The 52202-nt window shown below is 67.5% G+C and carries 42 protein-coding genes, 9 tRNA genes and 1 pseudogene; 13 read left to right on the top strand and 39 right to left on the bottom strand.

Annotation, left to right across the window (positions count from 1 at the left end):
- The 15 genes from Aple_RS44210 to Aple_RS44140 form a co-directional block, all read right to left on the bottom strand.
- The coding region (locus Aple_RS44210) for a hydantoinase B/oxoprolinase family protein (RefSeq protein ID WP_174889959.1) at positions 1-661 on the bottom strand (661 nt) is incomplete at its 3' end.
- Positions 662-677: 16 nt separating this feature from the next.
- On the bottom strand, positions 678-2738 hold the full coding sequence (locus Aple_RS44205) for a hydantoinase/oxoprolinase family protein (RefSeq protein ID WP_155350767.1): 2061 nt from the start codon (positions 2736-2738) through the stop codon (positions 678-680).
- Positions 2739-2741: 3 nt separating this feature from the next.
- The gene (locus Aple_RS44200) at positions 2742-4034 is read right to left on the bottom strand and encodes a hydroxymethylglutaryl-CoA reductase, degradative (protein ID WP_155350766.1); all 1293 of its coding nucleotides are present in this window, start codon (positions 4032-4034) and stop codon (positions 2742-2744) included.
- 146 nt (positions 4035-4180) lie between these two features.
- Positions 4181-6100 (bottom strand): helix-turn-helix domain-containing protein, encoded by a 1920-nt coding sequence (locus tag Aple_RS44195; RefSeq protein WP_155350765.1) that lies wholly within the window; start codon positions 6098-6100, stop codon positions 4181-4183.
- Between the two features lie 51 nt (positions 6101-6151).
- Positions 6152-9289, bottom strand: a complete 3138-nt coding sequence (locus tag Aple_RS44190; RefSeq protein WP_155350764.1) for an ATP-binding protein — start codon at positions 9287-9289, stop codon at positions 6152-6154.
- 2 nt (positions 9290-9291) lie between these two features.
- Positions 9292-9918, bottom strand: coding sequence for a hypothetical protein (locus tag Aple_RS44185; protein ID WP_155350763.1), 627 nt, complete (start codon positions 9916-9918; stop codon positions 9292-9294).
- A complete protein-coding gene (locus Aple_RS44180) occupies positions 9918-11042 on the bottom strand; it encodes an endonuclease domain-containing protein (RefSeq protein WP_170321968.1) in 1125 nt (374 codons plus the stop codon). The genes Aple_RS44185 and Aple_RS44180 overlap by 1 nt, the downstream gene beginning before the upstream one ends.
- A gap of 126 nt (positions 11043-11168) precedes the next feature.
- Positions 11169-11972: an endonuclease/exonuclease/phosphatase family protein gene (locus tag Aple_RS44175; RefSeq protein WP_155350761.1), complete on the bottom strand. Its 804-nt coding sequence runs from the start codon at positions 11970-11972 to the stop codon at positions 11169-11171.
- A 176-nt stretch (positions 11973-12148) separates the two neighbouring features.
- Positions 12149-12493, bottom strand: a complete 345-nt coding sequence (locus Aple_RS44170) for a hypothetical protein (RefSeq protein ID WP_155350760.1) — start codon at positions 12491-12493, stop codon at positions 12149-12151.
- A gap of 35 nt (positions 12494-12528) precedes the next feature.
- A complete protein-coding gene (locus Aple_RS44165) occupies positions 12529-13026 on the bottom strand; it encodes a DMT family protein (RefSeq protein ID WP_155350759.1) in 498 nt (165 codons plus the stop codon).
- Positions 13023-13919, bottom strand: coding sequence for a DMT family transporter (locus tag Aple_RS44160; RefSeq protein ID WP_218038817.1), 897 nt, complete (start codon positions 13917-13919; stop codon positions 13023-13025). The genes Aple_RS44165 and Aple_RS44160 overlap by 4 nt, the downstream gene beginning before the upstream one ends.
- A 146-nt stretch (positions 13920-14065) precedes the next feature.
- Positions 14066-14479 carry a hypothetical protein gene (locus Aple_RS44155; protein ID WP_155350758.1) on the bottom strand — a complete coding sequence of 138 codons (414 nt, stop codon included), beginning with the start codon at positions 14477-14479 and terminating at the stop codon, positions 14066-14068.
- Positions 14480-14644: 165 nt separating this feature from the next.
- Positions 14645-15127, bottom strand: a complete 483-nt coding sequence (locus tag Aple_RS44150) for a hypothetical protein (RefSeq protein WP_155350757.1) — start codon at positions 15125-15127, stop codon at positions 14645-14647.
- A 308-nt stretch (positions 15128-15435) separates the two neighbouring features.
- Complete coding sequence (locus Aple_RS44145) at positions 15436-16176, bottom strand: MBL fold metallo-hydrolase (RefSeq protein ID WP_155350756.1); 741 nt, start codon at positions 16174-16176, stop codon at positions 15436-15438.
- Between the two features lie 169 nt (positions 16177-16345).
- Positions 16346-16990 carry a TetR family transcriptional regulator gene (locus tag Aple_RS44140; protein WP_155350755.1) on the bottom strand — a complete coding sequence of 215 codons (645 nt, stop codon included), beginning with the start codon at positions 16988-16990 and terminating at the stop codon, positions 16346-16348.
- Positions 16991-17170: 180 nt separating this feature from the next.
- Here Aple_RS44140 and Aple_RS44135 point away from each other — a divergent pair, with 180 nt between their 5' ends.
- Positions 17171-17608, top strand: coding sequence for a winged helix DNA-binding protein (locus tag Aple_RS44135; RefSeq protein WP_155350754.1), 438 nt, complete (start codon positions 17171-17173; stop codon positions 17606-17608).
- Between the two features lie 147 nt (positions 17609-17755).
- On the opposite strand, the pseudogene Aple_RS55195 reads toward Aple_RS44135, so the two are convergent.
- Positions 17756-18019 (bottom strand): annotated as a pseudogene (locus Aple_RS55195) (helix-turn-helix transcriptional regulator); the annotation flags it as partial.
- Between the two features lie 16 nt (positions 18020-18035).
- On the bottom strand, positions 18036-18638 hold the full coding sequence (locus tag Aple_RS44125) for a TetR/AcrR family transcriptional regulator (RefSeq protein WP_218038816.1): 603 nt from the start codon (positions 18636-18638) through the stop codon (positions 18036-18038).
- A 79-nt stretch (positions 18639-18717) separates the two neighbouring features.
- Here Aple_RS44125 and Aple_RS44120 point away from each other — a divergent pair, with 79 nt between their 5' ends.
- Positions 18718-19224 (top strand): cupin domain-containing protein, encoded by a 507-nt coding sequence (locus Aple_RS44120; protein ID WP_155350753.1) that lies wholly within the window; start codon positions 18718-18720, stop codon positions 19222-19224.
- 12 nt (positions 19225-19236) lie between these two features.
- Here the strand turns inward: Aple_RS44120 and Aple_RS44115 are convergent, their stop codons facing one another.
- The 13 genes from Aple_RS44115 to Aple_RS44055 all read right to left on the bottom strand — a co-directional run bounded on the left by Aple_RS44115 (position 19237) and on the right by Aple_RS44055 (position 25053).
- The gene (locus tag Aple_RS44115) at positions 19237-19764 is read right to left on the bottom strand and encodes an EF-hand domain-containing protein (protein WP_155350752.1); all 528 of its coding nucleotides are present in this window, start codon (positions 19762-19764) and stop codon (positions 19237-19239) included.
- A gap of 259 nt (positions 19765-20023) precedes the next feature.
- A tRNA-Arg gene (locus tag Aple_RS44110) sits at positions 20024-20098 on the bottom strand.
- A gap of 1 nt (position 20099) precedes the next feature.
- A tRNA-Asp gene (locus Aple_RS44105) sits at positions 20100-20176 on the bottom strand.
- A gap of 6 nt (positions 20177-20182) precedes the next feature.
- Positions 20183-20256, bottom strand: a tRNA-Glu gene (locus Aple_RS44100).
- 10 nt (positions 20257-20266) lie between these two features.
- Positions 20267-20343, bottom strand: a tRNA-Glu gene (locus tag Aple_RS44095).
- A 10-nt stretch (positions 20344-20353) separates the two neighbouring features.
- A tRNA-Ser gene (locus Aple_RS44090) sits at positions 20354-20443 on the bottom strand.
- 10 nt (positions 20444-20453) lie between these two features.
- Positions 20454-20527: transfer RNA gene (locus tag Aple_RS44085), tRNA-Leu, on the bottom strand.
- Between the two features lie 10 nt (positions 20528-20537).
- Positions 20538-20611: transfer RNA gene (locus tag Aple_RS44080), tRNA-Leu, on the bottom strand.
- A 23-nt stretch (positions 20612-20634) separates the two neighbouring features.
- Positions 20635-20707, bottom strand: a tRNA-Gln gene (locus tag Aple_RS44075).
- A 27-nt stretch (positions 20708-20734) separates the two neighbouring features.
- Positions 20735-20805 (bottom strand) — tRNA-Ala (locus Aple_RS44070).
- Between the two features lie 445 nt (positions 20806-21250).
- On the bottom strand, positions 21251-21892 hold the full coding sequence (locus Aple_RS44065; protein WP_155350751.1) for an SRPBCC family protein: 642 nt from the start codon (positions 21890-21892) through the stop codon (positions 21251-21253).
- 91 nt (positions 21893-21983) lie between these two features.
- Positions 21984-23342 carry a hypothetical protein gene (locus Aple_RS44060; protein WP_155350750.1) on the bottom strand — a complete coding sequence of 453 codons (1359 nt, stop codon included), beginning with the start codon at positions 23340-23342 and terminating at the stop codon, positions 21984-21986.
- A 100-nt stretch (positions 23343-23442) separates the two neighbouring features.
- The gene (locus Aple_RS44055) at positions 23443-25053 is read right to left on the bottom strand and encodes a dolichyl-phosphate-mannose--protein mannosyltransferase (protein ID WP_155350749.1); all 1611 of its coding nucleotides are present in this window, start codon (positions 25051-25053) and stop codon (positions 23443-23445) included.
- Positions 25054-25160: 107 nt separating this feature from the next.
- Here Aple_RS44055 and rsmI point away from each other — a divergent pair, with 107 nt between their 5' ends.
- Entirely contained in the window at positions 25161-26003 is an 843-nt protein-coding gene (gene rsmI / locus Aple_RS44050; RefSeq protein WP_155350748.1) for a 16S rRNA (cytidine(1402)-2'-O)-methyltransferase, read from the top strand.
- A gap of 3 nt (positions 26004-26006) precedes the next feature.
- On the opposite strand, the gene Aple_RS44045 is transcribed toward rsmI, so the two are convergent.
- Entirely contained in the window at positions 26007-27488 is a 1482-nt protein-coding gene (locus tag Aple_RS44045) for a hypothetical protein (protein ID WP_155350747.1), read from the bottom strand.
- Between the two features lie 97 nt (positions 27489-27585).
- On the opposite strand from Aple_RS44045, the gene Aple_RS44040 reads away from it, so the two are divergent.
- The 4 genes from Aple_RS44040 to Aple_RS52530 all read left to right on the top strand — a co-directional run bounded on the left by Aple_RS44040 (position 27586) and on the right by Aple_RS52530 (position 33126).
- Positions 27586-28806, top strand: a complete 1221-nt coding sequence (locus Aple_RS44040) for a glycosyltransferase (RefSeq protein ID WP_218038815.1) — start codon at positions 27586-27588, stop codon at positions 28804-28806.
- 40 nt (positions 28807-28846) lie between these two features.
- Positions 28847-30637 (top strand): methionine--tRNA ligase, encoded by a 1791-nt coding sequence (gene metG, locus Aple_RS44035; RefSeq protein ID WP_155350746.1) that lies wholly within the window; start codon positions 28847-28849, stop codon positions 30635-30637.
- Positions 30638-30658: 21 nt separating this feature from the next.
- Entirely contained in the window at positions 30659-31516 is an 858-nt protein-coding gene (locus Aple_RS44030; RefSeq protein WP_155350745.1) for a TatD family hydrolase, read from the top strand.
- A gap of 686 nt (positions 31517-32202) precedes the next feature.
- Positions 32203-33126, top strand: a complete 924-nt coding sequence (locus Aple_RS52530) for a resuscitation-promoting factor (protein ID WP_170321967.1) — start codon at positions 32203-32205, stop codon at positions 33124-33126.
- Between the two features lie 18 nt (positions 33127-33144).
- Here Aple_RS52530 and Aple_RS44020 read toward each other — a convergent pair whose 3' ends face one another.
- Together Aple_RS44020 and Aple_RS44015 are read right to left on the bottom strand one after the other, a co-directional pair.
- A complete protein-coding gene (locus Aple_RS44020) occupies positions 33145-34719 on the bottom strand; it encodes an integrin alpha (protein ID WP_155350743.1) in 1575 nt (524 codons plus the stop codon).
- A complete protein-coding gene (locus Aple_RS44015; RefSeq protein ID WP_155350742.1) occupies positions 34716-36791 on the bottom strand; it encodes a serine/threonine-protein kinase in 2076 nt (691 codons plus the stop codon). Before Aple_RS44015 ends, Aple_RS44020 begins: the two co-directional genes overlap by 4 nt.
- Before the next feature lie 153 nt (positions 36792-36944).
- On the opposite strand from Aple_RS44015, the gene rsmA reads away from it, so the two are divergent.
- The gene (rsmA, locus tag Aple_RS44010; protein ID WP_246265259.1) at positions 36945-37793 is read left to right on the top strand and encodes a 16S rRNA (adenine(1518)-N(6)/adenine(1519)-N(6))-dimethyltransferase RsmA; all 849 of its coding nucleotides are present in this window, start codon (positions 36945-36947) and stop codon (positions 37791-37793) included.
- On the opposite strand, the gene Aple_RS44005 is transcribed toward rsmA, so the two are convergent.
- Both Aple_RS44005 and Aple_RS56100 read right to left on the bottom strand, forming a co-directional pair.
- Positions 37783-38814 (bottom strand): FG-GAP repeat protein, encoded by a 1032-nt coding sequence (locus Aple_RS44005; RefSeq protein WP_170321966.1) that lies wholly within the window; start codon positions 38812-38814, stop codon positions 37783-37785. The genes rsmA and Aple_RS44005 overlap by 11 nt on opposite strands.
- A gap of 707 nt (positions 38815-39521) precedes the next feature.
- Complete coding sequence (locus tag Aple_RS56100) at positions 39522-40862, bottom strand: serine/threonine-protein kinase (protein WP_308805549.1); 1341 nt, start codon at positions 40860-40862, stop codon at positions 39522-39524.
- Positions 40863-40974: 112 nt separating this feature from the next.
- On the opposite strand from Aple_RS56100, the gene Aple_RS43995 reads away from it, so the two are divergent.
- Positions 40975-41874, top strand: coding sequence for a 4-(cytidine 5'-diphospho)-2-C-methyl-D-erythritol kinase (locus Aple_RS43995; RefSeq protein WP_246265256.1), 900 nt, complete (start codon positions 40975-40977; stop codon positions 41872-41874).
- A 16-nt stretch (positions 41875-41890) separates the two neighbouring features.
- Complete coding sequence (locus Aple_RS43990; protein WP_155350739.1) at positions 41891-43681, top strand: ABC-F family ATP-binding cassette domain-containing protein; 1791 nt, start codon at positions 41891-41893, stop codon at positions 43679-43681.
- An 88-nt stretch (positions 43682-43769) separates the two neighbouring features.
- On the opposite strand, the gene Aple_RS43985 is transcribed toward Aple_RS43990, so the two are convergent.
- Both Aple_RS43985 and Aple_RS43980 read right to left on the bottom strand, forming a co-directional pair.
- The gene (locus tag Aple_RS43985) at positions 43770-45293 is read right to left on the bottom strand and encodes a trypsin-like serine peptidase (protein ID WP_155350738.1); all 1524 of its coding nucleotides are present in this window, start codon (positions 45291-45293) and stop codon (positions 43770-43772) included.
- Between the two features lie 325 nt (positions 45294-45618).
- Positions 45619-46131, bottom strand: a complete 513-nt coding sequence (locus Aple_RS43980; RefSeq protein WP_155350737.1) for a MarR family winged helix-turn-helix transcriptional regulator — start codon at positions 46129-46131, stop codon at positions 45619-45621.
- 84 nt (positions 46132-46215) lie between these two features.
- On the opposite strand from Aple_RS43980, the gene Aple_RS43975 reads away from it, so the two are divergent.
- The 3 genes from Aple_RS43975 to Aple_RS43965 all read left to right on the top strand — a co-directional run bounded on the left by Aple_RS43975 (position 46216) and on the right by Aple_RS43965 (position 48935).
- Complete coding sequence (locus Aple_RS43975) at positions 46216-46968, top strand: trans-aconitate 2-methyltransferase (protein WP_155350736.1); 753 nt, start codon at positions 46216-46218, stop codon at positions 46966-46968.
- 104 nt (positions 46969-47072) lie between these two features.
- Positions 47073-47420: a VOC family protein gene (locus tag Aple_RS43970; RefSeq protein WP_155350735.1), complete on the top strand. Its 348-nt coding sequence runs from the start codon at positions 47073-47075 to the stop codon at positions 47418-47420.
- A gap of 69 nt (positions 47421-47489) precedes the next feature.
- Positions 47490-48935 carry a CYTH and CHAD domain-containing protein gene (locus tag Aple_RS43965; RefSeq protein ID WP_155350734.1) on the top strand — a complete coding sequence of 482 codons (1446 nt, stop codon included), beginning with the start codon at positions 47490-47492 and terminating at the stop codon, positions 48933-48935.
- 89 nt (positions 48936-49024) lie between these two features.
- On the opposite strand, the gene Aple_RS43960 is transcribed toward Aple_RS43965, so the two are convergent.
- Both Aple_RS43960 and Aple_RS43955 read right to left on the bottom strand, forming a co-directional pair.
- Positions 49025-49876, bottom strand: a complete 852-nt coding sequence (locus tag Aple_RS43960) for an NUDIX hydrolase (protein ID WP_155350733.1) — start codon at positions 49874-49876, stop codon at positions 49025-49027.
- Positions 49873-51975 carry an RNA degradosome polyphosphate kinase gene (locus Aple_RS43955; protein ID WP_155350732.1) on the bottom strand — a complete coding sequence of 701 codons (2103 nt, stop codon included), beginning with the start codon at positions 51973-51975 and terminating at the stop codon, positions 49873-49875. Before Aple_RS43955 ends, Aple_RS43960 begins: the two co-directional genes overlap by 4 nt.
- Positions 51976-52202 lie beyond the last annotated feature (227 nt).

Below are 52202 nucleotides of genomic sequence, written 5' to 3'. Positions count from 1 at the left end.
TGTAGGCCGTGAACTGTTGGAGGCCGAACTCCTCGATCGTGGCCAGCAGCCGGCGGATACCGGTGTTGTTGCTCGCCACCAGGCTGCGCACATCGTTCCAATAGGGCACGGGCACGCGGACGTTGTTGAGCAGGATCCGCCGCACCCACTCCACCGGCTCACCCCGCTCGAAGACCTTCACCCCGGGCGGCAGTCGCAAGGCCTCGCTGTAGCAGTCGCGCGCGCCGGGCGCGAACCCGCCAGGGGTCATGCCGCCGACATCCAGCAGATGCGCCTGCGACTGCGCCCAGCCGACCAACTCGGCGCCGTGGAAGATCGGGGAGATCACATTGGTGTCGGGCGGGTGACTCGCCCCCGCGGTGTGCGGGTCGTTGCAGATGAACGCATCACCCGGATACAACGGCTCGTCCCCGATGACCTCGATCAGGTTGCGGACGGCCACACTGCCCGACCCGATGTGGAACTGCACGTAGTCCGAATAGGCGTAGATCCGCCCGGCGGGATCAAACAGCGCGGTGTTGAAATCACCGGCCTCAGTGATGACCGGCGATCCGGAAGACCGGATCATCGCGATGCCCATCTCCTCGACGATCGAGTCGAGGCGCATCCTGATCACTTCCAGAGTGACCGGGTCGAAGTCGGCGGGCGTCGGTGAGCTCACGGGGGGTCTCCTTCGATCAGGCGGCGTCGGCGTGGTTCAGGCGGATGAGGAAGTGCCCGCCGTCGATGACTTCGACCGTCGCGTCCGGCGGCACGTAGACGGTGGTGTCGGGTTCCTCGATCAGGCAGGGGCCTTCGGCTTTGCCGAGCGCGCCGAACCCTCGGTGCACCTCGACGTGCTGGCGGTGTCCGGATAGCGGCTCGATGACCTCCCGCGTGGTGGCGGTGTGCTGCTCCTGGTCGAAGGTCTCGGTCACGGTCTGCGTCTCGGTGCGGCCGACCGCCCGTACTCGTGAGTTGACCAGCAGCACCTCGGCCTCGGTCCACGCGGTGCCGGTGCCGAACTCGGCCTCGTAGTCGGCCACGAACCGGCGGCGCAACCCCTCCTTGTCGCCCTCCCGGAACGGTTCCTCGGGCAGGCGGGTGGTCACCTCGAAGATCTGGCCGACGAACTTCATGTCAGCCTCGCGGAAGACCGCGCGGCGGTCGGCGGGGATGCCCTCGGCGTCGAACCAGTCCCGCGCCCGCTGTTCCAGGGCGGCGAACTCCTTTTCGAGTGCCTCGGCCGGCTGGTTCATCGTCCACGGGCTGGTCTGGACTGCGGAGAAGACCGAGTCGGCGTGCATGAGTCCGTAGGCGGAGAACACGGCGGCGTTGCGGGGGATGATCACCTCGCCCACTCCCGTTTCGGCGGCGATCGCGGCGGCGAACAGTCCGCAGGCGCCGCCGAAGCCGACCAGGGTGAACTCGCGGGGATCGTGCCCGCGATTGACGGTGATCTTGCGCAGCGCGTTGGCCATCTGCGAGGTCGCCAGCCGGTACATGCCGTGCGCGGCGGCGTCCTCGGAGAGCGCGAGCGGCTCGGCGAGGTGCCGGCGGATCGCCTCGCGCGCCTTGCCCGGCGACAGGGTGACCGTCCCGCCCAGGTAGTAGTCGGGGTTGATCAGCCCCATGACCAGCGCGGCGTCGGTCACCGCCGGACGCTCGCCGCCCGCGTCGTAGCAGGCGGGCCCGGGCACGGAACCGGCGCTGTGCGGGCCCACGCGCAGCACCCCGCGGCCGTCGATCCAGCCCAGGCTGCCACCCCCGGCGCCGATGGTCTCGATGTCCACCGCGGTCAAGCTGGTAGGCAGCCCACCGATCTCCGCCCGCGGCAGCACCCGCAACTCGTCGTCGATGATCGCGGCGGCGTCCAGGCTGGTCCCGCCCATGTCGGCGGTGAGCACCCGACGCCGGCCCAGCCGCATGCCGAGCAGACGCGCGCCGGTCACCCCGCCGACAGGGCCGGAGTTGAACATCGAGATCGGCGCCCGCGCGGTCTCCTCGACTGAGAGGAACCCGCCGTGGACCTGCATGATCTGCACCCTGCTGCGCAGCCCTTTGGCGGCCAGTTCATGGGCGAGATGCTGGAAGTGGGTCGCGACGATCGGCTTGACCGCGGCGTCCAGCGCCGTGGTCACCATACGCTCGTATTCCCGGTACACCGGGGTGAGCGCGCTGGACAGCGAATAGGGCACGTCCGGGTGGTGCTCGCGCAGGTAGTCGGCGATCGCCCGCTCATGCGCGTCATTGCGGAAGGACCACAGCAGGCACACCGCGATCGACTCGGCCCCGGCCGCCAGCACTTCCTCCACGCTCGCACGCACAGCGTCGGGCGACAGCGGCACCAGCACGGTCCCGTGCGCATCGACACGTTCCGGCACCTCGACGATCAGACGCCGATCCACGATGTCGGGCGGTGGGGTCAGCTGGTGCGCGTCACGCTCGTCGGTGCGGGCGGATCGGGCGATCCGCAGCGTGTCCCGGAAGCCCTGCGTGGTCAGCAGTCCCACCCGGGCGTACTTCTGCTCGTCCACCGCATTGGTGACGATGGTGTTGCCGAGCACGAACCGGTCGATCGCCGGATAGAACTCCGCCTCGCTCAGCCCAACCTGCTCACGCAGGATGCTCAGCGCGGCGAGAATGCCGGTCGTCACATCCGGCGTCGAGAACGCCTTGCCGCGCACGGCGCGGCCGTCCGCGATGGCGACGGCGTCGGTGAAGGTGCCCCCGACGTCGATACCCACGTCCAAAACCATGGCTCAATCTCCTTCGGCTGCACCGGCTCCGGCACGGAGCTCGGCCAGGATCTGCTCGGCACGGTCGGCGCGTACCGCCTTGGCGGTGAGCATGCGCGCGACCACCGTGGGAATCTCTTCGGGGCTCGCGCCCGCGGTCACCGCCACGTTGCGCGCGTGCAGTGACATGTGTCCTCGCTGGATGCCCTCGGTGGCCAGGGCCCGCAGCGCGGCGAGGTTCTGCGCGAGCCCGACCGCGGCGACGATGCCGGCCAGCTCGCTCGCGGTCCGTACCCCCAGCAGCCGCACCGCCGCGCGCGCCACCGGGTGCACCTTCGTGGCCCCGCCGACCAGGCCGACCGGCATGGGCAGTTCCAGGGAGCCGGACAGGTTGCCTTCGGCGTCGCGCTCGAAGTGGGACAGGGAGGTGTAGCGGCCGTCCGGGGCGATCGCGTGGGAGTGCGCGCCCGCTTCGACCGCGCGGGTGTCGTTGCCCGTCGCCAGCACGACGGCGGTGACGCCGTTCATGATGCCCTTGTTGTGCGTCGCCGCCCGGTACGGATCGGCCTCGGCCAGCGCCGCCGCGTGCACGATGTCCCGCACCACCCGCGAGCCGCCGAGGGCCTCGGCGTCGAAGACGGCGCGTGCCCTGGCCAGGCGCAGGTCCGCCTTGTTGGTCAGGATCCGCAGCAGGGTACGGCCCCCGGCGATCTCACCCACCCTGGTCGCCACGGCCTCCGCCATCGTGTTCACCGCGTTGGCGCCCATCGCGTCCCGCACGTCGACCACGAGGTGGAGCACGACGTAGACGTCCTCGCCCGACGGCACGAGCCGTACGGTGATGTCCCGTACGCCGCCGCCGAACTCCACCAGGCGCGGGTCCTGCGTGTTCGCCAACTCGGCGAGCTCACCGCGCGCCTCCAGCAGCCGCAGCCGCGCCGCGTGGGGATCGGCCGCGCCCAGCACCTGCACCTGCGCCTGCATGATCGGCGCCGAGCACGTCGTGGCGAAGCCGCCGTGGATGCGGGCGATGCGCGCGGCGTTGCTCGCCGCGGCGACCACCGACGGCTCCTCCGTCGCCATCGGCACCAGGACATCGGATCCGTTGACGCTGAAGTTCGTGGCCACGCCCACCGGCACCCCGAGAACCCCGACCACGTTCTCGATCATGTGGTCGGCCTGGTCCAGGGTGAGCCCGGCGGCCGGATCGAGCACGTCGAGCGCGCCGGGATCGAGCCCCGCGCTCTTCGCGGCGATGGCCCGCCGCTCCCCGGGCGACAGGTCGCGAAACCCCGCCAACCGGCTGTGAACACCCACGATGCCTCCCGCATACCGCCGAAACAGGCTGTTAACCGAGCCGCAACGCAAGCGGCTTGTGCGGAAGCTTAAGTCCGACCCGAAAGCCGCGCCCATGGGTGAATCACACGCCGTTGAAGCCATTGCCATGTGTGAATCGACGTAGATCACAGACCGGTCGCGAGGGCGTGCATACGTACGGCAACGGTGACGCGAAAGAACGGCTCCGGCTCGCGCCACGCGGGGCCGAGCAGCAGGGTGATCCTTTCCAGGCGCTGGTTGACCGTGTTGATGTGCATGTTCAGCGCTCGCGCCGCCCGCGCCGGGCTGCAGAGCGAGTCGACATAGGCGCGCAACGTCTTCATCAGGTCGGTCGAATGATCGCGGTCCCAGCGCAGCACCGGCCCGAGCACCGCCTCGGTGAACGCGACGATCCCGTCGCGCCCGGCGCCGAACAGGGCCAGGTACGGCTGGTAGGCCGCCGCGTTGACGGCCGTGTCCTGGATGCCCATGCCGTGCAGCAGTTCGGCGCACTGGCGCAGCGGCTCGAACCGGGCGCCCAGCTCGCCCCAGGTGGCGACGGGCGCGTCGGCCGCCACGAGCACCGGCGCCCCCGTCAGCGGGCGTACCCGCTCACGGACCTCGGCCGCCGCGCTGTCGGGGTCGGCCGCGTCCGTCAGCACGACCACACAGCCCGAGTGCTCACCGGCCAGCAGGCCGGGGCGCCAGGTGCCGAGCGCCTGCACGGCCGCCCTGCGCCGGTCCCGCGGCACCAGCACCGCCACGACCATGCGCAGCGACTCCAGCCGGACCCCGCGGGCGCGGGCCCGCAACATCAGCTCCTCGCGGTGCGCGCCGTCGCCCAGCAGGATGTCGGAGATCAGCTCTCCCCGCACCCGCTCCTCGGCCTCGGCGACGGCCTCCCGCTTCAGCGCCAGCAGGGCCACGATCTGCGCCGCGCGCTCGATCGTGCGCCGCTCGACCGAGCCCAGCGCGAGCTCGCCGTGGCCGACGAGGATCGCGCCGAGCAGCGTCTCGGCGGCCACCACGGCGACCACGACAGACGCCCCGTCATCCGACGGGTCCAGGAACACGCACCGTCCCGTGGTACGGCTGCGCTCGACCGCGGCGCGTACGTGCGCGGTCACGGGCGAGGACTCCCGCGCGGCATCGGTCCGCGCCGAGGCGAGCGGGGCCAGGTCGCGGTCGAAGATCTCCACCGACCGTCCCAACGAGGCGGCCAGCGTCCGGGCCACCTCGTGCGCGGTGCCCCCGCGCAGCACCGCATGGGTGAGGTCCTGATGCACCGCGCTGGCGCGTTCCCTCGCCGCCATGGTGCGCGCGAGATCATCGTTGGCCGCCCGCGCCGCCTCGGCCGACGCGCGGGCCTGCGCCAGCAGGTGCACCGTCTGCAACACCACGGCCGCGTGGTCGGCGAACGCCGACAGCAGCGCGATCTCCTCGGGCGTGAACGCGTGCTCGTCGCGGTTGGCCGCGAACAGCACCCCCAGCACGCGGTCGCCCGCCACCAGCGGCACACCGAGCAGCGACACCAGCCCCTCGGCCCGCACGGCTTCGTCGATCTCCGCGTCATGCGGGACGTCGAGATAGTGGTCGTAGTCCGTCGTCCACTGCGGGCTGCGCGTGGACACGACCTTGCCGGCCAGCCCCTTTCCCGGAGGCACCCGAAGCCGGCGGAACTCGGGCGCGAACGTGCCCAGTGTCGAGCGCACCCGCAACTCATCGGTCTCCTGGTCGAACTCCGACAGATACGTCACGTCGGTGCCCACCAGGCCATGCGCCCGGGCCACCAAGCGGTCCAGCAGCGCGTCCAGATCGCGCAGCTCGGCCAGCTCACGCGCGCTGGACAGCAGCGCGGACAGCTCCTGGTCGCGCCGGCGCCACCGCGCAAGCGCCGCCCGCACCTGCCGCGTCCGCCGTAGCACGCCGGCCAGCTCGGCGCCGTCGAGTAACTCGGCGAGAGGCGCGACGGCGCTCTGCTCGTCGGCCGTCTCATCGAGCAGCAGGTCCAGCAGTCCGAGCACCGACTCCAGGGGGACCAGCGCCCGCTGCGCGGGCAATACCATGTGCCCGAGCATACGGGTCCTGTGCCGGTATGTACCGGCTGACCTGCAAGGTCATCGGCTCGCTCGGGCGATGACCTCCTCGGTCGTCAGCGGCGCCCTGGGGTGATGGGTCAGACACAGCGGTGTCCGCACCTTCGCGAACCCCGCGCCCTCAGGTGCGACGTAGAACTGGCCGCTGCGAAGCGAACCGATGTCATCGGCGCTGCCGCCTTTGACGCGGGCCATCGCCTTGGCGGCCTCGATCTGCACATCCGCGTTGAGCAGGCCGAAGAACTGTGTTGCCGCGTTGCCCGGGATCCGGTTGTGCAGGCCCTTGGGCGCCTGGGTCGCGAACACCAGCCCGAGCCCGTACTTCCGGGCCTGGGAAGCGAGGGCGAGTGTGCTCTGCGTGCACGCGGTCATGGCGCCAGAGGGGGCGAAGGTCTGCGCTTCGTCCATGACGAAGAGCCCACCGAGGGGCAGGTCACCGGCGGGGTTCTTCTTGATCCAGGCGAACAGCGCCATCTGCAACTGGTTCACGAAGGACTGCCGGTCGGAGTCGCTCTGGAGCCCCACGAAGCTGATGACCGAAACCCGGGCCCGCTTCCCCGCGGCCGGAGTGAGAAGTTGCCCGGGATCGACCGGCTCACCTTCTCCACCGAACAGCGGATCGGTCACGGCGGCAGCCCGGAGCACCTGGGCGAGCCCATCCGCGATCTTCGCTGCTCCGTTGATCTGACTGATGTCCTCGGGGAAGTCGGCGAGCAGATTGATCAGCCCGTCGAGGCCGCCGCTCTTGTACTTCCCGAAGTGGACAACCGCTTCCATGAGCACCGCCCGAGCGACCTGGGCCTTGCTGGTGCCGCCTTCCACCTTCGCCCGTGGGGCGAGCGCCGCCATGGCGGCGTGGACGGCTTCGTTGAACTCGTCGACGTCGTCCCGGACGCTGGAGAAGTCGGGCAACGGCTGGAAGGCCAGCGGACGGCCCTTCTCCCTGCGCGGCGTCCAGACCACGACATCGGTGTCCGCGATGTAACGAGCCGCCCGACCCCCATCACCGGGGCCCCAGGCGGAAGGCTCCTCCGGCCAGGCGTCGCCGAGACGGGCGAGGTCGTTGTTCGGGTCGAGCACGATCGAGGAGACGCCCTGAAGGGCGCACTCCTCGATGATTCGCCTGATCAGTACGGTCTTTCCCGAGCCGGATCCCGCGAAGATCGCAATGTGTTTACGGAGCGCCTCCAACTCGACGGAGACCGGAAGCCCGCGATCGTACGAGCGCCCTACGGTCAGCGACGGCACCCCGACCGGCCGGCTTTCCTCCGAGGTACCGGCCTCGTGAGTCAGTACGGGCTTCGCCTGCGCGGGCGGCCCTTCAGGGGCTTTTGGGGCTTGAGGCTCCTGATCCGGCCAATCATCTAAAGCGTCCTTGAGGAGCTTGAGGTTGGCGGTGGGTTTCCTGCTGGCGATCCACTGGTCGAGGTGCGGGAGGTTCTCCGCGAAGAGGTCCCGAAGGGCGTACAGCACCTTGAGGTTCTCTTCGTCGGCCTCGATCACCCGGCCGCCCCTGGCGTGGAAGCCGGCAACCGCTTCCTGGGTGACCGGCCCGGAGTTCCACGGGATGTTCCGGATGATGATCAACCGGCGCTTGGGACTCTCCTCCGCGAGACCGGCTTTGAGCACCGCCTTGCGGAGCCGGGTCAGCGCCGCGAGATGGTGCGTGGCGGCGATGCCGCGGAACGCCCAGTGGATCTCGTCTTCGGTTGCCTCGTTCAGGACTTGCTTGAGACCCGCGTGAAGAGAGGTCTTCTGGCCCATTGGCGGGTCGACCCGGTAACGCGCGGACGTCCCGCGCTGCTCCACGATCCAGGCCCGGAGGCCCGCCGAAATCAGGTCAGGAAGAACCGCATCCTCCAGCTCGGCATCCAGCGCTCCACTGACGTCGGCCGTATCCGCCAGCATTGCGAACTTGGTGTCGATCGCCTGAAGTACTTCCTTTTCGGGATCAGACTTCAGGAAAGGACCGACCTCGTTTGAGGGCGCGTCGAGGCTGTCCAGCTCAGTGATCTTGCCCTGGAGCAGGCACTTCTGGATGTGCCTGGACAGACATTCCAGGACCTCACGCGGAGTGTAGAAGGGAGCCTGAGCGAAAGCCTCCGGCTTGATTGGCCACGTTGGATATGGCCGGTCGAAACCAATGTCCTTGAAGTGCTCCGCGAGTCGCATGGTGACGAGCTCCGCCCCAACCTCCGGAGTTGGAATGCGCCGAAGGAACGCGGCCTTCCGAAAGCGGTCCTTGAAACTCTTGACAGCCCGCTCCTCAATCAGCGTCCACGTCTCTGGCAGGCAGGAGAGAACCGTCAGGGTTCGGCTGGTCATCTCACGAAGGTTGGTCAGCCCATGAGCGAACTGAAGAACTGCCGAGTTCGCCGAACTGTCGGGGCCGCCCTCGACGAAGAGGCTGCTCTGCATGATGAACGCGTCGAGCTGGTCGAAGGCCATCACACTCGGACCGGTCAACGCCAGCAGCCGCGAGATGTCACGGACGATCTCCTGCGGAGATTTGTGGACCTGCCGGAAGCCCCAACTCAGCCGGTAGCTCTCGCCATCCTCGATTGAGCAGATGTAGGACTCGCCGATGTCCACCAGGGCATCGTGAGTGGCCCCCAGGAGCACAAGAGCCCGAGCGACGTCTTGTGCCTCTCTGCCAACCCGGCGATCGATTCTGTACAGGGCCTCGATGAACAGATCGAGATCTTCGCGGGTGACCATCTGGTTGCCGATGATCGCCTGCTGGTTCTTTCGCGGGAGCTGCATCAGGCCCGTCAGATTGCGAAGGAACCGCTTGAGCTGGGTCTCCTCATCTGTGCCCACCCGAGCCAGCCCGTCCTGGATGGACACGACGGCGCTTTCCCAGAAGTTGCGGGCGTCGAAAATGCCCATGAGGAAGAAGTAACCATCGCGCTGGATGACCTGCTCACGCAGCCAGCTCATCAGGTGCGTCTTTCCGCTTCCGGCGCCACCCTCAAGGACCACCCCGATCGGGCTGGTCACGGGAGAGTCAGCGGCGGCATCCAGTCCGGAGCGAAGAGCGTAGGAAGCCGCCGGGTGCATCTCGGGCACGTGGAACGGAACCGGCCGCCAGACATCCTCACTGGCGTTGACGGTCGAGAAGATCTTGAGACTCTCCAGCGCGTACCATTCGGTGACCATCGTCACGCTCCGACGCGGAACTGATGGTTGGGCGTGCTGCCGATGACGATCGCGGCGGCGTGGTCTTCGGGCTTCAGGTCACCCAAGATCGCAACGGGCTCGATGTCCACCCGCCCTGCCAGCATCATGGTGCGCAGAACGTCGTCCTGGAGATCCCGGTCGATGTCCGTCAGGAGGGCTCGCAGCTTGGTCATCGCGGCCCACCGGCCAGCGCCAGGCGTGATCTTCGCATAGGCCTCGCGAATCCGGTCTTCCACTTCCTCCGGCGACACCGTCGTGACCCACGCCTGAACGGGTTCCTCGACGGCTGGGACCGCCACTTTGGGCGCCAAGAGGGACCGCAGGTACAGAAGAGCCAGCGTCTTGCCCGAGCGGGAGGTCACCGGGACTCCCTTGCGTACTTCCTCGATTGCGCGATCTTCACCAGCCGGTGTGATCGTGAACCACAGAGCTCGATTGGCTTTGGTTTCCGACTTAATCAACCCGGAGTCGATGAGACCCTTGCGGTTCGGGGGCTTGAGATCCAAGCCCCACTCCTCTTTCAGTTCCTTGTTGGCCAACGCGGTTCCGAGCTCCCTCAAGACGAGCAGAGCTGCGACCTGCTGGTATGTGAGTCTTCCTTCGGACATCAGCCTGCTCCTTCGCTCATTCCGAGGCGTCGCCCCCGGAGGAATTCTTCGATGTGGCGCAAAACCGCCCGTAGATCGCCCATTATCTGCTGGTTGGTGAATCGCAACACCGTGAACCCGTCACGTTCCAGGTGCCGGTCACGAATCTGGTCGCGCTCCATTTGGGCGAACGTCTCGTGTTCCGGTCCGTCGAGTTCCACGACGCACTTCTCCGGGACCCACATCAGATCCGTACGAATCATCACGAACAACGGGTCCTTGGACTGGTACGTCTGATTCCAGGTCCGGCCATGAGCCCACGCGCATTCCGCCAGGGCCGCCTCCATCGCCTGCTCGACCGCACTCCCCGCGTGCGGCCTTCCGGCGATCGGCGGCACTCCCACCGTCGCGGTGAGCGGCGGTGCCGTCATCTCGTCGGCCAGTCTCCTAACCGCTGCGGGCACCTTCAGGTAGAGGTTTTCGACGCGGCGCAGTTCGGGGCCGACGAGCCAGATCCCCATGCCGCTCCGGTGCGCCAGCCACTCACATCCGGCAACCAGAAGGGTCTCCCCATGGGAGGTCAGCTTCTCCGGCACGTAGATGACCAGCGCCGCCGATTCGCGGCCGAACGTGGAGGCGATGACCCGGGCCAGACCAGCCGCCCGCGACTCCGCGGGGAACGATCGTCCTTTGGGACCGCGCTGCCCAGGAACCAATGGGCCGCGGTGCTGGATGGCCCGGCTGGCGAGGTCGGCCAGGAACGGTCCGAAATGACGGGTGCTCGACGCCAGGCGCGTCGCGAGGATCCTCGCCGCCGCCACTCCGCCGCCGCCGGGGCCGGAGAGCCTCTCCCCTTCGGGCAACCAGGCCGGGAAAAGTCCGATGGCCAGTATTTCCAGCTCCCGGAGGATGGATTCCACCAACTCGGAGACCGAATCACCTTCAACCGCCGCGTAGGTGATGACGGCGGGGCCGGTCTCCGGTAAAGGATCCAACAACAATTCCATCACATTGGCATCAATGTTGGAATCGACTCCGGCAAAGCGGAGCACTCTCCCGACCGGGAGATCGCCCCATGACAATGCCACACCGGCTCCCTCTGGACACTCCTCCGAAAACGTGACTTTGCGCAGGGTATAGGGCACACGAGTTGACGCGTAGGAAATCCAGAAATATCGCCTATTCCGGAGTTACAAAACCACCCAAACGGTCATCCTGACAATCCTTCACATCACCGTTTATGTCACGGGCCACCGCCGCAACCTCCAGCGTCAGGGGACGGCCGCCCCGAGAAATTCAGCCACCAGCGCGTGGTGATCCGAGGCCGAGCCAACATCGATCACCTCGGCTCCCGCGAGCCGAGGCGCCAGGGGAGGGGAGAGGAGGATGTAGTCGGTGCGCGTGTCCACCGTCGCGGTTCCCCTGTTGCGCTGGGCGGTGACCCAGCGGTGCGATCGCGGCCGAGCGCGAAGCGCATCCATCCAGCCGGCGGCGTGCAGGCGATCCATGACCTCGAAACGGGGCGGATGGCCGTACTTGTGCATGCCCGCCGCTGCGAGCCGGCGGTCGAGATCGGCCGGGTACGGATCGTCACGGTCGAGCGCGTTGAGATCGCCGACGAGTACGCAGGGACGGGTCGCCAGCCGCTCCGGAGAGGCCAATGCCAGCAACTCGCCGACCTCCGTCAGCCGCGAATCCTCATCGCTGTGCACCAGGTGCGTAGCGAGCAGCAGCAGCGGTTCGTCGGCGTCCGGCCATGCCAACTCGGCCTCAACGACGCAGTGAGCCAGCGTCGGCGGCATGTGCACACGCCACTGCAGGATGGGCGTACGCGACACCACGCACACGTTGTATCGCCGCCCACTCGACCGCGCGTTCGCCCGGCCGAGGATCGTGTGCTTCCCATCCGCCGGTACGCCGATGACCTCGGCGACCGCACTCAGCCTGACACCGTCCTCCCAGCCCACACACTCCTGCAGGACCAGCAGATCAGGCCGCTCCGCCGCGATGATCGTACGCAGCGCTCCGAACCGGTCCTCACCCCCGAGCAGCACATTGAGGGTCATGATTCTCATATGCGGGCACCCGGATGAAGTGGCGCGCCCGTCAGGCCTCGCCATCGCCGCCAGGTCGCGCAGCCACGTATGCCGTTCATGAGGCCTCCTGTTCCGTCACCGCTGGGAAACTATCAACCCGGCCTCAGGAAGCGATCCGGCTCTTCGGGCGTCAAGCGGAAGAGGGGATGAGCGTTCTACTTCGGTGAGGGTTGTGTGGGGGAGTCGGCTTTCAGTTGGTGGATTGCGGGGGACCTGGCGAGCAAGATGCTGCCGTACACCATCAGGGCGATGCCGGTGAGTTCGGGGATGATCCAGGCGCCTGAGCGGAGTTGCTCGTCGAAGAGCATGATGCCGTAGAGGACGCTGGCCACCGGGTCGCTGATGGTGAGCGCCGGTTGAGCGGCGATCAAAGGGCCGCTCTGGAGTGTGTTTTGGAGGAGGAAGAAGCTGCCTATGCCGGTGGCCACCATCGCGTACACCTGCCAGGAGGTCGCCAGCGCGGCCGGGTCGGCCCGGAGGATGATGGTGCTGTTCCGCATGAAGGTCGCGGTGAAGGCGAAACCGATGCCGGTGGCTATGCCGAGGGCGACCGCGCGGCCGATCGGCGGGAGGGCTCGTGCCGCCGCGATCGGCGCGGCCAGGGCAGGACTGTCGCGCCTCCGGCCAGCGCCCACTCGTCGGCGGAGATGACCGCCCGGCTGTTGCTGCTGGGCGCCGCCGTGAGCAGGAATAGGGCCAGTCCGCCGGTCAGCGCCGCAGTCGCCAGCCATGACTGCCGGTCCACGGTGACGTTGAGTATCAGCGAGATCCCGATCATGGTGAGGGGCAGTTCGGCGACCAGCAGCGGCTGGACCAGCGCGAGCCCGCCGAAGGACAGGGCCGTGGCCTGGAAGAGGAATCCGGCGATGAGCGCGGCCACGCCGCCGAGCCAGGCCGGGCGGCGCAGCAGGGCCCAGATGAGCGACGGCCGGAAGGCCATGGTCAGCGGCATGGTGCGCGCCTCGCGCCGTTGCAGGACCGACGCCGTGGCGTTGCTCGCCGCGCAGAGCAGGGCGAAGATGACCGCGATCATTTCTGCCGCCGCTCCGGACGCCGGGAGGCGCCCTGCTCGGACTTGGCCAGGAACGGTGAGCGGCCGAGGATGACGATGCCGGTCACCAGCGCGATCAGCCCCGCGACCTCGCCCGCCAGGGCGGGAGGGTCGACGCGTAGGCGTTCGCCGAGGATGGCCACGCCCAGGACGATTCCGATGATCGGCTCGGCCGCGGTGGCGGCCGGTAGCGAGACGCGCAGCGGCGCGGCGTCGAAGGCGCTCTGGCTGAGCAGGAGGCCCACCACCGCGACCATGATCAGGGTGTACGGCTGCCAGGTGGTCAGCAACCAGGCCGGACCGTGCCCGGTTCGCCCCATCCTGACCAGGGAGTCGCGGGTCAGCACGTCCTGGATGCCGTAGAGAATGCCCGCGGCCGCCGCCAGGAGCATCGCCTTGATGGGCAGCGTGACCCGTACCGCCACCACGACCAGCCCGGCCGCCGTCAGCAGCGTGACCAGCATGGCCACCCAGACCACCGAGGCCGAGACGGGCGGCCCTCCGCTGTGCGGCTCCCCGGACAGCAGGAACGCTGCCACCCCGCCGCTGACCAGCACCGCCCCCAGCCACTCCCACCGGCCCAGGCGCTCCCGGTACACGGCCGCCGCCATGGCCAAGGCGAAAATGAGGTTGGTCGCCAGGAGGGGCTCGACGCGCGCCACGTCGGTACGGTGCAGGGCGAGCGCGCCGAGCACCTGGCCGGCGATCATCGCGCCGAGGCCGCCCAGCCACAGCGGCTTGTGGATCAGATCCAGCAGCAGGCGCAGCCGCAGCATCTCCCCGAGCGGCTCGGTGTACGCCGCGTGCTGCTGGGCGACGAACCCCACCCCAAGCAGGGCCGCCGCCGCCAACCCCAGCACCACGGTGATGGTCAAAGGAGTGACGCCTGCCGGACGCTCCCTTGTCGGCCCCGCATCGCTCGCCTCCACGAGTCGCCCACATCGATACGGAGGGATATTTACCCACTTGTCCCGGAATGTGTCGTTAGCTGCTGAGTGGGCCTTTGCAGGCTCGGGTGGTGTCAGTCCTCTTGCGGAGTGGAGCCGGAGGGTAAGGCGAACGGGTCTTCAGGTAGGAAACAGCCGTAGTCCTGCAACGGCCTTGGATCGTTGAGCACGATCTGGTGGATCTCGCCCGCTGGGGACAGGCCGTCGGGGCGGTCCAGGACACGGTGGCCTCGACGTGACTCATCGCGGCCGATCGGCATCTCCGGCGCATCAGCTGTCAGCCGGCCGAGTCGGTCCAGCAGGATGTTCACCGCGTCGTATACATCTGTGACGCTCTCGGCCGCGGCCTCCTCGCTGACGTCAGGGTGGAGATCACGGTATGCCGTACGCGCCGCTGTCATGAAACGCGCCGGATCCATGATCACAACGTCCCGGCGAGTCCGCACGCTGATCGTCATGCCCGCTTTTGGAAGCGTCTGCTCGTCCATTGTCTGAAGGTATCCCTCCAGGGGCTGGATCACCTGGGAAACGATCACCGCTGGAACGGGAGGCGATCTTCTGGCGCGTCCCATTTCGCCGGGTCATGCACCTTCACTGTCACAACAAACCGCCCTGTTCCCGATCAAGGAACAGGGCGGTTGTGTTATTGGTGCTCAGTTGAAGGGGTTGTCGTACGTGCCGCTGCTCTTGGTGCGCGTCCTGTACCCGCTGCTGCTGAACCAGCCGGCGGTGACGTCGAAGCGGAGGTTGTAGACGGCGCTGCCGAAGTTGACCTCGGCGCTGTACAGGTTCACCTGCTGGCACCCGGTAGCCGAGGTGGAGCCGGTCCAGACCGGGTAGTTCGTGGCTGAGCCGTTGACGATGATGAGGAAGGACGGCTGGGGGTAGGCGCCGCTCTGCCAGCACACGCTCAGCGAGTAGCGGTACTTCGTGTTGGAATCATCGAACGCGACGGTTCCTTCCAGGCGGGCCAGCTGCATCCCAGAGCCGTCGTTGGCGATCACCTGCACGTAGACCTGCTGATCCGGGCCGTACGCGGCATGAGCGGGAGTGGCGGGCAGGAAGGTGGCGGCCAGTGCCGTGATGGCGAGTGCGATCGACGTCGTCAGGCGACGTCCCCACGAGCGTTCGGTCAATTCACACCTCATTAACTCAGGAGTGCGGGAACGCCCGGAGGTTATATACAAGATCTTGAACCGTCCAGCACGGCGATTCGGGGCCTAGTCCAGAAAGCACCTCACGCATCATTGGTCACGCCGTTCTTGTAGTGACCAGGGAATAGAAGGAAATGCGGTCCGTGGGAATCCGGCGTGGCCGCTGAAAGTTTCACCCTGATTAGCGATTCGCTTCCGCGATGTCGCCGTGCGCGCGAGGATGGATGCGATCGTGCTGCGCACCCCATGCCACATCGGCGTGAACGCGATTGAGCCCGAGGAACCCTTGCTCAGGAAAGATCGATGACGAGACCGGAAGTGGCGACGCCGATCTCGCCGTCGTATTCGGCCTCGGCGGCGGCTTGCGCGGCTGTGGGGTCTGTGCCTGGCTGCAGGTGAGTCAGTAACAGGTGTCGCGCGTCGGCTTCCTTGGCTTGCCGGCCGGCCTGGCGAGCGCTCGACAGGTGGAATCGCAAATTCTCCGGGACCCAGTCCGCGTAGGTGGCCTCGGCTAGGAGCAGGTCAGCACCGCGCGCCAGGTTCACCACATCGGGGCTCGGGCCGGTGTCACCGGTGTACACGAGCTCCCGGTCGCCCGCTGCCAGCCGTACGCCGGAATTGGGCACCGAGTGCGGCAGCAGACGGGTCTGCGCACGGAACGGCCCGATGTCGAGCCGGTCGCCAGCGGTGAACTCGTGCAGCACATAGGCGTCGGTCAGCATCCCCGGCCGGTCCAGCGCGAGTACGGCGTCCAGGGCGCCGGGCAGCGAGTACACCGGCAGCGGCGGCGGGTCAGCAGGCAATGCACGCGCCCGCAACAGCGGGTTCAGGTCGGCGCAGTGATCGGGATGTCCGTGACTGATGAACACCGCGTCGACCTGCTCGGCGGTGACCCGTTCCAGCAGTCGCGGCACCGTCGCATATCCAGGGTCGAGGAGCAGCCTGAACCCATCATGCTCCACGAGGTAACCGCTGCAGGCCTGGCCCGCCCCCGGCCACGCCCCGCATCCACCAAGGATTGTCAGCAGCATCCGTGAACTCTAACGGCCCGGCTACCAACCATGGAGTGCCTGTATGAGCCGGTAGGTCAGGCCAGGACGAGTGTGCCCCGCCGTCCTCTGCCGCTGGGAAACGATCAACCCGGGCTCGGGAAGCGATCTTCGCATCGTCCCGCTGTTGTGGCCTCGGCAGGCGTTTGCGTCATCTTCCTGTTTGGACGGACAGCTCCAGGCTGGCGGGGATGGTCTGGAAGGCGTGTTCGACGCTTTCGAGGAGGAACTGGCGTCCGCCCTGGCCGCCGGTGCGGACCCAGGCGCGGGCGGCGATGGTCCAGGCGGTGGTGGTGAGTTCTGCCAGCACCTGAGGTCGAAGGTCTCCGACCGGCAGTTCGAGCTTGTCGGCAAGCCGGTCGCTGATCTGCTGCTGGATGTCGGCACGGTGGTGTGCTGTGTAGGCCATCAGGGTCGGCGCGGTCAGCACGAGCCGACGGGTGGCGACATAGCGATCCGGCCAATCCGCATCGAGTCCGGTGACGACCCCGCACAGGATGTCCTTCATCTCGGTGAGGACGACGCCCGACAGAGTGTGGTCCCGCAGCGCGGTCAGGTAGGCCGACCACAGCTCGACTTCGGCTTCGATGGCGGCGGCTTCCTTGGCCGGGAAGGTGCGGAAAAAGGTGCTCTTGGACACCTCCACCACGTCGACCAGCTCCTCCAGTGTGGTCGCATCGAAGCCCTTCTCGGTGAACATGCGCAGCGCGGCATCGGCCAGCGCCCGACGGGTGCGCAGCTTCTTGCGTTCCCGCAGCGGCAGTGAACGGTCAGCGGCCGAGGAGACGGATGCCATGTCAACACCCTAGCGTCCCAAGCCCCAGCCTCTATCGGACCTGAGCGTCTTTTAATGCTTATTGCCAAATGGTACTCAGTATCAGTATGGTCTGGTTGTGATGATCCCCAGAAGACTCACCGAGCCGTTCACCCGCGGATTGAACCGTCCAGCCACTCGACCGCTGACGAAGGAGCAATCATGTCCACCACCCCGATCCTCAACGGCCAGGTCCTCGGCCAGGCCCATTACGCCACCCGGGCCGTCCTCGAACGCGAACTGGCCCGCATCCAGACGTCATTCCAGCAATCGGTCGCCCTCAACGCCGTGGCGAACAACGGCGGAGTCGTCGGCCGCGCCTGGCTCCTCGACCGGATGACCAGCACACTGAAGATCGACGAATCAGCTGTGCTGGAGACGCTCACCGAACTGACAGACGCCGGATTGGCGGAGGTCCTGCCCGACGAGCGCGTACACGTCACCAAGGCCGGTCAGGCACTGCAGCACCAGATCAGCGACGCGGTCGCCGACATCACCGCCCGGCTGTACGCGGACATCCCGGCCGAGGACATGGCCGTCGCAGGCCACGTGCTGACCCTTGTCACACAGCGGGCCAACGCCGAACTGGCGGCGGCCTGAGGGCTGGCCGCGCCCTACATTTCCCCGTCGGGTGGACGATCGGCTCCGGCGGCCCGAGTGGCGCGGCCGCCCAGCGCACGCAGATACGCCACCAGCTCTGGCGGCTCGTGCACGTCGAACTCGCAGCCGAGGCTCGTTCCTGGTCAGCATCGGAACAGTAGCGGCGCCGAGCGCGCCGACCCGGTGCCGTAGCCGGGACGACGGCACCTGCTCCAGCTTGGCCAAGGCCCGTACGGACGCCTCCTCGATGCCATCCACCGGATGCGAGGCTGCGGTGCGCAGCCCCACCGCGATGGCCACCGCCTCATCGTCGTCCAGCAGCAACGGTGGCATGGCCTTGCCCGCGGCGAGCCGGTACCCACCTACCGGGCCCATCGTCGCCCGTACCGGATAATCCAGCTCGCGCAGCTGGCAGCGGGTCACGCGATTATTTCCGTGTGGTGAGCATCACCAGTTCGATCATCATTTGCGTCGCCTCCTCGTTGGACAGACCGTGGTCGTGGCACAGCGAGCGCCATGTCCAGAACGAGACCGCGTGGCCGACGGCGGCCCGGAGGGGTCGGCGTCGCGCGTGGAACGGCCGCAGGAGCAGGTCGAGTTGCCGTGTCTCTCCGGCGGTGGCGCTCTCCCGCAGCTGGGCGGGTAGAGCGGCGCGGTCGCGTCCGGCGTTGGTCAGCATCGGTTCGGCGTCGCGGTAGAAGCGGTAGAGGTCGGTCAGTGCGACGCGCAGGCGCTCCGCGGGGTCGCTCACGCGTTCCCATGCGTCGGGGTCGGGGAGGAGCTGACCGGATGCCCAGTGCGCGGTGCATGCCGTGAACAGGGTCTGCTCGTCGGGGAAGTGGCGGTAGATGGTGAGCCGGGTGACACCGGCCGCCGCCGCGATCGCCGAGACGGTCGTGGCCGCCGGTCCGACGGTGCCGTGTAGTTCGACGGTCGCCTCGATGATGCGCTGGCGGGTTTCGGTCACGTTCTCGGCGCGTTTGCGCATCTGGTAGCCGCGGGTTTGGGAGGGACGCTCCTGTCCGCTCAATTGCTTTGACATCCTGCCGTCGCCGGTTGGACGATTTCGTAAAACAGATGTGTATCACGATATCGACCAGCGAGGTCTCATGGAACTGCCTGATTCGCCACCGCTGACGGTGGTTCGTCCCGGCGAGGGACAAGTCGGCGAGCTTGGTGCCATCGGCGTGCAGTTCAAGCTGTGGGGTCACGACACGGGCGGCGCGCTGTCGGTGGTCGAGCATCCGTTTCCGGTCGGTGCGCTGGTGCCACCGCACCTGCACACCCGGGAAGACGAGTACTCGATCGTCATCGAGGGTGAGATCGGCTTCCGCTCCGGCGATCGTGAGGTCGTCCTCGGTCCCGGCGGTTACATCACCAAGCCGCGTGGCGAGCTGCATGCCATGTGGAACGCCGGCGCGGTGCAGGCTCGCATGATCGAGATCATCAGTCCGGCCGGCTTCGAACACTTCTTCCGCGAGGTGTCCGAGCTCATCGCGGCCGGGCCGGCCGCCTCCGAGGAGGGCGCCGACCTGGCCGAACGTTATGGCCTGCGGTTCGAGGAGCCCGACTGGCTGCCCGAGATCATCGAGCGGTACGGCCTCACTCCGCGCTGACGCTGTCCCGGGCTATTCCGTCAGCACGCCGAAGACGTAGGTGCCGGGAGCGTTCGGGTTGTCGCCTGCCCAGAACTCGGTCCAGTGGATGCGGAACTCGTCGCGGGTGAGGTGGCCGTCGCCGTCCAGGTCGAGGCGGGGGAAGATCTCATCGGTCGCTGCGGGCGCCCCGTTCCACGTCTCGATGAGCGCGCCGTACTCCGAGCGGGAGATGAGGCCGTCCCCGTTGAGATCGATGGCCTCGAACATCGCGTCGGCGGTGCCGGAGACCGCGTCCGCCATGTCGCCGAGGCCTTCCACGACGTGGAGCACCTCGTCGAGCGTGACGGCGTTGCCGCCGTCGTGGTCGGAGGCGGCCTGGAGCACCGGCCACCAGCCGGTCATGACGGAAGCCAGTCGCTCCGGATCGACGGATCCGGCGACGGCCATCCAGCGCTGGGCGAGCGCCTGGAAGTCGCCCTCGGTCAACTGGCCGTCTCCGTCCACATCCATCGTACGGAAAACTCCGATGATCTTTCTGCGCTGGAACTCACTGGCCACATCAGCCTCCGCTCTTCGGGAGACTTCATGTTGTCGGGAGGTCACTTTCGGTGACCATACTCAGTTGAGTGACGAATATATTACGTACCGTGGGGGCGCATCCGTTCGTACGTCATGCGCGGCCCGTGGGCGCATGGCTCGGTGGCGATCGTCCCTCCGCCCGGAATCGAACCGGGATACCGGGCTTCGGACGCCCGGTCGCAGCTCCACTGACACGGAGGGCAGGGATGTGTAAGACCGGCTGAGCCGTTTCTTCTCGTAGCCGCAGCAGGAGTCGAACCTGCACATGACCCGGTTTCGTAGACCGGCGCTCTCTCCATTGAGCTATGCGGCCATGGCGCTCGCGACGGGATTCGAACCCGCATCTCTCACCTTGACAGGGTGAAGCTCTGTCCATTTGAGCTACGTGAGCTGGAGGTACCCCGTACCGGATTCGAACCGGCGATCTCCCGGGTGAAAGCCGGGCGTCCTGAACCGCTAGACCAACGGGGCATGACAATGCTGGTAGCCCGTACCGGATTCGAACCGGTGATCTCCTGAGTGAGAGTCAGGTGTCCTGACCAGCTAGACCAACGGGCCTTGTCGTGAGCGGAGGGGGCGAGGGTCGAACTCGCACGCGCTCGAAAGCGCCGACAGTTTTCGGGACTGCGGCCGTCGCCATCTGTCGGCTGGCCCCTCCATGAGTTTCGTACCGCTCCGGGGATTCGAACCCCGACGTCCCGTGTCCTGAGCACGGTGCCTCCTGCCGTTGGGCTAGAGCGGCCTGTTTCGCGTACGTCCGGCGGGATTCGAACCCGCGACCTCCGGCATCTCGGGCCGGCGCCTCTGCCAGTTGGGCTACGGACGTCTGAGCCCGGTGGGGCTCGTGAGCTGCCAGAGCACGATTCGAACGTGCACGTGTCCGGTTCAAAGCCGGAGGTCCTGCCGATTAGACGATCTGGCATCCGCGACCGGGGTGTCTGGTGACATGTGGACCGACAGGGTCTCGAAACCTGAACTCCTGCTTGCAAGGCAGGTGTGATGCCTTTTCACCATCAGCCCGGGATAGGGGTGTCGTGAATACGATCCCTATAGAATTTCTCCACTATTGAGTTTTAAGCATGCGCGAACCCGGTCGCGTCTTGAGGAAGTGCGGGAAAAGAAAAAGCCGCCGGGGTGTCCCTGGCGGCCTCGCGGTGGTCCCTTGTGGGTTTACCAGGGGGACCGCCGGAGCCGCAGCACGAGCGCGCGCAGGGATTGCGCGTCCAGTGAACGCAGACTGCGCGCCTGTTCCCGCTGGTCCTCGTAGCTCACGACTGTCACCTTCCCTGCTTCTGTCCGAGCGCCTTGCTCGTGTTATCCAGAACGGTAGCCGCCCGGCTCGCCGGGCGCGACATATTTATTGTGCCCATTATTTCAGCGGGTACGCCCCGTTCCTGGCGGTGTTACGCCAGGAACGGGAGTAGGAGCCAGCTGCCTGAGCAGCATCAGCACAGTGCGTGAATTGTTAGAGTGTGCCGTTCTCTATCGCTGCCTTGAGGCCTGCTTGGGTGGCCTGATGTGAGGAGACGCCGTTGGTCACGGTGAAGTCGATCAGGAGGATGCTCGCCTCGAAGGTGAGGTGTTCGGTCACTCGGGTGGTGCCGTTGCCGAGGTCGGTGAAGATGATTTTCTGGTGGGTGACCACGTTGGGGAGGGTCCAGGAGTCGGTTTCGTAGTAGAACTCGTTGCGGTGAATTCGCTGCTGGGCGTGGGTTTTGCTGCTGATGGGGATGCCGGCCACGAGGGGGATGTCCTCGATCGCGGTGAAGTTGATGTAGCGGACGTCGTTCTCGGTCCAGTCGGCGTGGGTCACCACTCGTTTGAGAAACGAGTGCATGCCGATGTGGTTGTTGACGTTGGAGTAGGCGTCGAAGACGTGTGCGATGGGGGCGTTGATGTCGATCGAGATGTCGCGGGTGACCTGGCTCCGTCCGGTCCAGGGCAGGGGAGCGGTCAGGATCTCGTAGAACCGGTACGTGTCCCACGCGAGCTGCCACGATGCCGCGAGTTGCGCATCGGTCTCGGCGCGGGCAGGGGTCGATAATCCGGTCAGGAGCAGGGAGATCGCCACGACGGGAGCCGTGAGGAATCGCAGCAGTTTCTTCACAGGTACCTCAAAGGTGAGGGTTGTACAGGTTTTAACCTTCTACCTCATGTAGGAGCACTTGAGGAAGCCCGCATGTGACCCGTGATTTGTCTCAGCCGAGGCCTGCGTACTGGCGAGGGCGCAGGGCCTGCGTGCGGAGCGCCGACAGGACCGCTTGCTGGCCGACAGGTGTCAGTTGCCAGCTCGCCCGCCAGTCGCACGACATGCGCAGATCCAGCGCGTCCAGCCGCCGCTGCAGCTCCCCGAGCGGGGTGGTCAGGTCCGCGGCGGACACCTGCCCCCCGGCGGAGGACCGCCAGCCTTCGCCGTTGACCACGTCGGCCACCCGATCGCGCAGCTCCGCGTAGGGCAGGGGGTCTCCGTCCGCGAGCAGCATCAGCGCCGCCTCCCGGACCGAAACCTCGAAATCGTGTTCCCCCTGGGCCGGCGTGAGCAGGGCCGCCGTCGCGGCCGTCCACATCGCCTCGGGGTCGTCGGCGAGCTTGCGGCCGGCGACCGTGAGCACCAGCTTCCGGCCGTTGCGCCGCAGAGCCCGCAGCTCGTCGCTCACGATCTCCCGCAGCATCGTCAGCGTGGGAACGTCCGCCTCACCCCGGATGGACCCGGCCGTGACCGCGTCCCATCCGAACAGTTCCGCCGATTCCACCACCAGCGCCCGGGACAGGTTGAATTTCTGCGTCAGCGGCACTCCGCCGCTCCCGGCCGCCCAGTCCAGCAACCACCACAGCGACGCCAGATGCGGCTCGGCGGGCGCGGGAATGGGCGCGTAGAGCCGCACCTCGAAGGGCTGGGCAAGCTCGCGGCGGGCCTTGCCGCGCCCGAGAACCCAGCGGTTGAGGCGTTCGCCGTGCACGCGGTGCAGCCAGCAGTCGCCGCCGAGCTCGGCGCGTGGCTCGGTGAGCCAGCGCGTGGTCAGTTCCACCCTGCCCCGAGTGAGACCGCGCATCACCGTCGTGGCGGGCGTCTCCGGCTCGTACGGCATGGCCAGCTCACCCGACACGATCGCGAGCTCGAGCGCGGCCGCGCAGGCGACATGCGCCCCGAGCTCCTCCGGCCCCATGATGGAGCTCCAACTGAGCTCGGGAACGTCAGGAGGCAACACGCCAGTGGCCTCAAGCGCCTGCTGATAGGCGGCGGCCCCGGCCTCTTCGCCCTCGCGACCATAGGTGCGCAGGATGTGCGTGGTCGTCTCAGACGCGCACAACGCCGCATAGCGCTCCATGCCGCCCAGCTCGAACAGCCGCCCCAGCGCGTGCGCGATGGCCACATGATCTCCGGTGACCTTGATCGGCAACGCGTACCAGAGGAACTCGCACACGTCGAGTTGGCTGATGGTCTCCAGGGCCTCACCGCCGGTGAGCCATTCCACGGCGATTCTGGCCGAGTCGGCGACATCCGGCTCGGCACGCTCCAGTTCGGCGAGGAGCGCCGCCACATCAGGTGCGGGCATGACCCGCAGTCTGCCGTATGGGACCCACCGTTGACGACGACCGAGAGACACTCGGGACCACCCCCCTAGTGACTCACGATACGGACACCCCCGCCAGAGGTTAGATCCAGCCCGACTTGAACAACATTCGGTCATACCAGTCCTGGTACGGAATGACCTCGGCCGACAGCACCGGATAGAGCCACCAGAAGTTGACCAGCGCGAGCAATGCAAACGCTCCCACGCCCACCGCCCCGTACAGGCGCCGGTTGCCGGGCCGGGTCATCGGGCCGATGATCAACCCCGCGCTCAGCACGATGGCGAGGATCATGAACGGAACCATCGGGATGGCATAGAACAGGAACATCGTCCGGCTGTCGACGATCTGGAAGTAGAACCAGGGGAGCCAGCCCGCCGAATACCCGAGCAGGATCGCTCCGGCGCGCCAGTCGCGGGTCGCCACGTACCAGCCGATCATCGCGATCAGCGCGATGACGCCGCCGAACCAGATGATCGGCGTGCCGGTTCCGAGCACGGCCCACGAACAATTGTCCGAGCCGCAGCCTTTGGGCGATTCGTAGAAAAACGCCACAGGACGCAGCAACATCGGCCACTGCCAGGGCTCCGACGCGTACGGATGCGAGGAGTCCAGGCCGGTATGGAAGGACAGGATCTGTTTCTGGTAGTCCACCCACGAGCGCAGCGAATCGAAGATGAAGTACACGGGACCGGCGGAGGTCGCCTGGTCCCAGTTGCGGCCGTAGCCGCGGTCGGTGGCGAACCAGCCCGCGAACGAGAGCACGTAGACCACCAGCGGAATGAGCGCGATCCAGGCGAAAGCGAGCGGGAGGTCGCGGCGGGTGGTGCCGAGGAGGGACTGGCGAAGGCCGACGGAGCGGCGGGCGCCGAAGTCCCACAGGACGGTCATGATGCCGAAGGCGGCGATGAAGAACAGGCCGGTCCATTTGGTGGCGAGAGCGGCGCCCAGGCAGAGGCCGGCCGCCAGGCGCCACGGGCGGATGCCGAGCGAGGGGCCGATGTCGCCGACACCGGAGCTCTCGTACCAGTCGGCCAGGCGTTGCCTGCTTCGATCGCGGTCGACCACCAGGCAGGCGAAACCCGCGATGACCCAGAACATCAGGAAAATGTCCAGCAGGGCCGTACGGGACAGGACGAAGTGCAGGCCGTCCAGGGCGAGGAGGAAGCCGGCGAAGCAGCCGAGGAGCGTGGAGCGGGTGATGCGGCGGGCCACCCGGGCCAGCAGGAGGATCGACAGCGAGCCGATGACGGCGGCCATGAAGCGCCAGCCGAACGGGGTCAGGCCGAACATCCACTCGCCGAGGCCGATCATCCACTTCCCGAGGGGTGGATGGACCACGTATGACGCGCATTGGTCGACTTGTTCGCAGACCTTGAAGATGTTCGTGTCGCCGCGGAGCACGGCCTGGTTGGCCGCGTCGCCCTCGATGAACTGGCGCTCGACGCCGTACTTGATGGTCGACCAGGCGTCTTTCGCGTAGTACGTCTCGTCGAAGACGATCGCCTTGGGCGTACCCAACCGGTCGAAACGGAGAAAAGCGCCGAAGATCGTTACGATGATCGGGCCGAGCCACCCCCATATCGCGCTGCCGGGCATCGGCGGGACCAGCCGATCGCGCACGGAGGGCGATGAGTTCTGCGGGTCCGGCTCGGGCTGCTCGTACGCCTGATTGGCGAAGTCGGTCACGGCCACCCGCCCACACTACTGGCGACACCACGCCACGAACACGACGTACGCGCCGATTCGATCCTGTTCGGCCACAGTCCAAACAGGGGCCATGAAGATTACATACTGGTTCGGTGAGTGAATTCGGCAGGCTGGTGTTGGCGGGCGCTCCGATCGGGCAGGTCGGCGACGCGTCGCCACGGCTGCGGTCGGCGCTTGAAACGGCGGATGTGATCGCCGCCGAGGACACCCGGCGGTTGAAGCGGCTGGTGTCCGATCTCGGGGCGAATGTGACCGGGCGGGTGGTGTCGTATTACGACGCCAATGAGATCACCAGGGCGAAGGAACTTCTCGATGTGCTCCTTGACGGAAAGACCGTGCTTGTCATCACAGACGCGGGCATGCCCGGCGTTTCCGATCCTGGTTACCGGCTGACCAAGCTGGCCGTCGACGCCGGCGTGCCCGTCACCGCCCTGGCCGGGCCCTCCGCCGTGACCACCGCTCTGGCGATCTCCGGGCTGCCCAGCGATCGTTTCTGCTTCGAGGGCTTCCCGCCGCGCAAGTCCGGCGACCGGGCGCGGCGCCTGGCAGGCCTGGCCACCGAAGAACGCACGATGGTCTTCTTCGAGGCGCCGCACCGGCTCCAGGCCTGCCTCGAGGCGATGGCCGAGGCGTTCGGTCCCGACCGCCAGGCCGCCGTCTGCCGCGAACTGACCAAAACCTACGAAGAGGTACGGCGAGGCGGACTCGGCCAACTCGCCGACTGGGCCGCCGGGGACATCCGCGGCGAAATCACCGTCGTCATCGCCGGGTACGCCCCTGATCAGACCGAGCCCGAGATCGAAGACCTGGTCGCCCAGGTCGCCCAACTGGAGGCGACCGGAGTCACCCGTAAAGAAGCCATCGTCGACGTGGCGAAAAGAGCGGGTATCCCCAAGCGGGACCTGTACAACGCCGTGCACACGGCGAAGTCCTGAAGCTCAGGGAGCCGTGTCCGCTGGTGGGGTGGTACGGCGCAGGCGGAGGCCGTGGCGGAGGGTGATGGCGGCGGCGAGGCAGGCGAGGGGGGCCGCGGGGATCAGGTAACGGTAGTCGAATTCGGCGGTCGCGGCGGGGGCGAGGATCAGGCCGACGGAGGCCAGCCAGGGGAGCAGGACGGGGCCGCCGAGTTTGCGCCAGCGGAGGGCGACGCCGTACAGGCCGATGAGGAGGAGGACGCCGAGGGCCAGGCCGGGCAGGCGCATGACCTTCTGGTAGCCGATCATGATGTCGGCCCAGGGACGGGCGTTGACCGTGGCCGCGGGGCCGTTCTCGTAGATTTCCGCGTCCGTGTGGGTCTGGCCGCGGAAGGAGGTCCACTGGGGGAGCCGGGTGGTGATGTTGTTGCCGAATTCGTACTGCAGGAAGGTCTTGGTGTCCGGGAACGGGCTGCGGTCCCAGCGGAAGGCGCGGAAGAAGTCCTTGGCGACGACGGCGAGGTAGTCGCCGGGCTGGCTGAGGATGGCGCGCGTCGCGAAGGCGCTGGTGTTCTTGTTCATCTCGGCGTCGAACTTCATGCCCGCGCCGAACACGTGGATCTGGTTGTCGTTGTCCCACCAGAGGTAGGCCTGCGCCGAAGGGCCGCGATCGGCGGGTTTCTTCGGGATGCAGAGCAGGGCGAGCTGGAGTTCGGCGCGCGGGTCGACGCCCATCTCGTGGCAGTCCGAGAACGACGCGGTGCGCATGTAGAGGATCACGCCGTCGCTGTTGGTCATCGCGAACTGGCCGTTGACCGCTTTGAACCAGCTCATGTAGCCGACGACGGGAATCGCGCAGGCCGTCACCAATGCCAGGATCGGCTTCCAACCTGTCCGCTTGACCAGGAGGTAGACCACCACCAGCGCCAGGATCGGCAGGCCGATGCTGCGGGTGAGCGCGGTCAGCGCGAGCAGGCCGCCAACAGCCGCACCGACTTTCCACGATATTTCCCGATGCCACAGCACCAGCGTGATGACCCCGACCACGAGCAGGACGAACATCGCGTCCGACATGATCATCTGCTCGATCTGGATCTGGTACGCGTCGAACAGCACCGGCACCGCGGCCAGCGTCGCCCCCCACCCGGGCAAATTGAATCGCCTGGTTAAGAGCGCATATATCAGGACCCCAGTGCCGAGACCCATCAGATGCTGGGTGAACGCCACCAGGGCCAGGCTGTGCAACGGCTTGAGGATCAGCAGCCAGAATCCGTACCCATCCGGGCGGATCGGGTGCGGTCGGGGGTGCAACGCGACGGAGATGTAGTCGTAGGAGTCGTTGAACCACATCGCCGGGCCGAAGCCCAGCATCGTGATGATCCGCAGGACCGCGCCCAGGCCAAGAGCGGCGGCGAACCAGCGATGGCGGCGCAGAAACGCGACAGAACGCCCCCACCGTCCGATGCTGGGGGCGCTCAGCGTTGTCGGTTCCGCGACCGCGACCATGCTTACAGAATGCCAGTCGTTTCACGGACTTGACTCGGGCACGTGGGGGTAGCGGGCATGATTGGTTGATCTGATCGGGAGCTTGAGGGGTTGCGACGTGGAACTCACGGTGGTCATGCCCTGCCTCAACGAGGCGGAGACCGTGGAAACGTGTGTGCGCAAGGCGCTGGACTGCATGCGCGAGCACGGCATCGAGGGCGAAGTGGTGATCGCCGACAACGGCAGCACCGACGGCTCGCAGCAGCTGGCCAGGGATGCCGGCGCCCGCGTGGTGCACATTGCCGAGAAGGGGTACGGCAATGCCCTGATCGGTGGCATCCGGGCGGCGCGCGGCAAGTACGTCATCATGGGCGACGCGGATGACTCCTACGATTTCACCGGTCTGCTGCCGTTCGTTGAGGAACTGCGCGCGGGTGGCGAGCTGGTGATGGGCAACCGCTTCAAGGGCGGGATCGCCCCGGGCGCGATGCCCCCGCTCCACCGCTACCTGGGCAATCCGGTGCTCTCGTTCGTCGGGCGGCTGTTCTTCCCGAGCGCGATCGGCGACTTCCACTGCGGCCTGCGCGGCTTCCGGCGCGACTCGATCCTGCGCCTGGGCCTGCAGACCGGCGGCATGGAGTTCGCCTCCGAGATGGTCGTGAAGGCGACCCTGCAGGGCCTGGACGTGCGCGAAGTGCCGACCACCCTGTCGCCAGACGGCCGCTCCCGCCCGCCGCACCTGCGCTCCTGGCGGGACGGCTGGCGCCACCTGCGCTTCCTGCTGCTGTACAGCCCGCGCTGGCTGTTCTTCATCCCCGGCCTGGTGCTGATGACGCTCGGCCTGGTCGCGGGCACCGCGCTGACCTTCGGCCCGGTCTACATCGGCAAGCTCGCGTTCGACATCGACACCCTGGTCGGGGCGTCCGCGATGGTGGTGATCGGGTTCCAGGCCGCGCTGTTCGCGCTGTTCACCAAGGTGTACGCGGCCGAGGAGGGGTTCCTTCCGGAGGACCGGCGGGTGCGGAAGCTGGTCGACATCGTGACCCTGGAGAAGGGCCTGGTCGCCGGTGGGCTGCTGGCGCTGGGCGGTCTGGTCGGCCTGATCGCCTCGCTCGCGCACTGGGGTGGCCGGGGCTTCGGTGAGCTGATTCCGGCCGAGGTGCTGCGCATGGTCGTGCCGTCGGCGACCGCGTTCATCATGAGCTTCCAGACGATTTTCGCGGCCCTGTTCATCAGCATCCTGGGCATTCGCCGGTCGAAGGAGACCTCGATCGACATCGCCGCGTCTGCGGCCGAGGAGGCGGCGGAGGCCGTCACCCGTACGGCCACGCGGGGTTAATCGGTTCGAGCGGGCGGTCAAGGGGCTCTAGGCTGGACGCATGTCTCAGCACATCTTGACCGCCGTCGCGTGGCCCTATGCCAATGGGCCGCGGCATATCGGGCACGTTTCCGGGTTCGGCGTGCCGTCCGACGTCTTCAGCCGCTACCAGCGGATGGCGGGCAACAAGGTGCTGATGGTCTCGGGGACCGACGAGCACGGCACCCCGATCCAGGTCCAGGCCGACAAGGAAGGCCTGTCCGCCCGCGACCTCGCCGATCGGTACAACCGGATCATCGCCGAGGACCTGACCGCGCTCGGGCTGTCGTATGACCTGTTCACCCGGACGAGCACACGCAACCACTACGCGATCGCCCAGGAGATCTTCCTCGGGCTGTACAACAACGGATACGTCTTCCCGAAGACCACGCTCGGTGCGGTTTCCCCGTCTACCGGGCGCACTCTTCCTGACCGCTACATCGAGGGCACCTGCCCGATCTGCGGATATGACGGCGCGCGTGGCGACCAGTGTGACAACTGCGGCAATCAGCTCGACCCGGTCGACCTTATTAATCCCAGGTCGCGCATCAACGGCGAGACGCCCAAGTTCATCGAGACCGAGCATTTCATGCTCGATCTGCCCGCCTTCACCGAGGTGCTCGGCACGTACCTGCAGGGCAAGCAGGGTGAATGGCGTCCCAACGTGCTCAAGTTCGCGCTCAACCTGCTCGGCGATCTGCAGCCTCGGGCGATCACGCGGGATCTGGACTGGGGGGTGCCGATCCCGCTGGATGGCTGGCGTGACCGCAGCGACAAGCGGCTGTATGTCTGGTTCGACGCCGTCATCGGGTATCTCAGCGCCTCGATCGAGTGGGCTCGGCGCTCCGGTGATCCCGACGCCTGGCGTGCCTGGTGGCAGAACCCGGACGCGCGCGGCTACTACTTCATGGGCAAGGACAACATCGTCTTCCATGCCGAGATCTGGCCGGCGCTGCTGTTCGGCTACAACGGCGAGGGCGCGCGCGGGGGGACGCCGGGGTCGCTCGGGCGGCTTGAGGTGCCCTCCGAGGTGGTTTCGAGCGAATTCCTGACGATGGAGGGGCGGAAGTTTTCCTCGTCCAGGTCTGTCGTCATCTACGTGCGCGACTTCCTGGAGCGGTATTCGGCCGACGCGCTGCGCTACTACATCTCGGTCGCGGGTCCGGAAAATCAGGACACCGACTTCACCTGGTCGGAGTTCGTCAACCGCAACAACGGCGAGCTCGTCGCGGCCTGGGGCAACCTGGTCAACCGGTCGATCTCCATGGCGGCCAAGAACTTCGGCGAGATCCCCGCCGCCGTCGATCTCACCGATGCCGACCGCGCGCTGCTGGCTCGTTCGCGTACGGCTTTCGCCTCCGTGGGCGCCGAGCTCGCCCGATCCCGGTTCAAGAACGCCGTCAACGAGGCGTTCGACGTGGTTCGGGATGCCAACAAGTACCTGGCCGAGCAGGAGCCTTGGAAGATCAAGGACGATGCTTCCCGGCAGGGGTCGATCCTGCATGTGGCGTTGCAGGTGGTCGATGACGCCAAGACGCTGCTCACGCCGTTCCTGCCGACCTCGTCCAACAAGATCTTCGAGATGCTGGGCGGGGAGGGTGTGTGGTCCGGCATGCCGCAGATCAGCGAGGTCGACGAGGATGGCGGGCCCAGCTACCCGATCATCACGGGTGCCTACGACGGGGCGGCGACCTGGGAACACCGGCCGATCCGTTCCGGCACGCGTCTCGCCCCGCCGACGCCGCTGTTCACCAAGCTGGACCCGAAGATCATCGATGAGGAGCTGGCACGCCTGGCCGACCCCGCCAAGTGAAGGTGGCGATAGGTTGTGGGCATGTCGCGTGAGCTGCCGTCCCCGCCTGAGCCGCTGGGAACCGAGGTGTTCGATTCCCACTGCCATCTCGACATCATGGTCGGGGATCGGCAGGCGTCCTCCGGAGATCCGGTGGCGCTGGCCGCTCAGGCGGCCGGGTCTTCGGTGGCCGCGGTGGTGGAGCAGGCGCGGGCCGTGGGGGTCACCAGGTTGGTGACTATTGGGTACGATCTGCGGTCCTCGCGGTGGAATGCCGAAGTGGCGCGGGACCATCCGGATGTGTACGCAGGGGTGGCGATCCATCCGAATGAGGCGCATGCGGCCACGCCTGAGGTGCTCGCGGAGATTGAGGAGCTGGCTCGGCAGCCGAGGGTGCGGGCGGTGGGGGAGACCGGGCTGGACTTCTACCGGGACTGGGCGTCGCGCGATGACCAGCACGCGAGTTTCCGGGCGCACATCGAGATCGCGAAGCGGACCGGCAAGGCGCTGGTGATCCATGATCGGGACGCGCACGATGCGGTGTTGGCGGTGCTCGCCGAGGAGGGGGCGCCGGAGGTCGTGGTGTTCCACAGCTATTCGGGCGACGCCGAAATGGCCAAGAAGTGTGCTGAGGCGGGATATTTCCTGTCGTTTTCTGGGCCGGTGACGTACAAGAACGCAGGGTATCTGCGGGAAGCGGCGGCGGTGGCGCCGGTGGAGCTCATGCTGGTGGAGACGGATGCGCCGTATTTGCCGCCCACGCCGCACCGGGGAAAGCCGAACGCGCCCTACCTGATCCCGTTGACGTTGCGCTGCCTGGCCGAGGTGAAGGGCATGGCTGCCGACGATCTGGCCAAGGCGGTCAGTCGCAACGGGGAGCAGGTTTTCGGCGCCTGGTAGAGCCAGATCGGCAAAAAGCCTGCTAATGCGTGGTTCTTGCGGCATATTGGGGGGCATTCTCCTGAGCCAACTGCGACCAATGTCACGGCGGGGAATCAGTGATGAGGTTGAGGTAGGAGTGACGACGGCGCTAGCGTCGTGAGCCGGTCAACCTCCGGAAGGGCGGGTCCATGTATTCACCGACATTGGAGCAACCGTCCGGGCGCGGCAGCGGCGAGCCGGGAGGCGAGCCGGTCGGACCGCCCCCCACCGATCGAACGCACCCGGGTGCACCGGCCGGATCTCCACCAGCAGATCAAACGGATATGAGCGCGCCAGTCGCCGATCGAGGGCATACAGGTGCGCCGGTTGGGCTTCCATCCGCCGGTCAGATGGATACAGGTGCGCCGGTCGAGTCGGCATCGACTGATCGAATGCGGATGGACGCGCCGGTCGGGTCGGCGCGTGTGGGTCGCAGGCGCAGGCGTCAGCCCGTCGGGGAGCCGTCTGCCGAGCCCGGGAGCCTGGGGGAGCACTCCTACGACACCCGCGAGGACGGGCTGTTAGGTAGCGGGGAATCGTTTGACGACGGTGCTCAGGACGGTGTTCAGGACGGTGGGCGGACTGGGCTGCGGCAGGGGTCGCGTCGGGTGCGGCGGCAGAGCGGTCATGAGGCTGTTTTATCGCCTGAGGACTTCCACGACCTGATGCTTGAATCGAGCCGGCAATCCGCGCCCACCTGGCGGACCTGGCTGCTCTCCCCTTGGTCTGCATCGCTCTACGCCGCTCTCGCCGGAATATCACTCGGCATGATCGTTGGCGGCGGCCTGGCCACAGAGGTCACCCTCGACGTCGACGGAGATCTCATCACGTTACGCAGCTTCGCCGGAACCGTGCATGGCGTGCTCGACGCCGCCAATGTGAGCTACGACGCCGAAGACCACGTCCAGCCCGCCCCGACCGAACCCGTGGCCGACGGCGCCACCATCGTCGTACGGCACGCGCGCCCGCTCACACTGATCATGGACGGCAAGCGCAGCACCCACATGATCACCGCGCTCAACGTAGGCGACGCTCTCGAAGACCTCAAACTCGACCCCGCCCGCCTCCGCCTGTCCGCCAACCGCATGCGCCAGATCCCCGTCTCCGGCTTCAAACTGAGCGTGCGAACCCAACGCAAGGTCTCCATCGTCGCCGACAAGATCCGCGTCACCACCATCACGACCGGCCGCACCGTCGCCGAAGTCCTCAAACAGGCCAACATCACGCTCGCCAAAGGCAACACCGTCCGCCCCGGCCTGAAAGACTTCCCCAAAGACGGCTCGATCATCCGGGTGATCCCCGCCCTCCCCCCGCACACCATCCCCATCGCCCCCAACGTCGCCGCCCTCAACTGGGCCGGCCTCGCCGACTGCGAATCCCACGGCAACCCCAAGGCGTACAACCCTGGCGGCCCCTACTACGGCATGTACCAGTTCAGCCTCCCCATGTGGAAAGCCGTAGGCGGCACCAAAACCCCCAACGACTGGCCCGCCGAAGAACAGACCTACCGCGCCCAACTCCTCTTCCAACGAGTCCAGGGCCGCTGGCAAGGCCAATGGCCCCACTGCGGCGCCCGCCTCGGCGCCTAACACCCCAACGACCCGGAGTCAGCCGACGGAGCGGCCTAGGTCGGTGGTTCCCTTGCGGGTGGTTTTGATGAGGGTGGCGGGGCCTTGGGCGCGGGTGGCTACGGCGCCGCCGCCTTTGCGGTCGGGGATGCCGATGACCAGGCCCTGGCCGGGGGTGAGGCCGTTGGGGTTGCCGTAGGCGGCTAGGGACCAGCCGAAGTGTTGGTAGGGCTGGGGGTCGGGGAAGTCGAGGCCGTCGCCGTTTTCGCCGCCGCGTACGGGGGCGAAGCGGACTCGGCCGGTTTCGCGGGCCTCGGTGGTTGAGGCGAAGGGTTCGCCGATCGCGATGACGGGGGTGCCGCGGGGGTTCAGGAAGGCCATGGACCAGCCGATGGCGGCGCCTTTGACGACCGGGATCGTGGGGAAGCGGAGTTCGCCGACGCCCATGCGGATGGTGCGGTAGGGGGCGAGTTCGCCGGAGCCTTTGCGTTCGAACAGCTGGATCGCGCCGGTGTCGGCGATGTCGCCCTGGTCGGCCAAGGGGGTGCTGACCGCGAGATATCCGGTGTTTCCCCACTCGGCGTACGCCAGGGACCAGCCGAAACGGTTGCCTGATTTTTCGACGACTTCCTTGGTGGCCTGGTTGAGGTCCCATTTGCGGCTGGTGTAGGGGCCCTTTTCGAGGATGTCGAAGATGACCGCGACCATGCCGGAGTCGATTTTGCCGGAGGCGACCTGAATTCCGGTGCCGTCGTTGTTCTCGTACGGAGCGCCGACGACCAGGTCGGGTTTGTCGGAATCACCGCCGAGGTTGCCGATCGCGAGGGACCAGCCCCACATGTCGCCGACCTCGCCGTTGCCGATGACGCCCTCGTTCTCCTGGGTGAGGCGTTTGGTGGAGCGGATCGTCCCGTCCAGGTCGAAGATGTGCACCGCGCCCGCATCGGCGGGTTCGTCGGCGTGGGGTTCGCCGACGGCGACGATCGCGCCGCCGCCGGTCAGGTCAGCGGCCGCCAGGGACCAGCCGAAATGGGCTTCCGGCTGTTTGTCCGTGTCCAGCGGGAGCACTTCGGAGTCCCCGGAGGCGGTGCCGAAGAAGACGTACGCGGCACCGGTGTCGGTTTCACCCGTGTAGGGGGCGCCGACGATGACGTCGAGGCATTTGTCGTCGTTGACATGGGCTGTTCGTACGGCCCAGCCGAAGCCGTCGCCGGGCTCGGGGTTGGGGCTGCGCAGTTCGAGGGTGCCACCGGCACCAGGGAGGCCGTCGGGTGCTTCTTCGGTCTTGCCGCCGAGGAGGACCTGAACGATGCCGGCGCCCTCGATGCCATCGAGGTCGGCGAAGGGGTCGCCGGTGACGGCGTCGGTGAGACCGTCTCCGTTGAAGTCAGCAGGGCCTGCCGCGGTGGAGCAGTCGGCACGGGCGGATGCCGAGACGGATGCGACGGCGGAAGCTCTGCCAGATGTGTGGGCGGATACCGTGCCAGCCGCTGCGCCGGGTATGGAGGCGGAAGCCGTGCCCGATGCGGATGCCGTACCGGATGCGAGGGCCGGGGTGGTCAGGACTGCGAGTGCGGTGGCGAGGGCTGCGGCGAGGAGCGCGGAGCGGGTCATAGCTGAGCCTCCACTTCGTCGGTGAGGGACAGCTTGGTGGGGGTGCGGCCGGAGGGCAGGTCGAAGACGAGGACGCCGTCTACCTTGGTGCCGGGTTTGAGGGCGGTGGGGAGGGTGGTCGAGGACTCGTGCGGGGTGTATTCGCTGCCTTTGTCATCGATGAGGGTGGGGGCCGCGCCGTTGAATGCGGCCAGATCGCCGCCCGTGTTCAGCATTGTCCAGCGGACCAGGCAGAAACCGCCCTTGGCCGCGGTCGCGCCCTCGTGGGTTTGTACGCCGCAGCGGGGCTGCTGGGGGATGATCAAGGCGAGGTCGTATCCGCCGAGCGCGATCTGGCGGCCCACGTCCTCGCCGATTCGGGGCGGCGCGGAGACGCTGGCCTTGGCCACGGGCTTGGGCTCTTCATCGGGCCCAGCGGTGAGCAGAACAACCAACGTCACCGTCAGCGCCGCCACCACCGCACCCGCACCCAGCAACCACCGCATGACCGACGGCCGCTCACGCTTCCCAGCCTCGGTGGGCGATTCCTCCGCATAGGGAATGCCACCCCGAGGATCGGTCTCCACCGACCGCCACACCTGCTCCATGGCGGTCGGCGACGCGGCCTCCGGGACCGGGCTCGGACCGGACGCGCCATAGGGAGGTCGACCAGAAGGGCTCGAAGAGGCGGAACCAGCACGACCAGGGGCAGAACCTTCCGGAAGGTTACGAGCCGGGAGAGAACTCTCCGGATACGTAGCACCTTCCCGGAATCCTGCTGGAGCCGACGAAGCCGCAGCTGGGGCAGATGAAGAAGCACCCTGCTGATATCCCGCCGGAGCGCCCTCCCCGTAACCACCTGAGCTCGATGAAGCTTGAGGGTCAGCCGAACGGCTGCGATCCGGTGAAGAAGCTTCCCGAGGGGTACCAGCTGGGGTAATGCCGCTCGAACTGCTGCGACCCGGAGCAGATCCCTCTGTACTGGTGCGTCCCGGTGCAGAATCGCCCGGAGACGTGCTGCGGGCAGCCGGAACGGATCCGTCCGAAGCGGGGCTTTCCTGAGCCGGAGTCGGGTTTCCGGTGGTCGAAGGGGATAAGACCGCCTTGTCAGGCGTCATAAGCGGGAACGTGGCAGTCCGGGCCAGAATTTGCGTGACGTCTGGTTCGGCGGCCACGTTCGGTGGAGCCTCCCAGGACTCGGAGAGCATTTCGGTGGCGACCAGCGTGTTCTGCGAGCCGGACCCCATCGACATCGACGCGGGCTCCGGAATCGCGCCACCCACCAGGGCGATCAGCAGATCCTGCGCGGTCGGCCGCTGGAACGGATCCGGATCGGTCGCCCGCCGGGCCAGCTCGTTCAACGGAGCAGGAAGGGCACCAAGATCAGGCCGCCCGCTCAGCACCCGCGCCGCGAGCGTGACCGCATCCCCCCGCCCGTACGGATGCCGCCCACTCCCCGCATACGCCACCAAACATCCCCACGCGAAGATGTCCGTCCACGGACTGATCTCCTGCCCGCGCACCTGCTCCGGCGCCCACCACCCGGGACTTCCAAGCAACTCCCCAGACTGGGTGAAGCTGTGCGTGGCATCCAACGCCCGCGCGATCCCAAAGTCGATCACCCGCGGCCCGGACATGGAAAGAATCACATTCGCCGGTTTCAGATCACGATGCACCAACCCCGCCACATGGATCGCCGCAAGCGCCGCCGCGACCCCCAGGGCCACCCCGTGCAACGGCCCCGGATCGAGCGCCCCGAACTGGGAGATCTGCCGCGACAGCGGAATCCCGGCGATGTACTCCGTCACCATGTACGGAGTTCCCGTCTCGGTGTTCCCGTTGTCCAGCACCTGCGCCGTACAGAACGACGCCACCCGGCGCGCGTTCTCCACCTCACCGTGGAATCGAGCGGCGAAATCCTCATCCGTGGTGAATTGCGCCTTCACCACTTTGACCGCCACCAGCCGCCCGGTAGGCGCGACGGCCAGGTACACCGTGCCCATGCCGCCCTCGCCCAGCCGGCCCAGCAGCCGGTAGGGCCCGATCGCGGCCGGATCGTGCGGGGTGAGCGGCTCGGCGCCGGTCGGTTCCATCGGAGGATCTCCTACTACCTGGGATTGCGCGCCCACGTTATCCACCGTTGCCTCCCTTCGTACATGGGGTGTTCGACGCCGAGTCCAGCTTGGATGTTCTGTACCGGGGGGCAACAGGTAATTCGGCACGCTCGCATGCCCGACACTGGAGCCATGAGTTTGCTCGGGCCCGTCGAAGTGCGCACGCTGGCGGAGAAATTGAACATCCGTCCGACGAAGAAGCTCGGGCAGAATTTCGTCATCGACGGCGGGACGGTCCGCAAGATCGTCCGGGTGGCGGGGGTGACGCCCGAGGATGTGGTGATCGAGATCGGTCCCGGTCTCGGCTCGCTGACGCTGGCGCTGCTCGGCGAGGTCGCGCGGGTGGTGGCGGTGGAGATCGATCCGGTGCTGGCGGCGCAGCTTCCCGTGACGGTCGCGGAGATGGCGCCCGAGCACGCGGATCGCCTCTCGGTGGTGGCCGCCGACGCGCTCCGGATCAACCTGGACGATCTGCCCGCCGAGCCGACCGCGCTGGTGGCGAACCTGCCGTACAACGTGTCGGTTCCGGTTGTGCTGCACCTGCTGGAGATCCTGCCGTCGCTGCGGCGCGGCCTGGTCATGGTGCAGGCGGAGGTCGCCGACCGGCTGGCCGCCCCTCCCGGCTCCAAGATCTACGGTGTGCCGTCCGTGAAGGCCGCCTGGTATGCGGAGGTTCGCCGGGCTGGTCCGGTCGGTAGAAACGTGTTCTGGCCCGCCCCGAACGTCGACTCCGGTCTGGTCTCCCTGGTCCGCCGCGACCCGCCGCCGACCTCCGCCACCCGCGAGCAGGTCTTCGCCGTCGTGGACGCCGCTTTCGCCCAGCGCCGCAAAACCCTCCGCGCCGCCCTCGCCTCCTGGGCCGGTACGGCATCCGCCGCCGAACACGCCCTCACCCAGGCGGGAATCAGCCCGTCAGAACGCGGCGAACAGCTGAGCGTGCTCGATTTCGCCAGAATCGCGGAACACGGCCCTATCCGGTGACGGCCGCCCCGAACTCCAGCGCCTCCCCGTCCGGAAAGATCAGTTGAGGCTCGCCCCCTCCGGGCGAAACCACGGCAACCGCACCGGTCGTCCCCCGATCCGGTACGCCCACGAGCGCGAACCCGTCCCCGGTCCGCGCCAGGCTCCACCCGAAATGGTCGTACAGCTGACCGTCCGCCAACCGGATGATCCGGCTGACCCCCCTGGTCGGATCAATCGGAATCGCCTGCACGGCTCCGCATTCCACCCGCCGGATCTCGCTCTGCCCCGGAACCCCGGCCAGCAGATCCGCCCCCATGAACGCGAGCGCATAGCCAAACATATCCCCCGGCTCCGGCACGTCCCCGACCCCGATCGACCCATCATGCAGGCTCCTGATCAGGCGGGGATCCCCAGACGTCGACTCGAAAAGCAACGCCAGACCGGAATCCCGCACCCCTCCCACGTCCGCGTGCGGCGCTCCGACGGCGAGATAGCCCTTCCCAGCGTGCGTACCGTACGCCAGCGAATGCCCGAAATGATCGCCGGACCGGGATCGCGTCCCGGAGTCCACCAGGGACAGGTCCCAGCCCACCCCGCGATAGGTCCACGGCTTGGTCGCCACGTCGTACACGACCGTGACCGCCCCCGTATCGATCTGCCCGACCTCTTCCCGGTCCTCAAAAGGCGCGCCAATCGCCAGATCCACGTCCCCGGGGTTCCCCCCAAGCCGGGCGAACGCGAGCGACCACCCGAACATGTCCCCCGACTGCGCCGCCCCCGGCACGCCCGGCGTGTTCTGCGTGATCCGCTGTGGTTCCCGCGGTTCACGCCCATCGAACCGGAACACGTACGCCGCCCCGGAATCGGCGACTTCGTCCGCATCCTCATGCGGCGCCCCCACGGCCACGGTCCCCGACGCGATCGCCAGCGACCACCCGAAATGCGCATTGGCCCGCGGCGCGGGAGCCTTCAACTCCAGCCGCGATCCCGCGATCGTTTTCCCACCCCAGAAGACATAGGCGACCCCCGCCCCCGGCACCGTCCTCCCATCGGACACCCCCGTTGCGAACGGATTAGAAATCACCACATCCAGGCACCCGTCATCATCCAGATGTCCCGCCTTGGCCGCCCACCCCGCCCGACCATGCCCCTCCAAGGGCACCACCCGAGCATTCAACATCGGCCCCAGCAACACATACGCCCGCCCCTGCACCCCACCCCCTGGCCACACCGGATCGGTAACGATCGCATCGTTAACCCCATCCCCATCAAAGTCAGCCGTCCCCGCACCCCCACAAGCATCACCAGGCGGCGCCCCGGCCCCAACCAATCCCACCACCAGCCCTCCCACCACCAACACAGCCGCCACCCTCCGTAGCCGCCACCCAAAGGGGGACCGCCCGAAGGGGAATCGCCGCATCAGGGCCACTTTCACCGATGAGACGCGGTCAACGCTGATGTTGGCGGCTGGGACGCGATGGCTCGCGCGCGTGGTAGCGGCCGTGGTCCACGCCGCGAAGCGCGCCAGCACATCCGTCCATCGGAGGGAGGTGGTCTTCGCGGTTACCGGTTTGGCGGGGGAGTCCGTCATGTGTGGCTTGGTTGTCGGTTCGGAGAGGTGCGCTGAGGTGTCTGTCCATCGCAGGACAGTCGGTTTCACCTCGGAAGAGTCCTTGGGGTGTCGCGTGGCGTGGGGTTCGTGGTGCGCGAAATCATGTGGTTGCCTAGTCCGGCGCTGTCGGGTCGTCACAGGCGGACCTCGGTTTCGTTGCCGCCCGCCATCGGTGATCCGGTCAGTATGGCGGGGACGTTGCCTTCGGGGAGCGTGTACTGGGCGGTTAAGGAGAGGCTGTCGCCCGGCATGAGTTGATCGGGTGGGCGTGCGCTGGTTGTCGTGTGGGTGAGACCCTGGTCGTCGATGAGCTGGGGGTAGGCGCCGAGTGGGGCCGTGGCGCCGCCCATGTTGATCAGGAGCCAGGTCACCGCACAGGTTTTGCTGCCGGTGGGGGCCGGGAGACAATGCGGGCGCTGGACGATCATGTGGACGTCGCGGACGACGATGCGGCGGCCGATGTCGTTGACGCGGGCCGGCTCGCGGCTCCCGGAGGGCGTACCGTCGCGGAGGCCGAGGTACAGACCCGCGGCGAGGACCACAAGGCCGGCTAAGACGGCGAAGGGCCACTTGCGGCGTTTGCGGGCGGGTGGCTGGATGTTCTCCGGGGGGTCCCAGGCCAGGACTTCGGTGCTGGGGTCGTCGCGCCCGCCGACGAGGGCGAGCAGGAGTTCCTGGGCGGAGGGGCGGTGCCGCGGTTCCTTGTGGAGGGCACGGCGGACGAGGTGGTCGAGGGGGGCGGGGAGGCCTTCCAGGTCGGGTTCGGATTCTAAGACGCGGTGGGCGAGGACCATGGGGTCGCCTTCGCCGAAGGGGTGGCGGGCGTTGCCCGCGTAGCCGACCAGGCAGCCCCAGGTGAAGATGTCGACGGCGGGCGTGACCACCCGGCCCTGTAATTGTTCCGGCGCCCACCAGCCGGGGGATCCGACGACTTCGCCGGTCTCGGTGTGGCCGTGCGTGGCGTCGACCGCGCGCGCGATACCGAAGTCGATCACCCGAGGGCCGGACATGGACAGGATCACATTGGCCGGTTTCAGATCCCGGTGCACGAGTCCCGCCGCGTGGATGGCGGTCAGCGCGGCGGCCACGCCGAAGGCGACCCCGTGTAAGGTGCCCGCCTCCAGCGCGCCGAAGCTCGCGATCTGCCGGTCCAGCGGGGTGCCCGGGATGAACTCGGTGACCATGTAAGGCCGCCCGTCCTCGGTCGTGCCCTGATCCAGCACCAGCGCCGTGCAGAACGAGGCCACCCGCTGCGCGTGCTCCACCTCGGTCTTGAAACGCTGGCTGAAGTCCTCGTCCACCGCGTACTGCCGTTTGACGACCTTGACGGCGACCTGGCGTTCCCCCTCCACGCCAAGGTAAACGGTCCCCATGCCGCCCGTGCCGAGCCGCCCAAGCAACTGGTATGGCCCGATTCGCGCCGGATCGCCCGCGGAAAGCGGCGCGCTGATGGCCGAGTTGACGTCGATGTGCACTCCCCGTGAACCGCACGTTGCCGCAACCGTACCGTTCTATGTACGGCTTTCGCCCCAATTTGAGGTGATCTTTTGTCGGGTGTAGGGCCAGGTCAGGTTAGGCTCGGATGCCGTGACGTCATCTGTGACCGTCCGTGTCCCGGGCAAAGTCAATCTTCAGCTCTCCGTGGGCCCGCTGCGTGACGACGGCTACCACGACTTGGTGAACGTGTTCCACGCCGTGTCGCTGTTCGACGAGGTGTCCGCGGTGGAGTCGGAGACGTTGACGGTCCGGGTGGAGGGCGACTCGGCCGGCCTGGTGCCGCTGGACGGCGACAATCTCGCGATCCGGGCCGCCCGCGCGCTCGCCGCCCGCGCCGGCCGGCCGTACGGCGCGGAGCTGGTCATCCGCAAGTCCATCCCGGTGGCGGGCGGCATGGCCGGCGGCAGCGCCGACGCGGCGGCGGCCCTGGTGGCCTGCGACCGGCTCTGGGGCCTCGGCCTGCCCCAGCGGGATCTGCTGGACATCGCCGCCGATCTGGGGAGTGATGTGCCGTTCGCCCTGCTCGGCGGCACCGCCGTCGGCACCGGCCGGGGCGAGATGCTCACGCCGCTCCCGGTCCAGGGCACCTTCTTCTGGGTGTTCGCCCTCGCTGACGGAGGACTGTCCACCCCCCAGGTGTACGGCGAGTGCGACCGCCTCCGCGAAGCCGCCGGAGAACGCGCATGCTGGCCCGCGCTGAGCGGCCAACTCGCCGCCGCGCTCCGCGACGGTGATGCCCCAGGACTGGGCAAGGCCCTGGTCAACGACCTGCAACCAGCCGCGATCATGCTCCGCCGCAGCCTGGCCAGGACCCTCCAGGTCGGCCGCGATCGCGGCGCGCTCGGCGTGCTGGTCTCCGGCTCCGGCCCGACCTGCGCCTTCCTCGCCGAGTCGGCCGAGCACGCGCTTGACCTGTCGGTGGCGCTGCGCAGCGCCTGCCGAGCCGTGGTGAACGCCTACGGACCGGTCCCCGGAGCCGTGGTCGTCTAGATAGGCTTACCAGGCGATGAATCTGGTCAATCTTGAATCCGTCTCCCACGCCTACGGTCCCAAACCCCTGCTCGCGAACGTCTCGCTCGGCGTCGAGGAAGGCGACCGCATCGGCGTCGTCGGCCGCAACGGCGGCGGCAAGACCACGCTGATCTCGATCATCGCGGGGGAGCTGAAACCGGACGGCGGGCGGGTCACCCACACCCGCAACCTGCATGTCGGCGTGCTGTCCCAGCGAGACGACTTCGCCGCCGACGCCACGGTCCAGGAGCTCGTGCTGGGCGGCAGGGCCGAGCACGAATGGGCGGGCGACGCCGCGATCCGGGAGATCCTGGCGAACCTGCTCGGCGACATCGAGCTGTCCGCGCGGGCCGGCGCCCTGTCCGGCGGTGAGCGCCGCAGGACCGCGCTGGCTCGGCTGCTGATCGGCGCCGACGACCTGATCGTGCTCGACGAGCCCACCAACCACCTGGACATCGAGGCCATCGCCTGGCTGGCCGGGCACCTGGCGGCGCGCCGGTCGGCGCTGATCGTGGTCACCCACGACCGGTGGTTCCTGGACGCGGTCTCCACCAGGACCTGGGAGGTCGTGGACGGCTCCGTCGAGCGGTATGACGGCGGCTATGCGGCGTATGTGCTGGCCAAGGCCGAGCGCGCGCGGGTCGCGCAGGCCACCGAGGACCGGCGGCAGAACCTGATGCGCAAGGAGATCGCCTGGCTGCGGCGCGGCCCGCCCGCGCGCACCTCCAAGCCCAAGTTCCGGATCAACGCCGCCGAAGCCCTGATCGCCGACGTGCCGCCGGCCCGCGAGACCGTCGAACTGCTCAAGTTCGCCTCCGCCCGCCTCGGCAAGACGGTGTACGACCTGGAGGACGTGACCCTGCACGCGGGCGGCCCCGACACCGGTCCGCTGGTCCTCGACCACTGCACCTGGCAGTTCGGCCCCGGCGACCGGATCGGCCTCATCGGGGTCAACGGCTCGGGCAAATCCACCGTGCTCCGCCTGCTCTCCGGGTCGGTACGGCCCGACTCCGGCCGCCTGGTCGAGGGCCGAACCGTCAAACTCGCCCACCTCTCCCAGGAGCTCAGCGAACTCGACCCCACCCGTCGCGTCCTGGAGACGGTCGAGGAGATCCGCAAGTACATCACGGTCGGCAAGAAGGAATGGTCGGCCTCGCAGCTGCTGGAGCGCCTCGGGTTCAAGGGCGACGCGCAGTGGAAAGTCATCGGCGACCTGTCCGGTGGCGAACGACGCCGCCTCCAGCTGCTGCGATTGATCATGGACGAGCCGAACGTGCTCCTCCTGGACGAGCCCACCAACGACCTGGACATCGAGACCCTGACCGAACTGGAAGACCTGCTCGACGGCTGGCCGGGCACGCTGGTCGTGGTCAGCCACGACCGGTACTTCCTGGAACGCGTCTCGGATCGCACGGTGGCCCTGCTCGGCGACGGCAAACTGTCGATGCTGCCCGGCGGCGTCGACGAATACCTGGACCGCCGCGCGACCGGCAACGCCCTGTCGGCCCGCGCCGCGACAGCCGTACCCACCCTGGTCGTCGAGACCCCCATCACGGTCGGCCTGTCCGCCAAGGAACAGCGGGAACTCCAGAAGGAGCTGTCCCGGCTGGAACGGCAACTGGACAAGCTCTCCGAACGCGAAGGAAAAGTCCACGCCCAGATGGCCGAAGCCGCCAGCGACTTCGAACGCCTCGGCAAACTCGACGCCGAACTCCGCGAGATCGCCACCCTCAAGGAGAGCACCGAAGTCGACTGGCTGAACGTGGCCGACCGCCTCGGCGAATGAACGAGAAAGGGCCCGGCCGAGCGTGGCCGGGCCCTTCATTTCACGTGCTCAGGCGAACCGGGGCACCTCCGGTTCTCCCGTATGGCTACTAGACGATCCTGCCGGACCAGAGGTTCTTGGCCACGCTGTAGACGCCGTAGGTCTCACCGTCGAAGTACGGGGAGACGCTGGTGTCGTAACGGTTGTTCTTGTCGGTGTCGGAGACGCCGATGGTGACACCGTTCAGGAGGCCAAGACGACGGTTGCTCTTGTAGTTCAGCAGCCACGACGAGCCGAGTGCGCCCTCGCCGGTGAAGCTGGACTTGATGCCGATGAGCTCTTGGGCCTTGATGGACGAGGCCGAAGCGGCGAACGTCTTGCCGTACGCCCACTTGAGGGTCTTGCCGGAGAAGGCGTAGTTGCCGTCCGGGTGGGAACCGCTCGGGTAGCCGAACACGAAGACCGGCTTGCCGATCTTCTGGTTGTAGGCCAGGCCCTGGCCGCCGACGTTGTCACCGAGGCGACCGACGTCCTTGAGGCCGATGGACAGCACCTTGCCGACGACCTTGTAGTCCAGGTCGTAGTTCACCCAGAAGGAGCGCAGGTGGTACGTAAAGCCGCCACCCTCCTTGGGCTTGGTGTACCCGAGCGTCCTCTTGTCTTCGCTCAGGTAAACGTTGCCCTCGACGTTCTCGCCGGCCAGAGCGTCCTGCCACTCGGCCTGGCCCACATCGTTGCTGTCGACGTAGCCGGTGCCGGTCGCGGCGGCCTTGTCGACGTCGTCGAAGGCGGTGTTCGAGTTGAACTTGTGCCACGCTTCGTAGGTGACGCCCCCGACATGCTCGGACTCGGGCGAGTGCTGCGGCTTGACCCTGTCGTAGTCGATGACCTCTTCGATCTTCAGCCAGGACCACCCGGTGGTCTTGTCCGCCGCGAGCTTCGCCTTCTCCCTCTCGGCCGCGCGCTTGGTCGGGTAGGGCTTGCTCTCGTAGTCCTTGTCGAAGCCCGCCGACGTCGGGATGACGCCGTTGTACACGGTGACGAACGCGTAGTCGCGGTCGCCGTCCTCGTACACGTCGAAGTCGTAGTGCGTGAAGCCCTGCTTACCGACGTAGATGCCCCAAGGAGTCTTGCCCTGGTAGTAACCGGGGATGAAGACCCACTTGTCGAGGGTGGCGCCGTTGCTCTGGGTGTCGTACACGCAGCTGCCGGCCGTGGCCACCAGGTTGCGGTACTGCGCCTGGATCGAGGTGCCCGTGCACCAGTGCGGGTCGCCGTCGGCGCCGATGAAGAACACCTTGCCCGAGGTCTTGGGCAGGTTGACGTTCTTCGACTTGCTGGTGCTCTTCTTCTCGTCGCCGATCGCGGGGATCACGCCGGGCTTGCTGTCCGCGGCGGGACCACCGGTCGAGACGTGCTTGGCGACGACCTTCGTCTCCACGTCGTAGGGCGTGGCGCCGATCAGGTTGGCCTTGTGCTCGCCGTACCAGAACTTGGCGACCTGCTGCGCGGCCAGGTTGGTGTTGGCCAGGATGACCGACGGAACTTCGTCGCCCGCCTGAGCGGGGGAGGCGACAAGAGCGGAGGCCAGCAGGCCCGCGCTGATGCCGCCCACAACGAATGTGCGCTTCATGGTGTAACCCCAGGTCTGTCGTGGGACGTCACTTGCGCCCCATGCGTCAGTAAAGGAACAGTTAGAAGCTATAAGACGATCTACCGTTGCGAAAGTTGAACGGCTTGTCAGCTGGGCTTGCGGCCTCGCCTGATACACCACATACCTGAGCGAAACCTGGGAATGGAAGGGTCGTTTCCCCTGCTGGCGGGGGCTACCCAAAATGATCACGCCAGGACCGGTCCAGATGTGGTGTGACATAAATCACACACCCCAAATGAAACCACAAGGCGCTATTGTCGCGTCTTACTCGGGTTTCTTCTGCCACCTGGCGGGCAGTGGGCCCCTACGCTCCGCTGTCGGAAGCGTCAAAAGGGACAAGAAGCGTGCGCAGCAGGCCCGACAGGGCCTGCTGCTCATGCTTGCCGAGGGCCGCCAGGAGCTCCTGCTCCCGGCGGAGCAGCCCGGTGAAGGCCGCGTCGACCCGTTCGAGCCCGCTGGGGGTGAGCCGGACGAGCACGCCGCGGCGGTCCTCGGGGTCGGGGTGGCGGGTCACCAGGCCGGTCGCGGCCAGCCGGTCGATCCGGTTGGTCATGGTGCCCGAGGTGACCAGGGTGGCGCGCAGCAGCGCGCCGGGGCTCAGCTCATACGGCTCGCCGGACCGGCGCAGCGCGGTGAGCACGTCGAACTCCCAGGATTCGAGGCCGTGCTCGGCGAAGCTGGCCCGCCTGGCCCGCTCGAGATGGCGGCTCAGCCGCGACACCCGGCTCAGGACCTGCAGCGGGCTCACGTCCAGATCGGGACGCTCCTGCTTCCACGCCGCAACGAGCCGGTCCACTTCATCCTCGGCCTGCCTCATGAACAACAAGTCTATCTCTCTTGACGTCGAGACATATATCACGATATCAAGTATCTTGATGTCGAGATAAATGGAGAATGTCCCATGTGGAACCCCACCCTGTACGGCCGGTACGCCGACGAGCGGGCCCGCCCGTTCTTCGAGCTGGTCAGCCGGATCGGCGCGGAGCACCCCCGGCAGGTCGTCGACCTGGGCTGCGGCACCGGCGAGCTCACCGTGCACCTGGCCCAGCGCTGGCCGGACGCCGACCTGTCCGGCGTGGACTCGTCCCCGGAAATGCTCTCCAAAGCCCCACCTGGGGCTCGGTTCGAGGTGCTGGACGCACGGGCCTGGAAGCCCGCTGAACCGGTTGATGTGATCGTGTCCAACGCGCTGCTGCAGTGGATCCCGGAACACCGCGAGCTGATCACCCGCTGGATGGCCGAGGACCTGGCTCCGGGCGGTTGGCTGGCCTTCCAGGTGCCGGGCAACTTCGACTTTCCCAGCCACGTCCTGATCCGCGACCTCTGCCAAAGCGCGGCCTGGCGGGACGAGCTCGGTGACCTCGTCAGACACGCGCCGGTGGGGGATCCTGGCGAGTATCTCGACCTGCTCGGCGGCAACGAGGTGGACGCCTGGGAGACGACCTACCAGCACGTGCTCCAGGGTGAGGACGCCGTGCTCACCTGGGTCAGGGCGACCGCGCTCCGCCCGATGCTGGGGCGGCTCACGCCGGACCGCCAGGACGAATTCCTGGCCGAGGCGGGCCGGCTGCTGGGAGAGGCGTACCCGCGCCGCTCCTACGGCACCCCGTTCCCGTTCCGGCGGATCTTCGTAGTGGCCCGGAAGGAGTCGTAATGATCGCGGGAGTCCCTCATGCGCCGGCCGCGAGCGACCCAAGTTGCGGGCGTGTTCGGCTTGACCGGGGCGAATCTTCGTTGTGGCTCGGAAGGACGTCATAGATGATCGTGGGAATCCATCATGTCCAGCTGGCCGCGCCCGCCAGGAGCGAACCTGAGCTGCGAGCCTTCTACGTGGGCGTGCTCGGCATGACCGAAGTCGAGAAGCCTCCCGAGCTGGCCAAACGCGGCGGAGCCTGGTTCCGCGGGCAGGGTGTCGAGCTGCATCTGGGCATCGAGGCGGATTTCAGGCCCGCCCGCAAGGCGCATCCCGCGCTGCTGGTCACCGATCTGGACGCGTTGCTGGCCAGGCTGCCGGATGCCGTACCCGATGATCTGCTGCCGGGGTATCGCCGGTGCCATGTGCACGACCCGGTGGGGAATCGAATCGAGCTCTTGCAGATGCCTTGAGCGATTTGTTTACCTTCGGGTGGCATTATGGCCGCACATACGCGGCCAACTGTTCACTGCGAGGTGCTAGTGCCGATCGAGATCGAAGACAAGTTCGACGTTCCCGCCGAGTTCGAGATCCCGGACCTGAGTGATCTCAAGGGCGCCGCGGAGGCCGTGGGCCCCCGCACCTTCTCCCTGGTCGCCATCTACTTCGACACGCCTGACCTGCGGCTGGCCGCGCGCGGCATCACGCTGCGGCGCAGGCGCGGCGGCGACGACTCGGGCTGGCACCTCAAGCTCCCCAAGAGCAAGGGCGTGCGCGAGGAGGTCACCCACCCGCTGACCCGCAGCACCAAGGTCGTGCCCCCGGAGCTGGCCGAACTCGTGCTCGTTTACAGCCGCGGCGCGGATCTGGTCCCGGTTGCCCAACTGGACACCAAACGCGGCGTCACCCGGCTCATGGACGAGCACGGCGACATCCTGCTCGAGATCGCCGACGACCGGGTCAAGGGCACGGTCTTCGGCGAGCCCCCGGCCGTGACGCGCTGGCAGGAAGTCGAGGCCGAGCTGGTCAAAGGCGACGAGACCATCCTGCGCCGGGTCGGCAAACGCCTCCGCAAGGCGGGTGCGGTCCCGGCCGAGTCGGCCAACAAGCTCGGCCGCCTGCTCGGCGACGCCATCCCCGCCTCGCCGCCCCCGCCTCCGGCGGGCACGGCCGGCGCGGTCGTGGCGAACTACTTCCGCACCCAGGTCGAGGCGCTGATCGCCCACGACGGTCCGGTACGGCGAGCCGAAGACGACGCCGTGCACCAGGCCAGAGTCGCCTGCCGCCGCATGCGCAGCGCGCTCAGGGCGTTCAAGTCGCTGGTCGAGGACACCGAGAAGCTCCAGGAGGAGCTGCGCTGGCTGGGCGAGGTGCTCGGCGAGGTCCGTGACCTGGAGGTCATCAGGGCCAGGTTCGCCGGGCACCTGGACACCCTGGACGACGCCATGATCGTCGGCCCGGTCCGCGAGCGCCTCGGCTCCGACCTGAAGGCCAAGGAGGACGAAGCCTATGGGCGCGTCCGGGAGGTCATGAGCGACGAGCGCTACTTCGCGCTGCTGGACGCGCTGGACGCGCCGCTTCCGCTGACCAAGAAGGCGGCCAAGCCCGCCGAGGGCACCCTGGAGAAGATCGCCGACAAGGAGTGGCAGCGGGTCGAGGGCCGCTACGCCGCCGCCCAGGCCATCGAGGACCACGCCGAGCGCGAGATCGCCATGCACGACGTGCGGAAGGCGGCCAAACGGGCGCGGTACACGGCCGAGGCGCTCGGCATGACCCAGGCCGCCAAGCGCGCCGAATCGGTTCAGGAAGTGCTCGGTCTGCACCAGGACGGCGTGGTCGCCCAGCAGACCCTCGCCGCCGAAGCCGACCGAGCCCGCGAGGCAGGGGAGGACACCTTCACCTACGGCGTGCTCGCCGGCATGGAACACGAAACCGCCGAACGTGCCCACCGCAAGTTCCCCCAAGTGTGGGCCAAGGTCACCGCTTAGCCGCGTGGGCCTGGTCGGAGGAACGTCGCGAACTACCTAACGGCAACCTCCGCGCCGTAAGTCGTATGTCGCGGCCAAGCCCGGTCGTATTACGTGGCGTAACGTTCCACGCTGACTAGCTGGTCGCCGCTGTGGTGGACGACCGCGAAGGCGCCCTTGCGGAGATGGGTGTCGCCGCAGCGGTGGTCGCAGAAGGCGTCGAGCAGGTCGGGGACGACCTTGCCATGCGTGCACACGACCGCGGGTTCGTCCAGTTTCTGGACGAGGCGGAGGGTTTCGCGTGGGTCGTAGTGGTTCTCCGTGAGCAGCTTCTCCTTGCGCACGGGGAGGCCGGTTTTCGTCGCGTACGGCTTGAGGGTCTGGACGCAGCGTTTGCTCGGGGAGCTGACCAGGGCGGTCGGCGCGTATGCCACGAGGGCGGTGGCGAGGGTTTCGGCCTGGGCCAGGCCGGCTTGGTCGAGGGGGCGGCGGTCGTCGTCGCCTTTCCAGTCCTGGCGGGAACCGGCTTGAGCATGCCGTACCAGGATCAAGGGGGTGGTGCGGAGGGGGGCGGCGGTGAGGGCGCGGAGCAGGCCCGCGTCCCATTCGTAGGTGAGGCGGCGGCGGGCGGCGTCCAGGCTGAGCCAGGCGACCTGGTCGACCTCCTCGACGGCTTCCAGGTCGCCGATGGCGACGGCCTGGGCGGTCCAGTAGTCCACCCGTTTCAGGCGGCCGTCCTTCAGGTAGTGCACGGGGGGCAGCGAACGGCCGAGGACGACCTGCAGGCCGGTCTCCTCGGCCACCTCGCGGAGCGCTCCGGCGATCACGTGCTCGCCGGGTTTCAGCTTGCCCTTGGGGAAGGACCAGTCGTCATACCGGGGGCGGTGGACCACCGCGACCTCCGGGTTTCGCTCGTCTCCGCGCCAGATCACGGCACCGGAGGCGCGTACCAGATCGGTCATTCGCTGTCGTCCACCGTGCGCCACCGGCGGGTGCCGATGAGGTGGTGCTGAAGGTCGGTTCCGCCTTGGTGTCTTTGCCAGAGTCCGTCCGCGTTGAGCCACCATGAGTCCGTCCCATCGGAGAAGGCCCGATCGAGCAGGTCCGCGATGTACGTGCGATGTTGCGTTCCGGTCACCTTGACCAGGGCTTCCACTCGGCGGTCCAGGTTCCGGCGCATCAGGTCGGCGCTGCCGATCCAGTATTCCGGGCGCCTGCCCAGGCCGAACTCGAACACCCGCGAGTGCTCGAGGAAGCGGCCGAGCACGCTTCTGACCCGGATCGTCTCCGACAAACCTGGCACGCCCGGCCGGAGTGTGCAGATGCCGCGCACCCAGAGGTCGATCGGGACGCCCGCCCGCGAGGCGCGGTAGAGCGCGTCGATGACGGGCTCGTCGACCAGCGAGTTCGTCTTGATGCGGATCTTGGCCGGGCGCCCGGCGGTCTGGTGGGCGATCTCCCGGTCGATCCGGCCCAGCAGGCCCTGGCGCATCGAGTGCGGGGCGACCAGCAGGCGGCGATAGGCCGAATGGTTGGAGTAGCCGGTGAGATGGATGAACAGGTCGGTGACGTCCTCGCCCATCAGCGGGTCGGCGGTCAGCAGGCCGAAGTCCTCGTACATGCGGGCGGTCTTCGGGTTGTAGTTGCCGGTGCCGATGTGGCAGTAGCGGCGCAGCTCGCCGCTCGGCTCCTGCCGCACGACCAGGGCCAGCTTGCAGTGCGTCTTCAGGCCGAGCACGCCGTAGACGACGTGGCAGCCGGCGCGTTCGAGCTTGCGCGCCCAGGAGATGTTGGCGTGCTCGTCGAACCTCGCCTTGATCTCGACGACGACCACGACCTGTTTGCCCGCTTCGGCGGCGTCGATCAGGGCGTCCACGATGGGGGAGTCGCCGCTGGTGCGATACAGGGTCTGCTTGATCGCGAGCACGTCCGGGTCGGCGGCGGCCTGCTCGATGAACCGCTGCACGCTGGTGGAGAAGGAGTCGTACGGGTGGTGCAGCAGGATGTCGCGCTCGCGGAGCAGGGCGAAGATGTCGTCGTCGGCGTGTACGGCTTCGGCCGGGACGAACGGGCGGTAGCTCAGCTCGCCGCGGTTCTGGGCCGGGCCGATGTCGGCGATGGCGTGCAGGCCGGACAGGTCCAGCGGGCCAGGCAGCCGGTAGATCTCGTGTTCGGCGACGCCGAGTTCTTCGACCAGGAGTTCCAGGACCTCGTCGGTGATGGTGTCCTCGACTTCGAGGCGGACCGGGGGGCCGAAGCGGCGGCGTAGGAGCTCGCGTTCGAGGGCCTGCATGAGGTTCTCGGTGACGTCCTCGTCGACGTCCAGGTCCTCGTTCCTGGTGACGCGGAAGACGTGGTGCTGGACGACCTCCATGCCCTTGAAGAGCTGGCCGAGGTGGGCGGCGATGACGTCTTCCAGGGGGACGAAACGGTCCCTGGAGGCGGTGACGAAGCGGGGCAACTGGCTGGGAACCTTGACGCGGGCGAAGACGGTGTTGCCTGTTGCCGGGTTCCGGACGGTTACCGCGAGGTTGAGCGAAAGTCCGGAAATATAGGGAAAAGGATGGGCGGGGTCGACGGCGAGCGGCGTCAGTACCGGCCGGATCCGCTCCCGGAACAGCTTGCGCATCGCGGTGCGCTCATCCCGGCCCAGATCATCCCAGCGGACGATCTCGATCCCCTCGGCCGCCAGATCCGGCCCCACCAGCTTGTGGAAGCAGGCGTCATGCCGCCGCGCCAGCCCATCCGCGATCCCCGCGATCCTGGCCAGCTCCTCCCGCGGCTTCAGCCCGCTCTTGGTCCGCAACAGCAGACCGGTGGCCATCCGCCGTTTCAGCCCCGCCACCCGCACCCGGAAGAACTCGTCGAGGTTACTCGCGAAGATCGCCAGAAACCTCACCCGCTCCAACAGCGGCGTCCGCGGATCCTCAGCCAGCTCGAGCACCCGCTCATTGAACTGAAGCCAGCTCTCCTCCCGGTTAAGAAACCGATCAGGAGGGAGCGGACGATCCCCAGTGTTGTGGTCTTCCTGCTTCGAAGCGACAGAGATTTCGGCGGACATGTCCTAAATATGCCCGAACTTGTTGAACGGAACGTTAACCAGGGCCTGAAATCTCGGCGTGTCGTGTCTATGGCTGTGCTTCTGGCCGCGCCTCCGGCACGGCGGGCTTGGCCGCCTGCAGCCTGTGTCTTCCCTCGTCTCTCCGGCCGCTTCGCGACCTGCGTTCCTCAGTCCAGACGCAGTCGCGGCTGTGTCTATGGCCGCGCCTCCGGCACGGCGGGCTTGGC

Origin of the sequence: Acrocarpospora pleiomorpha (assembly GCF_009687885.1) — a bacterium.
Lineage (GTDB): Bacteria > Actinomycetota > Actinomycetes > Streptosporangiales > Streptosporangiaceae > Acrocarpospora > Acrocarpospora pleiomorpha.
This window is presented reverse-complemented; position numbering and strand designations above follow the sequence as displayed.

Coding starts and splice junctions, on each gene's coding strand:
- Aple_RS44205 (WP_155350767.1), bottom strand. CDS start 2,738: ATGGTTTTGGACGTGGGTATCGACGTCGGGGGCACCTTCACCGACGCC.
- Aple_RS44195 (WP_155350765.1), bottom strand. CDS start 6,100: ATGGTATTGCCCGCGCAGCGGGCGCTGGTCCCCCTGGAGTCGGTGCTC.
- Aple_RS44190 (WP_155350764.1), bottom strand. CDS start 9,289: ATGGTCACCGAATGGTACGCGCTGGAGAGTCTCAAGATCTTCTCGACC.
- Aple_RS44185 (WP_155350763.1), bottom strand. CDS start 9,918: ATGTCCGAAGGAAGACTCACATACCAGCAGGTCGCAGCTCTGCTCGTC.
- Aple_RS44175 (WP_155350761.1), bottom strand. CDS start 11,972: ATGAGAATCATGACCCTCAATGTGCTGCTCGGGGGTGAGGACCGGTTC.
- Aple_RS44170 (WP_155350760.1), bottom strand. CDS start 12,493: ATGCGGAACAGCACCATCATCCTCCGGGCCGACCCGGCCGCGCTGGCG.
- Aple_RS44165 (WP_155350759.1), bottom strand. CDS start 13,026: ATGATCGCGGTCATCTTCGCCCTGCTCTGCGCGGCGAGCAACGCCACG.
- Aple_RS44155 (WP_155350758.1), bottom strand. CDS start 14,479: ATGGACGAGCAGACGCTTCCAAAAGCGGGCATGACGATCAGCGTGCGG.
- Aple_RS44145 (WP_155350756.1), bottom strand. CDS start 16,176: ATGCTGCTGACAATCCTTGGTGGATGCGGGGCGTGGCCGGGGGCGGGC.
- Aple_RS44140 (WP_155350755.1), bottom strand. CDS start 16,990: ATGGCATCCGTCTCCTCGGCCGCTGACCGTTCACTGCCGCTGCGGGAA.
- Aple_RS44135 (WP_155350754.1), top strand. CDS start 17,171: ATGTCCACCACCCCGATCCTCAACGGCCAGGTCCTCGGCCAGGCCCAT.
- Aple_RS44120 (WP_155350753.1), top strand. CDS start 18,718: ATGGAACTGCCTGATTCGCCACCGCTGACGGTGGTTCGTCCCGGCGAG.
- Aple_RS44060 (WP_155350750.1), bottom strand. CDS start 23,342: ATGCCCGCACCTGATGTGGCGGCGCTCCTCGCCGAACTGGAGCGTGCC.
- Aple_RS44045 (WP_155350747.1), bottom strand. CDS start 27,488: ATGGTCGCGGTCGCGGAACCGACAACGCTGAGCGCCCCCAGCATCGGA.
- metG (WP_155350746.1), top strand. CDS start 28,847: ATGTCTCAGCACATCTTGACCGCCGTCGCGTGGCCCTATGCCAATGGG.
- Aple_RS44030 (WP_155350745.1), top strand. CDS start 30,659: ATGTCGCGTGAGCTGCCGTCCCCGCCTGAGCCGCTGGGAACCGAGGTG.
- Aple_RS52530 (WP_170321967.1), top strand. CDS start 32,203: ATGCTTGAATCGAGCCGGCAATCCGCGCCCACCTGGCGGACCTGGCTG.
- Aple_RS44020 (WP_155350743.1), bottom strand. CDS start 34,719: ATGACCCGCTCCGCGCTCCTCGCCGCAGCCCTCGCCACCGCACTCGCA.
- Aple_RS44015 (WP_155350742.1), bottom strand. CDS start 36,791: ATGGAACCGACCGGCGCCGAGCCGCTCACCCCGCACGATCCGGCCGCG.
- rsmA (WP_246265259.1), top strand. CDS start 36,945: ATGAGTTTGCTCGGGCCCGTCGAAGTGCGCACGCTGGCGGAGAAATTG.
- Aple_RS43990 (WP_155350739.1), top strand. CDS start 41,891: ATGAATCTGGTCAATCTTGAATCCGTCTCCCACGCCTACGGTCCCAAA.
- Aple_RS43985 (WP_155350738.1), bottom strand. CDS start 45,293: ATGAAGCGCACATTCGTTGTGGGCGGCATCAGCGCGGGCCTGCTGGCC.
- Aple_RS43980 (WP_155350737.1), bottom strand. CDS start 46,131: ATGAGGCAGGCCGAGGATGAAGTGGACCGGCTCGTTGCGGCGTGGAAG.
- Aple_RS43975 (WP_155350736.1), top strand. CDS start 46,216: ATGTGGAACCCCACCCTGTACGGCCGGTACGCCGACGAGCGGGCCCGC.
- Aple_RS43970 (WP_155350735.1), top strand. CDS start 47,073: ATGATCGTGGGAATCCATCATGTCCAGCTGGCCGCGCCCGCCAGGAGC.
- Aple_RS43960 (WP_155350733.1), bottom strand. CDS start 49,876: ATGACCGATCTGGTACGCGCCTCCGGTGCCGTGATCTGGCGCGGAGAC.
- Aple_RS43955 (WP_155350732.1), bottom strand. CDS start 51,975: ATGTCCGCCGAAATCTCTGTCGCTTCGAAGCAGGAAGACCACAACACT.